General features: G+C 65.8%; 54 protein-coding genes and 1 tRNA gene (2 of these 55 running past the window's edge). 31 read left to right on the top strand and 24 right to left on the bottom strand.

Features of this window, described 5'->3' with window-relative positions:
* The 6 genes from FFS35_RS08375 to FFS35_RS08350 all read left to right on the top strand — a co-directional run.
* Positions 1–465: the 3' portion of a protein-L-isoaspartate O-methyltransferase gene (locus FFS35_RS08375; RefSeq protein ID WP_137786622.1), read on the top strand. It extends 204 nt beyond the left edge of the window; the window shows 465 of its 669 coding nt (coding positions 205–669); its start codon lies beyond the left edge, outside the window; it ends in the stop codon at positions 463–465.
* Between the two features lie 9 nt (positions 466–474).
* Positions 475–1,980 (top strand): TolC family outer membrane protein, encoded by a 1,506-nt coding sequence (locus tag FFS35_RS08370; protein ID WP_171007566.1) that lies wholly within the window; start codon positions 475–477, stop codon positions 1,978–1,980.
* Positions 1,981–2,017: 37 nt separating this feature from the next.
* Positions 2,018–2,500, top strand: a complete 483-nt coding sequence (locus FFS35_RS08365) for a DUF2497 domain-containing protein (RefSeq protein WP_171007565.1) — start codon at positions 2,018–2,020, stop codon at positions 2,498–2,500.
* Positions 2,501–2,564: 64 nt separating this feature from the next.
* Positions 2,565–4,610, top strand: a complete 2,046-nt coding sequence (locus tag FFS35_RS08360; RefSeq protein ID WP_137786621.1) for a S9 family peptidase — start codon at positions 2,565–2,567, stop codon at positions 4,608–4,610.
* Positions 4,611–4,650: 40 nt separating this feature from the next.
* Positions 4,651–7,398: a valine--tRNA ligase gene (locus FFS35_RS08355; RefSeq protein ID WP_137786620.1), complete on the top strand. Its 2,748-nt coding sequence runs from the start codon at positions 4,651–4,653 to the stop codon at positions 7,396–7,398.
* 95 nt (positions 7,399–7,493) lie between these two features.
* Positions 7,494–8,954, top strand: coding sequence for an MATE family efflux transporter (locus FFS35_RS08350; RefSeq protein ID WP_137786619.1), 1,461 nt, complete (start codon positions 7,494–7,496; stop codon positions 8,952–8,954).
* Here FFS35_RS08350 and FFS35_RS08345 read toward each other — a convergent pair.
* A complete protein-coding gene (locus tag FFS35_RS08345) occupies positions 8,938–9,837 on the bottom strand; it encodes a YegS/Rv2252/BmrU family lipid kinase (RefSeq protein ID WP_137786618.1) in 900 nt (299 codons plus the stop codon). The genes FFS35_RS08350 and FFS35_RS08345 overlap by 17 nt on opposite strands.
* A gap of 81 nt (positions 9,838–9,918) precedes the next feature.
* Between FFS35_RS08345 and hemB the strand changes: the two genes are divergently transcribed.
* From hemB to FFS35_RS08330, 3 genes are read left to right on the top strand one after another with little or no spacing between them, the layout of a single operon-like run.
* Positions 9,919–10,911, top strand: coding sequence for a porphobilinogen synthase (hemB, locus tag FFS35_RS08340; protein ID WP_137786617.1), 993 nt, complete (start codon positions 9,919–9,921; stop codon positions 10,909–10,911).
* The gene (locus FFS35_RS08335; RefSeq protein WP_137786616.1) at positions 10,908–11,429 is read left to right on the top strand and encodes a GNAT family N-acetyltransferase; all 522 of its coding nucleotides are present in this window, start codon (positions 10,908–10,910) and stop codon (positions 11,427–11,429) included. The genes hemB and FFS35_RS08335 overlap by 4 nt, the downstream gene beginning before the upstream one ends.
* On the top strand, positions 11,426–11,959 hold the full coding sequence (locus FFS35_RS08330; protein ID WP_137786615.1) for a GNAT family N-acetyltransferase: 534 nt from the start codon (positions 11,426–11,428) through the stop codon (positions 11,957–11,959). Before FFS35_RS08335 ends, FFS35_RS08330 begins: the two co-directional genes overlap by 4 nt.
* Positions 11,960–11,966: 7 nt before the next feature.
* Here the strand turns inward: FFS35_RS08330 and FFS35_RS08325 are convergent, their stop codons facing one another.
* Entirely contained in the window at positions 11,967–12,464 is a 498-nt protein-coding gene (locus FFS35_RS08325; protein WP_137786614.1) for a hypothetical protein, read from the bottom strand.
* 83 nt (positions 12,465–12,547) lie between these two features.
* On the opposite strand from FFS35_RS08325, the gene FFS35_RS08320 reads away from it, so the two are divergent.
* Positions 12,548–12,624, top strand: a tRNA-Arg gene (locus FFS35_RS08320).
* A gap of 171 nt (positions 12,625–12,795) precedes the next feature.
* On the opposite strand, the gene FFS35_RS08315 is transcribed toward FFS35_RS08320, so the two are convergent.
* From FFS35_RS08315 to FFS35_RS08300, 4 genes are all read right to left on the bottom strand, one after another.
* Entirely contained in the window at positions 12,796–13,002 is a 207-nt protein-coding gene (locus FFS35_RS08315) for an AlpA family transcriptional regulator (RefSeq protein WP_096613649.1), read from the bottom strand.
* A gap of 679 nt (positions 13,003–13,681) precedes the next feature.
* Positions 13,682–15,646: a hypothetical protein gene (locus FFS35_RS08310; RefSeq protein WP_096614241.1), complete on the bottom strand. Its 1,965-nt coding sequence runs from the start codon at positions 15,644–15,646 to the stop codon at positions 13,682–13,684.
* Positions 15,643–16,401: a PP2C family serine/threonine-protein phosphatase gene (locus tag FFS35_RS08305; protein WP_096614238.1), complete on the bottom strand. Its 759-nt coding sequence runs from the start codon at positions 16,399–16,401 to the stop codon at positions 15,643–15,645. Before FFS35_RS08305 ends, FFS35_RS08310 begins: the two co-directional genes overlap by 4 nt.
* A gap of 7 nt (positions 16,402–16,408) precedes the next feature.
* A complete protein-coding gene (locus FFS35_RS08300) occupies positions 16,409–17,086 on the bottom strand; it encodes a VWA domain-containing protein (protein ID WP_096614236.1) in 678 nt (225 codons plus the stop codon).
* Positions 17,087–17,398: 312 nt separating this feature from the next.
* On the opposite strand from FFS35_RS08300, the gene FFS35_RS08290 reads away from it, so the two are divergent.
* On the top strand, positions 17,399–18,100 hold the full coding sequence (locus tag FFS35_RS08290) for a hypothetical protein (protein WP_137786613.1): 702 nt from the start codon (positions 17,399–17,401) through the stop codon (positions 18,098–18,100).
* On the opposite strand, the gene FFS35_RS08285 is transcribed toward FFS35_RS08290, so the two are convergent.
* The 11 genes from FFS35_RS08285 to FFS35_RS08235 all read right to left on the bottom strand — a co-directional run bounded on the left by FFS35_RS08285 (position 18,097) and on the right by FFS35_RS08235 (position 29,149).
* Positions 18,097–19,236, bottom strand: a complete 1,140-nt coding sequence (locus FFS35_RS08285) for a His-Xaa-Ser system-associated MauG-like protein (protein WP_212742185.1) — start codon at positions 19,234–19,236, stop codon at positions 18,097–18,099. The two genes, FFS35_RS08290 and FFS35_RS08285, sit on opposite strands and share 4 nt — an antisense overlap.
* A 121-nt stretch (positions 19,237–19,357) precedes the next feature.
* Positions 19,358–19,756 carry a TIGR03982 family His-Xaa-Ser system protein gene (locus tag FFS35_RS08280; RefSeq protein WP_096614230.1) on the bottom strand — a complete coding sequence of 133 codons (399 nt, stop codon included), beginning with the start codon at positions 19,754–19,756 and terminating at the stop codon, positions 19,358–19,360.
* A complete protein-coding gene (gene hxsA, locus FFS35_RS08275) occupies positions 19,731–20,330 on the bottom strand; it encodes a His-Xaa-Ser repeat protein HxsA (RefSeq protein WP_171007564.1) in 600 nt (199 codons plus the stop codon). Before hxsA ends, FFS35_RS08280 begins: the two co-directional genes overlap by 26 nt.
* Positions 20,327–21,400: a His-Xaa-Ser system radical SAM maturase HxsC gene (gene hxsC / locus FFS35_RS08270; protein WP_096614228.1), complete on the bottom strand. Its 1,074-nt coding sequence runs from the start codon at positions 21,398–21,400 to the stop codon at positions 20,327–20,329. The genes hxsA and hxsC overlap by 4 nt, the downstream gene beginning before the upstream one ends.
* Entirely contained in the window at positions 21,397–22,851 is a 1,455-nt protein-coding gene (locus FFS35_RS08265) for a radical SAM protein (RefSeq protein WP_137786612.1), read from the bottom strand. Before FFS35_RS08265 ends, hxsC begins: the two co-directional genes overlap by 4 nt.
* 109 nt (positions 22,852–22,960) lie before the next feature.
* Positions 22,961–23,209 (bottom strand): hypothetical protein, encoded by a 249-nt coding sequence (locus FFS35_RS08260; protein WP_096614226.1) that lies wholly within the window; start codon positions 23,207–23,209, stop codon positions 22,961–22,963.
* Positions 23,209–23,964 carry a DNA/RNA non-specific endonuclease gene (locus FFS35_RS08255; RefSeq protein ID WP_245857939.1) on the bottom strand — a complete coding sequence of 252 codons (756 nt, stop codon included), beginning with the start codon at positions 23,962–23,964 and terminating at the stop codon, positions 23,209–23,211. Before FFS35_RS08255 ends, FFS35_RS08260 begins: the two co-directional genes overlap by 1 nt.
* 206 nt (positions 23,965–24,170) lie before the next feature.
* The gene (locus FFS35_RS08250) at positions 24,171–25,127 is read right to left on the bottom strand and encodes a hypothetical protein (RefSeq protein WP_137786611.1); all 957 of its coding nucleotides are present in this window, start codon (positions 25,125–25,127) and stop codon (positions 24,171–24,173) included.
* The gene (locus tag FFS35_RS08245; protein ID WP_096614157.1) at positions 25,127–25,741 is read right to left on the bottom strand and encodes a hypothetical protein; all 615 of its coding nucleotides are present in this window, start codon (positions 25,739–25,741) and stop codon (positions 25,127–25,129) included. Before FFS35_RS08245 ends, FFS35_RS08250 begins: the two co-directional genes overlap by 1 nt.
* Positions 25,741–28,017 carry a ThiF family adenylyltransferase gene (locus tag FFS35_RS08240; protein WP_137786610.1) on the bottom strand — a complete coding sequence of 759 codons (2,277 nt, stop codon included), beginning with the start codon at positions 28,015–28,017 and terminating at the stop codon, positions 25,741–25,743. Before FFS35_RS08240 ends, FFS35_RS08245 begins: the two co-directional genes overlap by 1 nt.
* Entirely contained in the window at positions 28,010–29,149 is a 1,140-nt protein-coding gene (locus FFS35_RS08235) for a hypothetical protein (protein WP_137786609.1), read from the bottom strand. Before FFS35_RS08235 ends, FFS35_RS08240 begins: the two co-directional genes overlap by 8 nt.
* Positions 29,150–29,586: 437 nt before the next feature.
* Between FFS35_RS08235 and FFS35_RS08230 the strand changes: the two genes are divergently transcribed.
* Positions 29,587–30,621, top strand: coding sequence for a hypothetical protein (locus tag FFS35_RS08230; RefSeq protein ID WP_096614162.1), 1,035 nt, complete (start codon positions 29,587–29,589; stop codon positions 30,619–30,621).
* A 319-nt stretch (positions 30,622–30,940) separates the two neighbouring features.
* The gene (locus tag FFS35_RS08225) at positions 30,941–31,762 is read left to right on the top strand and encodes a hypothetical protein (protein ID WP_096614164.1); all 822 of its coding nucleotides are present in this window, start codon (positions 30,941–30,943) and stop codon (positions 31,760–31,762) included.
* A gap of 456 nt (positions 31,763–32,218) precedes the next feature.
* Here the strand turns inward: FFS35_RS08225 and FFS35_RS08220 are convergent, their stop codons facing one another.
* Together FFS35_RS08220 and FFS35_RS08215 are read right to left on the bottom strand one after the other, a co-directional pair.
* Positions 32,219–32,650, bottom strand: coding sequence for a hypothetical protein (locus FFS35_RS08220; protein WP_137786607.1), 432 nt, complete (start codon positions 32,648–32,650; stop codon positions 32,219–32,221).
* 257 nt (positions 32,651–32,907) lie between these two features.
* On the bottom strand, positions 32,908–33,390 hold the full coding sequence (locus tag FFS35_RS08215; RefSeq protein ID WP_096614170.1) for a helix-turn-helix domain-containing protein: 483 nt from the start codon (positions 33,388–33,390) through the stop codon (positions 32,908–32,910).
* 399 nt (positions 33,391–33,789) lie between these two features.
* On the opposite strand from FFS35_RS08215, the gene FFS35_RS08210 reads away from it, so the two are divergent.
* The 18 genes from FFS35_RS08210 (at position 33,790) to FFS35_RS08130 (ending at position 51,989) form a co-directional block, all read left to right on the top strand.
* Positions 33,790–34,113, top strand: coding sequence for a hypothetical protein (locus tag FFS35_RS08210; RefSeq protein ID WP_096614172.1), 324 nt, complete (start codon positions 33,790–33,792; stop codon positions 34,111–34,113).
* A gap of 26 nt (positions 34,114–34,139) precedes the next feature.
* Positions 34,140–34,427: a type IV conjugative transfer system protein TraL gene (gene traL, locus FFS35_RS08205; RefSeq protein ID WP_096614174.1), complete on the top strand. Its 288-nt coding sequence runs from the start codon at positions 34,140–34,142 to the stop codon at positions 34,425–34,427.
* 13 nt (positions 34,428–34,440) lie between these two features.
* On the top strand, positions 34,441–35,007 hold the full coding sequence (locus FFS35_RS08200; RefSeq protein WP_096614176.1) for a type IV conjugative transfer system protein TraE: 567 nt from the start codon (positions 34,441–34,443) through the stop codon (positions 35,005–35,007).
* Positions 35,004–35,816: a type-F conjugative transfer system secretin TraK gene (locus FFS35_RS08195; protein WP_096614178.1), complete on the top strand. Its 813-nt coding sequence runs from the start codon at positions 35,004–35,006 to the stop codon at positions 35,814–35,816. Before FFS35_RS08200 ends, FFS35_RS08195 begins: the two co-directional genes overlap by 4 nt.
* A complete protein-coding gene (locus tag FFS35_RS08190; RefSeq protein WP_096614180.1) occupies positions 35,813–37,141 on the top strand; it encodes a TrbI/VirB10 family protein in 1,329 nt (442 codons plus the stop codon). Before FFS35_RS08195 ends, FFS35_RS08190 begins: the two co-directional genes overlap by 4 nt.
* A complete protein-coding gene (locus tag FFS35_RS08185) occupies positions 37,138–38,022 on the top strand; it encodes a DsbC family protein (RefSeq protein ID WP_096614182.1) in 885 nt (294 codons plus the stop codon). Before FFS35_RS08190 ends, FFS35_RS08185 begins: the two co-directional genes overlap by 4 nt.
* On the top strand, positions 38,019–38,840 hold the full coding sequence (locus tag FFS35_RS08180; RefSeq protein ID WP_096614184.1) for a TraV family lipoprotein: 822 nt from the start codon (positions 38,019–38,021) through the stop codon (positions 38,838–38,840). The genes FFS35_RS08185 and FFS35_RS08180 overlap by 4 nt, the downstream gene beginning before the upstream one ends.
* Positions 38,837–41,410 carry a type IV secretion system protein TraC gene (traC, locus tag FFS35_RS08175; protein ID WP_096614186.1) on the top strand — a complete coding sequence of 858 codons (2,574 nt, stop codon included), beginning with the start codon at positions 38,837–38,839 and terminating at the stop codon, positions 41,408–41,410. Before FFS35_RS08180 ends, traC begins: the two co-directional genes overlap by 4 nt.
* Complete coding sequence (locus FFS35_RS19960; RefSeq protein ID WP_171007562.1) at positions 41,403–41,762, top strand: hypothetical protein; 360 nt, start codon at positions 41,403–41,405, stop codon at positions 41,760–41,762. The genes traC and FFS35_RS19960 overlap by 8 nt, the downstream gene beginning before the upstream one ends.
* Positions 41,755–42,153, top strand: a complete 399-nt coding sequence (locus FFS35_RS08170; RefSeq protein WP_171007561.1) for a TrbI F-type domain-containing protein — start codon at positions 41,755–41,757, stop codon at positions 42,151–42,153. Before FFS35_RS19960 ends, FFS35_RS08170 begins: the two co-directional genes overlap by 8 nt.
* Entirely contained in the window at positions 42,140–42,676 is a 537-nt protein-coding gene (locus tag FFS35_RS08165) for a S26 family signal peptidase (protein ID WP_096614190.1), read from the top strand. The genes FFS35_RS08170 and FFS35_RS08165 overlap by 14 nt, the downstream gene beginning before the upstream one ends.
* Positions 42,673–43,314: a type-F conjugative transfer system protein TraW gene (gene traW, locus FFS35_RS08160; RefSeq protein ID WP_096614192.1), complete on the top strand. Its 642-nt coding sequence runs from the start codon at positions 42,673–42,675 to the stop codon at positions 43,312–43,314. The genes FFS35_RS08165 and traW overlap by 4 nt, the downstream gene beginning before the upstream one ends.
* 74 nt (positions 43,315–43,388) lie before the next feature.
* Entirely contained in the window at positions 43,389–44,399 is a 1,011-nt protein-coding gene (gene traU / locus FFS35_RS08155; protein ID WP_096614201.1) for a conjugal transfer pilus assembly protein TraU, read from the top strand.
* 38 nt (positions 44,400–44,437) lie between these two features.
* Positions 44,438–45,151, top strand: coding sequence for a type-F conjugative transfer system pilin assembly protein TrbC (trbC, locus tag FFS35_RS08150; RefSeq protein ID WP_245857933.1), 714 nt, complete (start codon positions 44,438–44,440; stop codon positions 45,149–45,151).
* Positions 45,152–45,168: 17 nt separating this feature from the next.
* A complete protein-coding gene (locus FFS35_RS08145; protein ID WP_096614203.1) occupies positions 45,169–46,887 on the top strand; it encodes a conjugal transfer protein TraN in 1,719 nt (572 codons plus the stop codon).
* Positions 46,884–47,705, top strand: a complete 822-nt coding sequence (locus FFS35_RS08140) for a conjugal transfer protein TraF (protein WP_096614195.1) — start codon at positions 46,884–46,886, stop codon at positions 47,703–47,705. Before FFS35_RS08145 ends, FFS35_RS08140 begins: the two co-directional genes overlap by 4 nt.
* A 181-nt stretch (positions 47,706–47,886) precedes the next feature.
* Positions 47,887–49,236 (top strand): conjugal transfer protein TraH, encoded by a 1,350-nt coding sequence (locus tag FFS35_RS08135; RefSeq protein ID WP_137786662.1) that lies wholly within the window; start codon positions 47,887–47,889, stop codon positions 49,234–49,236.
* A 17-nt stretch (positions 49,237–49,253) separates the two neighbouring features.
* Positions 49,254–51,989, top strand: a complete 2,736-nt coding sequence (locus FFS35_RS08130; RefSeq protein WP_137786605.1) for a conjugal transfer protein TraG N-terminal domain-containing protein — start codon at positions 49,254–49,256, stop codon at positions 51,987–51,989.
* A 3-nt stretch (positions 51,990–51,992) separates the two neighbouring features.
* Here the strand turns inward: FFS35_RS08130 and FFS35_RS08125 are convergent, their stop codons facing one another.
* From FFS35_RS08125 to FFS35_RS08100, 5 genes are all read right to left on the bottom strand, one after another.
* Positions 51,993–52,253, bottom strand: coding sequence for a hypothetical protein (locus tag FFS35_RS08125; RefSeq protein WP_137786604.1), 261 nt, complete (start codon positions 52,251–52,253; stop codon positions 51,993–51,995).
* Positions 52,254–52,919: 666 nt separating this feature from the next.
* Entirely contained in the window at positions 52,920–53,546 is a 627-nt protein-coding gene (locus tag FFS35_RS08115; protein ID WP_137786603.1) for an SOS response-associated peptidase family protein, read from the bottom strand.
* Between the two features lie 12 nt (positions 53,547–53,558).
* Entirely contained in the window at positions 53,559–53,912 is a 354-nt protein-coding gene (locus tag FFS35_RS08110; RefSeq protein WP_137786602.1) for a hypothetical protein, read from the bottom strand.
* Entirely contained in the window at positions 53,902–54,177 is a 276-nt protein-coding gene (locus FFS35_RS08105) for a hypothetical protein (RefSeq protein WP_137786601.1), read from the bottom strand. The genes FFS35_RS08110 and FFS35_RS08105 overlap by 11 nt, the downstream gene beginning before the upstream one ends.
* Before the next feature lie 3 nt (positions 54,178–54,180).
* Positions 54,181–55,925: the 3' portion of an error-prone DNA polymerase gene (locus FFS35_RS08100; protein ID WP_137786600.1), read on the bottom strand. 1,525 nt of this gene lie beyond the right edge of the window; 1,745 of the gene's 3,270 nt are visible here — the last part of the coding sequence; the start codon falls outside the window, past its right edge; the stop codon is at positions 54,181–54,183.

Genomic DNA, 55,925 nt, shown 5'->3' with positions numbered 1-55,925 from the left:
AACCTGCCGATCGCGACTGGCCGGCTGCTGACAGAGGCGCGGCTGCTTCCTGGCGATCGGGTGCTGCTGATAGGGGCTGCGACCGGATATACGGCGGCGGTGCTCGCCGGTTTGGTTGCGCACGTCGTCGCGGTTGAGAGTGACGCCGATCTGCTCGCGCGCGCGCGCGCCGCGCTCGCCGATACAGCCGCAGTCGAGCTGGTCGAAGGCCCCCTGGAACAGGGGTACGCGGCCGGTGCGCCCTATGACGCGATGATTGTCGATGGCGCCGTGGAAGAATTGCCTCAGAGCCTGATCGTGCAACTCCGCGAAGGGGGACGGGTCGCGACCGGGCTGATCGATCGCGGCATCACGCGGCTGGCGACGGGGCGACGCACGGGCACCGGGTTCGGGGTCGCGGATTTCGCCGATATCGAAACGGTGGTGCTGCCGGGGTTCGCGCGGCGGCGCGGGTTCAGTTTCTGAGGTATTAAGGTGGGCCGCTACACATCCATCCTCGCGCTTGCCGCGACGCTCGCCGGGCCGGCTTCTGCGGAAACGCTCCGAGAGGCGCTCGCCAAGGCATATCACGACAACCCCACGATTACTGCGGCGCGTGCACAGCAGCGCGCGACCGATGAGAACGTGCCGATCGCCAGGGCGGCCGGACGCCCCGGCGTGGCCGCGACAGGATCCGTGGCGGAGAATGTGATCCGCACCGGTAATTCCTTCACCACGCCGGAGCGGATCGGGCAGGGATCCGTATCGCTCAACGTTCCGATTTTCTCTGGTGGTGCCGTGCGCAACTCGGTTCGCGCGGCTGAAACGCGTGTCGAGGCGGGGCAGGCCGGGCTGCGCGGAACGGAGGCCACCACCTTCACGAATGTCGTCAGCGCCTATAACAACGTGTTGCGCGACGAGGCGATCGTCAGCCTGAACGCGCAGAACGTTAAGGTGCTTGAAACCAATCTGAGGGCGGCGCGGGATCGCTTCCAGGTCGGCGATCTGACCCGCACCGATGTCGCCCAGTCCGAGGCGCGATTGAGCCTCGCACGCGCGCAGTTTCAAAGCGCGCAGGCGACATTGATCTCCAGCCGCGAGAGCTATGTCCAGTTCGTTGGTGACGCGCCGGGAATGCTGGAGCCGCCGCCACCATTGCCCAATCTTCCAGCAACGCCCGATGCGGCGGTCGATGTAGCGCTGCAGGACAATCCGACTCTGATCGCTTCCCGCCGGCAGCGCGATGCGACGCGCTATGATGTGAAAGTGGCGCAGGCGGGCCGCCTGCCGACGGTCGGCGTCGGTGTTGGCGAGAATTACACCAACTATCTGGGGTCGCTGGGTGCGGGCACAGGGCTTGGCGTGGGGCAGAGCGGTGCCTCCACCTCGGTGGGTCTCAATCTGTCGCTGCCGATCTTCCAGGGTGGGCGCCCCGGCGCACAGATCAGGCAGGCGCAGGCGTTACGCTCGCAGGCGATCGAGAATACAACCGCCGCCGAGCGGCAGGTCATCGCGCAGACGCGCTCCGCTTTTGCCGTTTGGCGCTCGGCACTTGAAGTGATCCAGTCGTCCGAGGCTGCGGTGAGCGCGAATCGGCTGTCGCTGGAAGGCGTCCGCGCCGAAAACAGTGTCGGCAACCGCACGATCCTGGATATTCTCAATGCCGAACAGGAATTGCTCAACAGCCAGGTGACGCTGGTGACGGCGCGACGCGACGCCTATGTCGCGGGCTTCGCGCTGCTTGCCGCGATGGGTCGCGCCGAGGCGCGTGACCTGGGGCTGGATGGCGGACCGCTCTACAACCCGGCCGATAACTACAATGCCGTGAAAAACCGTTTTTCCGATTTCGGCAGCGCGCCGTCGCCCACGGAAATCTCGCCGACTACAGCGAAAGTGCCCGCGCAGAACGCCACTGTCACCCGTCCGCTTGATCCCGAGCTTGATACAAGTGTTGACAGGAGCGCGCCATTAACCACAGGTGAGCATACACCGAACCGCTAAACCGGCGCGTTCGCGAAGCAATGGTGGAACGTCGCGTATGGGGGACGCTAGCGCCGAGCCGTCGATGGAGGACATTCTGTCCTCGATCAAACGGATCATCGCCGAAGAGGGAGAGAGTGTGCAGCGGTCCCGCCGCCCGTCGGTCCGGCCTGTTCCCTCGATCGTTCCCCCGCCGCCCGCCAACGAGCCGGAAGAGGTGCTGGAGCTGAGCCATCCCATGCCGACCGTGCCCGAATCACCGCCGCCAGTGGCGACAGCCTCTTTTGCCCCCCCAGAACAACCGATACGCAAAGGCGAGGCCATTGTGTCGCAGCAGACAGCCGATGCCACGCGCGGCGCGCTCGACGCATTATCGCGATTGCTGGTGAAGCCGGAGCCGGAAAGCGATGGCACGCTTGAGGGGCTGGTGCGCGAGATGTTGCGCCCGATGCTGCGCGATTGGCTCGACTCGAACCTGCCGGTGATAGTCGAATCGATCGTGGCCCGCGAAATCGCGAAGATCACGAACACCGGCCGCTGATCGCCGCGCGAATCGCGCACGGAAAGATTGTCGCAGAAGAGACGATCTGCTCTATCTTTGCGGCATGAAAGCGCTTTCCGTCGCGAGTCTGCTCGCCATCGCCACTGCCGTCGCTGTTCCCGCCTCGGCGCGCCCGCTCACCATCGACGACGTGACAATGCTGTCGCGTGTCAGCTCGCCGACCGTTTCCGCCAATGGCAAATGGCTTGTCTGGTCGCAGCGCGAAACCGATCTCGCTGCCAACAAGGGGCGGTTTGATCTCTGGAAACTCGACCTGACGAAGCGCGGCGCGCAGCCCGAGAAGCTGGTCGCGGATCCGGCGGTGAACGAAAGCAACCCGCAGATCGTCGGCGATACCGTTTATTTCTCGTCCGATCGCGGTGGCGATGATGCGATCTGGGCTGTGCCCGTTACGGGGGGCACGCCGCGCCGGATCACCGATTTCAAGGGCGGTTTCGGCGGGTTCAAGGTGGCACCTACCGGCGACCGTGTCGTCGTCTGGGCTGACCGCCGCCCCGGCGCGCCGTCGCTCGAGCCGGCCAGGGAAAAGAAAGACCCGAACGCCGGCGAAGCACGAACCTACGATCAGCTTTTCGTGCGACACTGGGACACATGGGCGGACGGCACGCGCTCGCAACTTTTCGTCCTTCCGCTTTCGTCGGCCGGAGCGCCCGGCAATGGCAAAGCGATCGTCGGTGCGCTGGTCGGCGACACGCCTTCGAAACCTTCCGGCGGCGGCGAGGAGCTGAGCTGGTCACCAGACGGCAGGACGATCTATCTCGCGATGCGCGAGGCGGGGCGAATCGAGCCGCTGTCCACCAATCTCGATATCTTCGCGGTGCCAGCCGATGGCAGCGGCGCGCCGGTGAACCTTACCGTTGCCAACAAGGCGACTGACAATCAGCCGGTCGTTTCGCCGGATGGGCGCAGGCTGGCGTGGTTCGCGATGCGTCGTCCCGGCTATGAGGCGGACCGTCAGGTGCTGACGATTCGCGATCTGGCCTCCGGCAAGACGGTGTCGCTCACCGAACGCTGGGATCGCTCGGTCGGCTCGATCGCCTGGGCGCCCGATTCGAAATCGCTCTACGTCACGGCGGAGGACACGCAGGAAAATCCGCTGTGGCGCGTCGATGCGCAGAACGGTCAACTCACCCGCCTGACGCAGGAGGGCAATGTCTCTTCCGTCAGCGTCACGCCGGGCGGCGTGATCGTGACGATGAACAGCCTCACCGCACCGGATGATTTCTATCGCATCACCGGCACGGGTGCTCCGGAACGCCTGACCTCCGTCAACGCGGCGAAGCTGGCTGGCGTGGATATGCCGGAGGTGACGCGATTCAGCTTCAAGGGCGCGAATAACGATACTGTGTGGGGCTATGCGGTGAAGCCGGTCGGCATCACCGGCAAGGCGCCGATCGCTTATATGGTGCACGGCGGTCCGCAGGGTTCTTCAAACAACAGCTGGTCCTATCGCTGGAATCCGGCGGTGTTCGCGGGTGCGGGTTATGGCCTGGTCGCGGTCGATTTCCACGGCTCGACCGGCTACGGGCAAGCGTTCACGGATGCGATCCGCAGCAATTGGGGCGGCTGGCCGCTGGAGGATCTGAAGAAGGGCCTCGCCGCCGCGACGGATAAATTCCCGTGGATGGACGCCAATAACGCGTGCGCGCTTGGCGCCTCTTATGGCGGCTATATGATGAACTGGATCGAGGGCCAGTGGCCCGATCGCTTCAAGTGCATCGTTCAGCACGACGGCGTGTTCGATGCCCGGGCCATGGCCTACGAAACCGAGGAGCTGTGGTTCGACGAATGGGAGCACGGCGGCAAGGCCTATTACGAGGATCCGGCCGCGTTCGAGAAATGGAATCCGGTGAATTACGTCGACAGGTGGAAGACGCCGATGCTCGTCATCACCGGCGAGAAGGATTTCCGCATTCCTTATACACAGGGCCTCGCCGCCTTCACCGCGCTGCAGCGCCGCGATATACCCTCGCGGTTGATAGTGAACCCCAACGAGAACCACTGGGTGCTGAAACCGCGCAATTCGCGGCAATGGTATCGCGAGGTGCTGGGCTGGATGGGCAAGTGGACAGGGAACGGCGCGCGATAGCGCGGCTTTTCTTTTGGCGTGTCCCGGCTAAAGCCGGGGCATGACCGAACTGCCCAAGACCTTTGATCCCGCCGCAATCGAATCCCGCTGGTATAGCCATTGGGAGGATAATGGCCTGTTCCGTCCAGACCGGCCTGGCGCGGAACCCTGGACGATCGTCAACCCGCCGCCCAATGTGACCGGATCGCTGCACATCGGGCATGCGCTGGACAACACCCTGCAGGATATCCTCGTCCGCCACGCGCGGTTGAAGGGCAAGGATGCCTTGTGGGTGGTCGGCACCGATCACGCAGGCATTGCGACGCAGATGGTGGTCGAGCGCCAGATGGCCGAGCGGCAGGAGAAGCGCACCAATTTCTCGCGTGAGGATTTCGTCGCCAAGGTGTGGGAATGGAAGGCGGAAAGCGGCGGCGCGATCACGCGCCAGCTCCGCCGCCTCGGCTGCTCGATGGACTGGGCGAACGAACGTTTCACGATGGACGAGGGCTTCAGCAAGGCGGTGCTGAAGGTGTTCGTCGATCTGCACCGGCAGGGCCTGATCTATCGCGACAAGCGCCTGGTGAACTGGGACCCGGGCCTCGGCACCGCGATCAGCGATCTGGAGGTCGAGACCCGCGAGGTTCAGGGCAAGTTCTGGCACCTGCGCTATCCGCTGGAGGACGGCAGCGGCTTCATCTCGGTCGCGACGACGCGGCCCGAAACGATGCTGGCCGACATGGCCGTCGCGGTGAACCCGGAGGATGAGCGGTACAAGGCGCTGATCGACAAGCGCGTGAAGCTGCCGATCACCGGCCGGCTGATCCCGATCATCCCCGACGAGCACGCCGATCCCGAACTCGGATCGGGCGCCGTGAAGATCACGCCGGGGCATGATTTCAACGACTTCGAGGTCGGCCGCCGCGCCGGGATCGAGGCGCGCGACATGCTCAACATGCTCGATGCCAAGGCGCAGGTGACGCAGGTGGCGGACGACCTGATCCCGGCGGACCTGATTGGCATCGACCGCTTCCAGGCGCGCAAGCAGGTGGTGCAGCGGCTTGAGGACGAGGGCTTTCTGGAGCGCATCGAGGATCGCGTGATCCAGACGCCCTATGGAGACCGCTCCGGCGAGGTGATCGAGCCGTGGCTGACGGATCAATGGTATGTCGACGCCGCGACGCTGGCGAAACCGGCGATCGAGGCGGTGACCTCCGGCAAGACGCGCATCGTGCCGAAGACGTGGGAGAAGACGTATTTCAACTGGATGGAGAATATCCAGCCGTGGTGCGTCTCGCGGCAATTGTGGTGGGGGCACCGCATCCCGGCGTGGTTTGGGCCCGCTAAAGCGGAAGACGAAAATCCAGCGGTCCGGACTTTTAGTTTCGGCACAAAAATCTTCGTCGCGGAAACCGAGGATCATGCGCTCGCTCAGGCCCAAGAATATTACGGTGCAGGTGTCGAGGTAGATGTCGTAGACGCTGACAAGGCGTTTCGGTCGCCGGGGGGGATAGGGGAATTACCCGAGCGTAAGGTTATCTATCGCGACCCCGACGTCCTCGACACCTGGTTCTCCTCCGCGCTCTGGCCGTTCGCCACGATGGGCTGGCCGGAGGATGCCGACCCCACGCTCCACGGCCGCTACCCCAATGACGTGCTGATTTCCGGCTTCGACATCCTGTTCTTCTGGGACGCCCGCATGATGATGCAGGGCCTGCATTTCATGAAGGATGTGCCGTTCCGCACGCTTTATCTACACGGGCTGGTCCGCGCCGCCGATGGCGCGAAGATGTCCAAATCGAAGGGCAATACGGTCGATCCGCTCGGGCTGATCGATAAATATGGCGCGGATGCGCTGCGCTTCTTCATGGCGGCGATGGAGAGCCAGGGCCGCGACATCAAGATGGACGAGAAGCGCGTCGAGGGATATCGCAACTTCGCGACCAAGCTGTGGAACGCCAGCCGCTTCTGCCAGGCCAATGGCATCGGCGGCTCGACGACGCTGGAGCCGCCCGCGGCGAACGCGGCGGTCAACAAGTGGATCGTCGGCGAGTGCGTGAAGGCGATCCAGTCGGTCGATCTGGCGCTGGCGGAACTGCGCTTCGATGCCGCCGCGAACGCCATCTATCATTTCGTGTGGAGCCAGTTCTGCGACTGGTATCTGGAACTGATCAAGGGCCAGATCGATGACGAGACGCGCGCGGTGGCGGGCTGGGTGCTCGATCAGGTGCTGGTGGTGTTGCATCCGTTCATGCCATTCATCACCGAGGAACTGTGGCACGCGCTCAGCCCGCGGGAACATGAACTGATCGTCGCGAAATGGCCCATACCGGATGCGCGCGCGATCGATCCGGCCGCTGCGGCCGAGGTGGATTGGCTGATCCGGCTGGTGAGCGATGTTCGTTCGAGCCGAACTGAACTCAATGTGCCACCCGGTGCGCGACTGCCATATGCCGTTTCCGAACCGGGCGCGGAAACCAGCGCGCGGCTTGAGCGCAACGCCGCCACGATCGCCCGCCTCGCGCGGATCGCGCCGGGCGAGGTGACGGGCGGCAGCGCGCAAGTCGTGGTGGATGAGGCGACCTATCGGCTCGGTCTGGGCGAAGTGATCGATCTCGACACCGAACGCGCGCGGCTCGCCAAGGCGATCGCGGCGGCGGAGAAGGAACGGGATGCGCTGGCGGGGCGGCTCGGCAACCCGAGTTTCGTTGAGCGGGCCAAGCCGGAAGCGGTGGAAAAGGCGCGCGCCGATCATGCGGAGAAGGCCGCCGAGGCAGAGCGGCTCGGGGCGGCGCTGGCGCGGCTAGGATAAGATATTCGCCGGCGCGCGGCCGGCGTTAGCAGGACGGGCGACAGGCGGCGCCGTTTCCGCCCTTGAGGAGTCTGGCGCAGGTGGCGGATCAGGACATGAAGCAAGCGCCGCCCGCCGCCCCGCACGGCCATGCGCGTAACCTCACGAGCGGGCCGATCGGGCGCGCGCTGCTGCTGTTTGCGCTGCCCACGCTGGCATCGAATATCCTCCAGTCGCTCAACGGCTCGGTCAATGCGATCTGGGTCGGGCGGTTTCTGGGGGAGGGGGCTCTCGCGGCGACCTCGAACGCGAACATCATCATGTTCCTGACGTTCGGCGCGGTGTTCGGCTTCGGCATGGCCGCGACGATCATGGTCGGCCAGAACTGGGGCCGGCGCGATGTGGATGCGGCGCGGCGCGCGTTCGGCTCCGCGATCGGGCTGGTGCTTGGCACGGCGATCGTGGTGGCAGCGCTCGGCTGGGCGTTCGCGCCGGAAATTCTCCACCTGCTCGCCACGCCGGCGGGCGCGTTCGTGCCTGCGCTGGCCTATCTTCGGGTTATCTTCCTCGCCTTGCCGGCATCGATGCTGCTGGTGCTGATGTTCATGGGGCTGCGCGGCACGGGCGATTCGGTGACGCCCTTGTGGTTCATGGCGCTATGCGTGGTGCTTAATGCGGGGCTGAACCCGCTCCTCATCATGGGGGTCGGACCGTTTCCCCGGCTCGGCATCGCCGGATCGGCGCTGGCGACGCTGATCGCCAATGTCGTCGCGCTGGCGGCGCTGGTGCTGCACATCCAGACCCGCAACCTTCCGCTTCGTCTCAAAGGAGCGGAACTACGCTATATCCTGCCGGATCCAGCGCTGGTGCGAACGATCGTTGGCAAAGGTCTTCCGATTGGGGCGCAGATGCTGGTGCTGTCCACGTCTTCGCTGGTGATGATCGGGCTGGTCAACCGGCACGGCATCGATACGATCGCCGCATACGGCATCACCCAGCAACTATGGAATTACGTGCAGATGCCGGCGATGGCGATCGGCGCGGCGGTTTCTGCCATGGCAGCGCAGAATATTGGCGCGGGTCGGTGGGATCGCGTGACTCGGATCACGCGCGCGGGCCTGGTGTTCAATCTGCTGATGACGGGAACGATGGTCATAGCGGCGCTGCTGTTCGACCGTGCGCTGCTTAGCCTGTTTATCGGCGCAGGCAGCCCGGCGGTGCACGTCGCGCAGCATATCAATCTGATCGTCACCTGGGGCCTGATCCTGTTCGGCGCGACGATGATCCTGTTCGGCACGGTTCGCGCAAATGGTGCGGTGTGGGGGCCGCTGGTGATTCTGGCGATTTCGATGTTTCCGGTTCGTCTGGGAATTGCGCTGTTGCTGGATCCGGTCTGGGGCGCGGATGCTTTGTGGTGGAGCTTTCCGCTGGGCTCGATAATGAACCTCCTGCTCGCGGTGCTTTATTATCTATATGGCCCGTGGCGGCGCGGCGGGCTGCTCGTGGTCGAAGAGCAGGTCGCCGAGCGCAGCCATGCCGATATCGAGCCTGGCAGTAATTTCAAGCCGGCGGTCTAGGCTGCTCCAGCGGCGCCATTACGTCGATCGCCCCTGCGGCAATATGTGCCGTCACCGGCGTGCGGGCGAGAATTTCGCCGTCGATCGAAATCGGCAGCGGCGGCTCGGTGGATATTTTCAGGGATTTGCCGGTGAAGCTGATCGTATCGTGATGTCGCGACTCATGCCCGACGAAGCTGGCTGCCCAGTTCTTCACGAGCCCGCGCTTGTAGCGGCCGGTGACGGCCTGAACCACGATCTGGCCTGAATCGACCTTCGCTTCGTCCACCAGCCAGGTGCCGCCGTGATACGGGCCATTCGAGATCCGCACCTCCACGACCCGCATGCGCTTCTCGCCGCTGCCGTCATCGACGATCAGCGTGAACGGCTTGAAATGCGTGAACTGATAGGCGGCCCAGCCGAGATAGCCGACCCGGCCGAAATAGCGCTTCAGCCGATGCGGCACCGTTTCAGCTATCTGCGGGCTGATCCCCATCGCCGCACAATTGGCGAAATAATCGTCATCGATCATGCCGAGGTCGATCCGGCGCGGCCTGCCATTGGCGAGTACGTCTATCGCTCCATCGATGTCGAGCGGGATGCCGAGGGTGCGCGCGAAGGAATTGGCGGTGCCGAGCGGTAGCACCCCCAGGATCACATCCTTGCCCACCAGAAGGTCGACCAGCCCGCTGATGGTGCCATCCCCGCCGCCGAGGATCACCAGGTCCGGCTTTTTCGCGAGCGCGCGTCGCACGGTTCGCTCCAGATGCTCGGGGTTCTCGACTGCGTGCGCGTCCACCGGGAATGGCAATTCGTCCAGCCGACGGCAGGCGCGTTTGAACAGCTTCTGCCCTTTGCGCGATTTGGCGTTGACGATGAGGGCGGCGCTTTTGATCCCGGTCATGGGCGGGGGAACGCACCAGCATCGGTTTCGGCTCCGTAACGCTTGCCCGGCGCGGCGCGAAGGCGCATGTCGCATGGCGCTATGCACGCCCCATTTCCCGCGCTTCGCCTTCGCCGCACACGTACAGCCGACTGGAGCCGTCGGCTGCATCGCGAGACTCTGCTGACAGCTGCCGACCTGATCTGGCCCCTTTTCATCACTGACGGCCACGGCGTGGAGGAGCCGATCCCAAGCCTGCCGGGCGTATCGCGTTGGTCGGTCGACGGCATCGTCGCGCGCGCCAAAGAGGCGCTTGATCTCGGCATTCCGTGCCTTGCGCTTTTTCCGAACACGCCGGCGAGCCTGCGTACGGATGACGGGCGCGAGGCGCTCAACCCCGACAATCTGATGTGCCGCGCGATCCGCGCGATAAAGGATGCGGTGCCCGAAGTGGGGATCCTGACCGATGTGGCGCTCGATCCCTATACCGCGCATGGCCATGACGGGCTGGTCGATACCGCCGGCTATGTCCTCAACGACGCGACGGTGGAGGTGCTTGTCGGCCAATCGCTCAACCAGGCAGCGGCGGGCGCCGATATCATTGCGCCATCGGACATGATGGACGGCCGCATCGGCACGATCCGCGCCGCGCTTGAGGGGGCGGGGCACGTCAATGTCCAGATCATGGCCTATGCCGCGAAATACGCCAGCGCCTTCTATGGCCCGTTCCGTGATGCTGTCGGGAGCCGCGGGCTGCTGAAGGGCGACAAGAAGACCTATCAGATGGACTATGCCAACGGCGACGAGGCGCTACGCGAAGTGCGGATGGACCTTGCGGAGGGGGCCGACAGCGTGATGGTGAAACCGGGCCTGCCCTATCTCGACATCGTCTGGCGGGTTAAGGAGACATTCGGCGTGCCGGTGTTCGCCTATCAGGTATCCGGCGAATATGCGATGATCGAGGCGGCGGCGGCGGCGGGTGCCGCTGATCGCGACGCGCTGGTGCTCGAGACTCTTGTGGCGATGCGTCGTGCCGGATGTTCGGGCATCCTGACCTATCACGCCGCTCATGCGGCAAGGTTGCTCAATGCATGATCCAGACGGAGCGCCTGATTCTGCGTCGCTTCGAGGGGCGCGACCGCGCGCCGCTTCACGCGATGTGGGCCGATCCGCGTGTGATGGGCGATCTCGGCGCACTGAAGAGCGCTGAGGACAGCGATGCGGCGCTGGCACGCCACGCATCATACCATCCGTTGGGTTTCTTCGTCGTCGAACAGCGTGACAGCGGCGCCACTATCGGGTTCTGCGGGCTGAAACCGGGCGCCCCGGACACGCCGATCGCTGGCATGCTCGAGGTGGGCTGGACGCTGGCAGCGCCCTTTTGGGGTTCGGGCTATGCGCGCGAGGCGGCTGCGGCGAGCATCGCCTGGGGCTGGACGAACGGCGACGCGGACGCGATCGTTGCGATAACGGCGCGACGAAACGCCAGGAGCCGCAAGCTGATGGAGCGACTTGGGATGTCGCATTTGCCGGCGATGGACTTCATGCACCCGCTCTTCGCGGCCGACGATCCGCTACGCGACACCGTAACCTATCGGATCGAGCGACCGTGATCGAAACGGCGCGCCTTCTTTTAAGGCGCTGGCGCGATGCGGATGCCGAGCCGTTCTTTGCGATGGGGCGGGATGCGGAGGTGATGCGCTTTCTCGGGCCGCCGATGTCGCGCGCGGATTGCATGGCCGTGATCGAGGGGCAGAACGCGCTCGCTGACGAGATCGGCACCTGCTTCTGGGCGATCGAGCGGCGCGCCGACGGGGCGTTTCTAGGGTTTTGCGGGATCAAGCCTGGCCCCGCCGGTACGCCGGTAGCTGACGAGCCGGAAATCGGCTGGCGACTGGCACGCGCCGCGTGGGGGCAGGGCTATGCGCTGGAGGCAGCGGAGGCATCGCTCGATCATGGCTGGGCCACGACTGAATGGCCGCGCGTCTCGGCGATAACCGTGCCGGCGAATGAGCGGAGCTGGGGCTTGATGATCTGCCTTGGCATGTCGCGCGATGCTGCGGGTGATTTCGATCATCCCGCGCTCGACCTGCACGACCCGCTGCGTCGCCATCTGACGTATCGTATCACTCGCCCTTGCTGACGCGGGCTCAATTCGCCGGAGCGAGCCGACGCTGCATCGTCGCGATTCGTGTGGCAGAAGCTTCAGCGGCCGCCTGCGCCGCCTCGACCGCGCGATCGAGCGCCGGATAAGGCGGGGCGAGCGTGACGGCGCGATCGGAGGCCAGCTGTTCCAGATCCGTAAGCGCATCAACCTGCCGCGCGCGTGCTGCGTCGAGGTCGGCAAGGGCGGTCTGTGCCTCAAGCCACGCATCGCTGCCGGCCGGCGCGCGCGCGGCGGCGCTGGTCAGCCGGTCGGCCCGCGCACTCGCCGTATCGAAAGCGTCGCCTGCCTCCTTCACGGCAGCCTGCGCGGTGCTGATCCGTGAATCGAGCGCGGGGTCCGCGGTCACCGGAGTTGGCGCCGGGGCGAGTGGCTCGCGAAAATCGAGCTGCTCGCCGGATCGCGGCAGCAGCGAGGGATAATCGCGCTCGGCGCATCCGGCCAGCAAGGCTGCCATAAGCGCAAGGGGAAGGAATTGCTTCATCCCTTCGCGCTCTACGAGGCGAGAAAAGTGTACGCAACGCTCTTGCGCAACTCGAAACCCCCTTCTAAAGGAGCGCCTCCCAAGCGCCCGTAGCTCAGCTGGATAGAGCATCAGACTACGAATCTGAGGGTCGGACGTTCGAATCGTTCCGGGCGCGCCATTTTTCAACGGGTTAGCAGGGGCCATCCCTCACCCGAGTGGCTCTAGGTAACATTCTAGGTAACACACCTCCTCCAGCGGGGAGATGAGGTGTCGCGGCTTTGCTGAGTGACTCGGTCACGTTCGCCTCCAGTTCACCGATCTTACGCCCTCTTTCCTCTGCCCTCGAGTTCTATCGGACCTGCTTCGAAGGGCGACTGTCGATCCAATGGTCGATATCGCTTACCATCCACGCGACGGCGCGTGGCCCCAGCTTGCGAGGGCGAGGGAAGCAGCCATCCTCCATCATTCTGTAGATCGAAGACCGAGCAAGCCCGGTGCGGAGCTTGACCTCCGGCAGCCTGATCAGTCGAGTCGGCGTTTGCACTTCGTTGGTCATGTTCTGCTCCAGCAGGATGACCCCTTCCAGCTCGAGCGTAAGTCGCGTGCATCCGTAATTGGAAGCCTTGAGGCTGCGTTGGAACGCACGGTGCGCCTCTCAGAACCTGCCGTCGCGGCAACGGCGAAGGCCCTCGCGGCAGGTCGCATCTCAAAGGAAGGCGGCATTCCTCCGAGCGTGAGGACCGCGACAGCTGTCGCGGTGAATCGAGAAGAGCGATTGTGCGCTGCTTAGTATCGCAGCGAATGCGCCAGCCGCAGATCACACGGCTGCTTGGCGTTTAAGGTCCAGCCGCTCCTAGCGGCGTCTCGTCAGGCAGCCGCTTGTTCGGGTGACGCAGCAAGCAGATATTCGTTGGCGCCACATTGCGCACGATGATCGCCAGTTGCGCCTCGCATTCTGAGCACTGAAGCGGGCGCTCCTTTCCATATCAGCACGCTTAAGCTCTGGACCGCGAGTGCCTGTCCAGATTTTGCCGGGATCGGTACCGAACGTCGATTTAGAGCGCTTGAGTGCCCCGGCAGGGTGAATACCAAAGCACATCCTTGAAAGGGTTTGCCGGCGCGTGCGCCTGAACGCGCCGCCCGACGCACCTGGGGAACCACCGCACCGGGGGCATGTTAGCGCGGCTGCCCCTAGGTTCGAAGAACTAGGCGCCCTTCACGTTGCTCCTCCGCGCCTACAACCGACGAAGCGGGGAAGGACTCGGCGCGATCATCGGAGCTGCTGCGCCTAGGGCTTCCAAGTCGATGCGTGCCTGCTCAAGATCGTGGTAAGCCCGATCGACCATCGAGTCCGACGCGGCCATGCGCCGCTCTACGACCGCTCCGGCCGCACGCAGGTCGGCTGCCCCCGCGGACAGCTCGCCGCGTAGCCTGCTGGCCTCGTTCGCGATCTCCCGACGGACCCTATCCTCGTCTTGGCGATCCTGCTGCGTCGGTGACGGATTGTAGACGAAGCGGCTCTCCACCGATGCGCGCCACGCGAGCAGTTCCTGCGAGTTGACGGGACCGAAGCCTGGGATCGCCAGCACCCGGTCGCGCCTGACCTGCGCGGCGGTGTCGATACCGTAGGACGCCAGCGTCGCGAGCTTGCCGGCACCGATCCCCCGGATCTTTGCGCGCCTAAGCGGAAAACTTTCCATGTGCCGCCGCAACTGATTTTCCCTGCGCTTGGTCGTCAGTTCCGCCAGCCGTCGCTTCTCCTCGCTGGGCAGACCGTCGTAGGTAGTTTTGGCGTTCTCAAGCGTCCGGCGCCGTGCGATGACTTCCTCAATGCCGACGCGCTTGCGCCAGTCTACGATCGCTGCATCGTATGCAGATCGCGCTCGGCCGTGACGTTCGGTGAAGCGCCGCAGATCAGAGCCGCCCTGCCAAGTGAGATGGTAACCCCACCAGGCGAGCGGCAGGCAGAGCAGCCACAAGTCGCCCGACCAGCCGAGCAGCGCCGCCGCCACGAGCAGCACAGCAAGACCTGAGCGACGCCGGGTTCGTACCGCGCCTGCAAAAGCCGCAACCTCGCTGCTGGGTTGCAGTGCGGTCTGCGTCACAGGAGGGGACAGCCCGTCGAGCGCGGGGAGCCTGACCGCCTGTATGCTCTTCCAGACGCCGGCAAGATCAAAGCCGGCGGCGCCCGGATCGGATCGCGTCGCCCCCTTTGGGAGAGGCGCGACGAACAGCACGATCCCTGATTCGCGCTCCATCCTGCACCACGGGCATCCACCCGCCGCACTGGGAAAGTAGTGGATGTCGTTCGTGGAGCACCGCGACAGGCTGCCCTCCAGCCGGCGCAGGGCGTCGGCCCACTGCGGAGCACGCGGTCGGGCGCTCGCGTTTCCGCCGAACGCCGCCTCGAACATGGCGCGGATTTCGTCTGGGAAATCCTGCAGACGGGCGGCCCCGGGCGGCGGCGACATGTCGCTCCGCCCCTTGGCCGAATAGGCGAAGCGGTGCTCCGCGATCGCCCGCTCGATAGGCATGTCTCCGCTTCCACGATAACGGCCGACGAAGGGGTGTCGTCCCATGAAGAGGAGCTGGAAGATGACGACGGCGAGCCCGAACGCGTCGTGCTCCGGCGTCCTCACGATGCCGTCCAGCCGCCGCGACTGTAGTTCGGGAGGAGTGTATTCTGGCACGCCGACGCGGCAGAGGTGACGCTCGCCAAACTGGAAGCTGTCGGCGTCTATGAGCGCCGCCGTCGCCTTGTCTGAGACGAGGATGCCCGAGTGATTGATGTCGCCCACGACCGCGCCGGCCTCGTGCACCTTGGCTACGGCCACGGCCACGTTGGCCGCCGATCGCACGAGAAAGCGATAGTCCACATCAGGGAAGGCCACCTTGCGGGCACCCGGCGCGTAGAGCTCGAAGAGGGGCTTGTGTCCTCGCACCAGCCGCATCGCGAAGCCCGCGAACGCGCCGCCTGGCCCTTGGACCACGGCAAGCGGGAAGGCGACCAGGTCGGAGCGGGCGGACAGCCCCGCCGCGACCATCGCCTCGATCTTCTCGCGCCTGCGGTCGTCGGGGCTGCTGTAGAGCTTGACCGCCTGATCCGGTCGGTCCGCCAGGACGAAGACCTCGCCTTCGCCGCCTCTACCAACCCGTTCGCCGAGCCTCACGGGACGCCCGCGGATGTAGAGTGCTGTCACGTGCCGCGCCTGCTCGCGACGATCAGAGTCTTGTCGTCATCCGTGCGGGTGTTGATCGCGTCCGAAGAGAGATACTGCGCCAGCTTGCGGGACAGCGGACCATCGCGTCCCGCGATTAGGCTCGTTGCCACGGGCTCGCTGATTCCCTGGAAGAAGGGGCCGTGCGGTACGCCGCCGGCGAGATCGAGCGCCAGGCGTTCGATCCCATCCGTCATCACCGCTATCCGGTCGAGATCGCGATCGGTCCGCTCAATGCGCAGCCGGACCCCGACATCATCCGTGACGAAGAAAGTCGTAGATGCGAACTCCCCGTTCTCCGGCCAGCTCAGCGACACCCAGCGTCCATCGTCGGTCAGCCGTCCGACCGCAGCGCCGTCGCCGACATGGACCGTCAGGGTCTGGCCCGCCCTCGCGATGACCATGATCAGGGTGGTCGCGAAGTCCCGCGGACGCAGCCCGCGACGCTCCGCCGCGGCGGCGATCAGGTCTCGGACGGAGTCGATCCAATCTCGGACGAGCTCGTCAGACGGGAGATCGAGCGAAGTCCGGAGATGAGCTTGCGCCGCGAGTGACAAACGCCGGGTGACGAGCGAGGCTCCCTCGCCGCCACGGCTCGCACTGCCTGCGCCATCGCACGCAACGGCGACAAGCGTTCGACCGTTGTCGGCCTGCGAGCAGCGGAACGCATCCTGTCTGCGCGTCCCGGTCCTCTCGTGCGACGTTCCGCGGACGGATGCCGCGACCCAGGTCCACATGCGCTCTTCAGTCGGCCACCGCCCAGCCGCTCGGAGCGGCGGGATTGGCGAGCGGAACCGGTTCCCCCGGATTGGATCGCGAGACCGAACCGAGCGAGCTGGACAACCAGGCGAACAGCTCGCGGAACGCCAAGCCCTTCAGCTTCAGCGGAGCTCGCACGGCGATCTGCCCCAAGGTCGCCATGTCGGCACCCTCGACGCCTGCGGCGTAGAACATGAACTCCTTGCGCTCCTCCCCCTGGCGGACGAGGTCCGCCGCGCCCGACCAGACGTCGGTCGGCGCACCATCGGTCATCAGAAAGATCCATGGACGATAGTAGGCCACGCCGTTGGCGCGGTATTCGTCCTTGCGGGCACGCAGCAGTTCAATGCCGCGCCGTATCGCCTCTCCCATCGGGGTGACGCCGCTGGCCTCGAGATGTGGAGGATAGAAGTTCGAGGCGGAGGTGAACTCGGTGGCGACCTGAACCGGCCCGAAGGTTACGATCCCCACCTCGACCCTCTTGGCGGCGAGCGCGTCCGCGTTCAGCTCGTCCCGGAATGCGGTGAGGCCGGCGTTCAATTCGTCGATTGGCCGACCACCCATTGAACTCGAAGTGTCGAGCAGCAGCAGGCAGGGGCACCTCGGCTCCGGATTCTCCGCGAACTCGGCTCCGCCGAACGGCATTTGCTCCAAGTCGGCCATGTCATTCCCCCACTGTGGACGGGACGCTTGTCCTCGGCCGCATGGAGGAATAGCCTCAGCCGATGAAATACGGAATGCGGAAACCGAGCCTGCGGAAGAGCATCGCCGCAAGAACGTCGACCAAAAGGATGGTCCGAAACGCGCTCGGGCTCAAGGCACCGCGCGGATACGGCTGGCTGACCGACCCGAAGCGGGCGGCGTACAACCGGGTCTACAATCAGACTACATTCTCGTTCTGGTCGATCCTTCGCAAACTGCTCCGCTGATTGTGCGAACGCACCTGCCAAGCCTTGAGCAAACGAGGGACGACTGATGGCCGCGGGCTCGAACGCCGGTCCCGTGACACGTCCCCCCGGCAAGGTCGGCGTCGCCATCGCGCTCGTCGCCGTCTTCCTGCTCGTGCGCGCGTTGCGTCCCGACGCGAAGGAGGCTCCGTCTACCGCCGCTCCGCAGCAAACGGCGGCTGCGCTGCCGGCGGCCGCGTCGCCACCGCCTGCCGAGAAGACGCCGCCTGCCGAACCCAGCCTGCCGACGGTCGTCGGAACCGCTGCCGGCGACGCCCAGCGATCCGTCGAGGCGCTCGGATCCTCCGGCGCCAGGCTATACAGCGAGAACTGCTATGCTGCGCTCGCCTCCAGGTCCTCGGACGGCGTTCGCGACCGATGCTTCGCCTTCGACCGCATCGCGGGGCGCCTGCTTGACCAAGCGGGCGATCAGGCGGAGGCGTTCTGGTTCTCCGAACAGTCCGCGGTCGATCGGTATCGGCAGTCGTTCGGTTCCGGCGACACGGACGTTGATGCTCGTATGGTGCGCGTCAACGCCGCCATCCAAGCCCTGGGTCCGACCACGGCTCCGACCGTGTCGAGCGCCGAGTCGGCCAAGCCGATGGACGGCTTTGAAACGATCACGAATGACGGCGGCGAGGCGCCGCAGGCGGACGAACCACAAGCGAACGGAATGGATCGCGAGGTGACCGCACCGTCCGAAGCGGAAGGCGCGGATCCCGCCTCCTAGAAGCTGAGCGTCCGGAGGAACGCGGCGAGCTGGCGAACCTCCTCGTCCGTGAGTGCCGACGGCAGCGTCTCGCGGGAGGCGGTACCCAGCCTTGCGTAGAGGTCCGACCGCTCGCGCACCGTCATCTCGCGGGTGTCGACGAGGCGCAGTGGATCGAAGTGCGCGACGATCGCGTCCTCCAGCCGCACGACCGAACCCGAGTGCGAGTAGGGCGCGGTTTTGGCCACATTGTAGAGGGGTGGCGTCCTGAAAAGGAAGCGGTCCTTTGGATTCAGCGTGGTGTTGTAGCGACCCTCGTCGACGCCGAAGCCGTTCTTGCCGAAGCCCGCCTGTGGGAACGCCACCGAGTGGAATTTCATGTCACTGAAGTAGGGACCTCCGTGACAGGCCGCGCAGCGGCCGCGCCCGTAGAACAGCACGCCTCCCGCCATCTCACGGCGCGACAGGGGGCCGCCGTCGTGGACAAAGCGCTCGAATCTGGTCGGCCTTATACGGAAGTTGAAGCGGATGAACGAGGCGAGCGCATCCGTGACCTCGCGGAAGGACACGCGGTCGCGCGGCAGGCCGTAGGCAGCGGCCAGCTTCGGACCGATCGCCGGATCGGCGGCGAAGCGGCTGGCGAGCGTCGATTGGATCGAGGCCGCCGCACCCACGTCCTCGGACATGAGTCCCTCGCGGATCTGGGGCGTGTCGGTGACCATCTCGCGCACCTCGACCGATGGAAGATGGGCGGCCACAATCATCGGATCGGTCGAAGGCGCATGAACGCCGAACTGGCTCACGACGTGACCATCGACCAGCTGCACGCGGCCGTCCCAGAAGAACGTGTCGAAGCCGCGGCTTCCGCGACCCCAAAATGGGAGCACGTTGCGGGGCAGGATGCGCCCGCCGCTGTGCAGGCGCGCGGCGCCCGCGCCCTCACCACCGACGCCGATCGCGTTTGGCAGACCGTCCGCTGAGCCGAACTGGTCCAGATGGCAGTCTTGGCAGCTGATGCGCCCGTTCAGACTCATGATCGGCGAGGCGAAGATGAGGCGACCGACATCGTGGCGGGCAGAGACCACCGGAACCGCCAGTTCGCCCGACCTCACGAAGCCGTTGGCGAGCGCCGCCTTCCGAAGCGCTCCGAGCCGCATCGCGTCGGTTGCCGGCGGATCGGTAAAGGCCGCTCCCGCTGATCCGTCGCCCCCGTCGTTCCGACCGCAGGCGACCAGGGCGGCGACTGCGAACAGGGCGGAACTAACGGCGAGCGCCAGGTTAGAAGCGTATCTCATGGGTCCCCACCACCTCATCCAGATCGCCCGCCCGCGCTTCGATCGCCTTCAGCCGCATTTGCGCTAGCTCGTCCTCCCTCAGCCCCCACTGGACCAGCCGCTTCTGGTAGAGGTCGTAGTCCTGGCAGACGATCAGCCCCACTTCACCGGCCTGCAGCGCGAGCCCCGTGTCCCTCGAAGGCTCGTCCGCGGCCCGCATCTTAGCCTGGTAGTGGTCGCGCATCGCACCGTCGCACTGCTCTACTAGAAGGCCATAATCCCTCTGGTTCCAGCGCATCACCGCTTCTCGCCATACCGGCAGCGCCAACCACGCGATGACCGCTCCCGCGATCAAAGCGGCCGCGTGCGTGACAAACCTATTGCGCAGGTATGCGAAGCGCATCCAGCACCTCCGGGGTGATCGTACCGGTCACGGGCAGGCTCTTATCGGTTTGAAATCTAACCAGCGCCGCCCTGGTCTCCTTGCCAACAACGCCGTCGAGAGCGCCGTGATAGTACCCCTGCGCCTGCAACCCGATCTGCACGCGCCGGACGACCGACTGGATCGTCGCAGTGCTGGGCGGAGTATATGCGGAGAAAGGGTTGTCGGTGATGGCCGGCGACGACGGCAGGACCGACGAGTCCGGGGTGCTCCGGGTGTTGCGAGACTCGGAACGCGTGGACGACGACGGGGGCGTGGTGCGAGGTCGGCTAGGCGCTCTCGGCGTGTAGACGGGCGCCCGGTAGGTCCCGCTCGAGCCGGACCGATGACTGCTGTGCGAGGCGTGACTGGAGTGCGAGCGATGCTGCGCCAGGAGAAAGCCGTGATCCTGAGCGAACCGCTGCACCCACTGCCCGTCGTCCGGATCTGGTCCGCCGCCGGGCGGCGCCACACTGAGGTCCTGCGCATGCAGGGGCGGCAGCGGCGCGATGCCCGCCATCAGGAGGCTGGAGATCATGAACCTGCGCTTCTTCATAGGGGCGTCACCGCTTCGAGGAGGAGTGGAGGATGCCATTCGAAAAAGCCCGAGCAGGCGGATTTCGCCCGGCAGGTGGAGCAGGCCTCACCGAACCGCTGCTTCCAGTCGGAAATGGAAGCTACTGCCGCGTGACGGAACGGTTCCGGCACGTGGCACAGCGGGACGTTGAAGAGCCTAGCCCGTACGCCGCGGAGCGTTGCCACGTCGATCGCGTGCCCGATGGGCGCAAAGTCGTCGCGAAGATCCACATGCAGTTCGCTCCACCGGTTTCGAGCGAAGCCGATGTTCTCCAAACCCATGAGTGACCACTGCTCGACATGGGCTAGGTCACGCACCACCATGTCAGCCAAATCGACGATGCCATCGACCGTCGCGCGCGTCAGCACCGTCCGGAGCTCGATCCGCGCTCCAGCCAGCATCAGGTGGGCGAAACCGTCGATCAGCCGCTCGTAGGCGCCGACTTTGCCGACGACGAGGTCGTGTGTAAGGGCATCGGCCGAGTAGAGCGGGATGCCCCAGACCACCTTCGCGTACTCCGGACGCTTTAGGCGGAAAACGTCCTCCCGCCGGAAGTGCTGGGCGTTGGTGAGCACGTGGAAGGATAGGTCCGGCCGGGCCACGAGCACTTCCTCGATCATGCCGAGCAGCCTCTCGCGATGCAGCGTCGGCTCCCCGCCCGTTATGCCGATGGTCATGCCCGCGTCGGCCAGCAGGCACGCGTCTCGCAGAAGGTCGAAGCGGACGTCGTGCGTCTTCTTCGGCGGCTGCGAGCACATCACGCACAGTTGGTCGCACTGCTCGGTGACCAGCAGCGAGTTGTGCCGCGATCCTGATCGAAGAAGCCGGTCGAGCCGCCCCTCGGCGGGACGGACCAGCACGATGTCGCCGGATACCGCCTCGCGCGGATGCTCAATCCTCAACAGCCCGTGCGGTCCACTCCAAAGGCTGTCTTCAGACGTCGAAGCGATGCACAGGCTTTCTTCGAGGCTTCTGCGTTCCGCTCCGGCCAAGCGCGTGACGAACGGCGCCTGGGCGTCGCTTGTGGCGGCGAGCGCGAGCGGAATCATTGCCGCACTCCCAACCGAACGTCGTCACCCGCGAGACCTAGCCAACGTCGCAAAGAGTAGAGCACGGCCTCGTCCTGCGAGTGGATCAGATCGAACGCGAGATCGAACAGGTGCAGGTGCCGGCGGCAGAACTCGGTTTCCGGCCGCGGCAGGTCGACCCTGCCATAGCGCGCGATGTCGTCGACGAGGTCCCGGCCGCAGAAGGGCTTGTAGGCGCAGGCTTCACAGTGTGGATCGCCGTCGTTCGTGGAGGTGGCGTCCAGCGCCGCGCGCTCTGGCGTGTCCCAACCGCGCTCCACGTCTCCAATGGCAAGGTCGATCACGCCCGACCGGGTCAGCATGCGCGCCTCGTCGGTCGGATAGACCTGCCCGTCGTGGTCGATCACGACGTAGTCGCGACCGACCGGGTTGGGGTTGCGCAGATCAACATGACGATCCTGTCCCGGCCGGAAAATCCTCCGCAGCAGCAGGCTGAAATAGCTCTCCTCGAGCACTACGGTGCGATTGGCCCAGTTCCGGGCGATCAGCGTGCGCACGAACTCCTCGTGGTAGCTGCGCCAGTCCGCGTTCAGGTCGCGCGCGTGGGGATGCCGCTTTCGGGCGAACCCCTGATAGTTGATCGGCCTGAGATAGATCGAGTGGAGACCACGCGACGAGAATGCCTCGATCAGCTCGGAGGCGGGGGGAGGCGAAGCGGGATCTACGGTTGGCAGTGCGGAGATCTTCCCCGGTCCGTAGCGATCGAGCAGGAAGTCCAGGTTTCGGAAAAAGAGGTCGGTGCGGTTGACCCCGCCCGTGCGCTGGCGTCCATGCGTGGCAGCCGCACCGTCGAGCGACGTGCTGATCTGGACGTCCTCCCGGTCGAAGACGGACAGCACATCCGATCCGACCTCCTGAAGGTTCGTGCAGACGACGAAGGTGGCGTCGATGCCAGCAGGAACCGCTTCCATCACCCTGCGGATCAGGTCCGGTCGAAGGGTGGGCTCGCCGCCCTGGAACTCGATCTTGACAGCACGCGCGTCCAGGCCGCGAACGATGGCCAGCACGGCGTCGAGCGTCTCCTCTGACCAGTCGTGCCGCCGCGAGCCGACATCCGCCCTCGACACCTGACAGTAGGAACAAGCGAGATTGCAGCGCAGCGTCGGAACGAGGATGAGGTAGTCCAACGGACTCGCCGTGCAGCGTCTGCGGGCAGCGGCGAACGTCGCGGCGTGCGTCTGCAGACCCGGTCGACGCAGGTGACCGGTCCGTGCCAGGAACGCGGTGTCGCCATTCTCGAGTTCGTCTGCGTCAAGGCGAGCCTGCATCGCCTCGTCGGCCAGGAAGAACCTGCCGGCATCGTCAACGTGCAGAACTCCCCCTGCCAAGTTCCTCCGTCTCGTTCCGAGCTGGGAACGGGCGGATTGGCACCACTGGTTATCGCTGCTCACCGCCCCCACGGCAGATGCCATCCCTTACCTCCCCCCCAGCTCGGCCGCCATCGAGCTCCGACGCTGTGAGCGAAGGCTAGAACGGCGACAACGACATGGGAAGGTCAATCAGATGTCTCAACGACAAGCTCTACGCGAAGGGATTGTCGATCGTTCTGGGGTCTCCGCCGTTTCTCTCGATGCGATCGGGTAGAGCTTCCGTCTGAAGCGCTGCGAGCAGAGCGTCCGCGAACTCCTTCAACCTCCTGGCAGCTTCAAGACCCTCCCGGTCCCGGGATATCGTGAGATTCCCGGAGAGAACGACCGCAGTTTTCCCGTTCTCTACTGACATGCTGGCTATGGTCATCGCGGTTTCGTCGTCTGCGAAGGGCTCTATCATTACTGCCTCCCTGATCGATCATCCTCGGGTTCGCCGAAGAGCGGAAATCTTGGCACGCGGCGCTTCTCCTCGGCGGACAAGGCAGGGAAAGGGTCCACGCCCGTGCGCGCCGTCAATGCCGCCACAGAGAGAACCCGCCAACGCGATCGTGCCTCATTCGTCGCGATCCAGGCGCCCGCGCCCTGTCCGGGAACGTAGACGGCCTTCCACACGTGCCTGGGAACGAGCACCCGTCCTCGGAGGCTGCGGAGCTTGCGGGTCTCGTAGCTCGGACCGGTCACCACGAAGACGCTGCCGAGCGTTATCGCGAGTGATCGCACATATTGCTCCAGCGACGCCCAGCCGCTTCGGTTCAGCGCTCCGTCCTGCGGGACCATGTTGGCGAGGCTGAAAGTCTCGAAGTCGTTCTCAGGCGTGGTCATGTCCCCGGACGGAGCCATGTGACCGCGGTCGAACCCGCCGCCGACATAGTCGGCGAGTTCAGCCCGTTCGTCGCGCGGTAAACGCGCCTCCGGATGAAACCGGTTGTCACGATAGTCGAAGGCCATCGCCGCCCGCGCAGCGTCTCGGGTGATCGCTTCGGCGGCATAGAGAGGCGAGCGCGTCACTCCTGAATGAAGGACCGAAAAGGAGCGGAAGCACAGCAGTCGGGTACTTCTACCTTTCTTATGATCAACCACAGCAGGTGGTTGATCATTCGCGTAGAGCACCGCGCAACTGGATGCAGCCTGAGGCGACGCACCGGCACACAGCATGAGTGCAAAGGGTAGGAGCATGAGCCGAAGGCGATGCATGGATGGATCTATACGAGCAGCTTCAAACCTTCGCGATCTCTTTCGCTTCTCAATCTTACGGTCTGATGGGTGGAAAGCGGACTGGCCGCTCTCGGGCAGCGAGCCCAGACAAGCGGACGCTCGCTGGTCCGCTTAGGCACCGCACTCCGGCGGACCCGCTGCGCTGGCTAACGAGGCGCCGATCCGCGGCGATAGGTATCGTTCTCGCCAAAGGACAGGAGGCTGGCGACGAGGTCGGACAGCTCGGGCGCACTGTCCTGTCGTGTTGCCGACACCCAGAACCTGCCGTCGGTGCCCACCTCGATCGTGATGGTGCCGTCCCGTCGAGTGGTCATCACCTTGCGCAGCGGCTGCCCCAGCAGACCTCCAGGCCTGCCGAAGTCGAGAATCCCTCGCGTCCGCCTTGCATACCAGTCGCGCGTCTCCTGGGTGCCGTACTGCTTGCGACCATCGGAGAAGATGACGAGTTCGGGATGGCAGATGTCGAAGATCTCGTCGCAGCAGCCATTCTCGCGTCCGTGGTGCGACGCGACGTAGACGGTCGTCGTCGCCAGCTTCGCGCGAAACGCCGGGTTCTTCAGCAGCTGGCGCCAGCCCGGACGTTCGAGGTCGCCGCCGAACAGGATCGTGAAGGGTCCGAACTGCACGAATGCGGCCAGACTGAGGTTGTTCGTGTCGGTGAAGTCGACCCGATAGCGGTTCCAGAACACATGCCAGGCGACCCCGCCCAGGTCGTGAGACCAATCGCCCAGGAACCCGGTCCCGAAGCGTTCGAGGATCTCCGTCGCCTTCGCCACGCCGGCACGCATTCCGCATTCCACCTTCATCGACCTGAGCGCCCGCGCATCGACAGTGGGGTTGGTCACGAGTCCGCCCACCGCGCAGGCACGCCAAAGATGTGGCAGATCCTCGCAGTGGTCCTCGTCGAGGTTCATAAGCATCAGCGTATCGATGCGCTCGCCGCCGTAGGCGATCGACGGATACCACGGCCTATCGCTGCAGAGCCCGCAATCCAGCATCAGTCGGTGCCCGGCCGGGCCGGTGATCACCGTGCAGCCGCCATGATCGACGTCGTGAATTTCGATCTTCACCAACGGCTTTTTTCGATCTTCACGCTGCTTCATCATGCCGTTCCCACCTTCCGTGCGACGACGTTCCCGACCAGACGGACGGCCGCGTTCCGGGCGGACAGGGCCACGACTATGTAGGCGAGCAGCACCCCGCCGCCGAGCATCAGGATGCGATCGTTGCTGCTGGGCGTCCACACGAACAGTGCGGGCGTCACGAGCGCGAGCAGGGCAAGAAGCACGGCGCAGTCGCGGAGGATGAGGAAGCGCCGGTGGTTGTCCGCGATCGCGGGATCGCTCTCCGTCGCCTTCAGCCACTTGTACCAGAGCGCGTTCTGCTCGGTCGGCGTCATCGGCGTCGACGGAAGCAGTACGGCGAGGTCGGTCGGGTCCACCCGGGGGTCCTTGGGGGCGATCCCCGTGAACGCCCGACAGCCGGGGACCCGGTCGCGGAGCCGCCAGAAGACGAGCACCTCCTTCACCGATCGGGGGAAGAGTTCCTGCAGCACGAGCATGACGATGCCGGCGACTCCCGCGAAGCCGGCATGCTGGAGGAGGGTCTGTACCTGCGCCACTCGGTCGATGCCGAGCAACCCGGCCGCGGCCGCATAGGCCACGACGATCGGGGCTAGGTACTTCGTGTTGATGCCGGTCTTGAGCAGGTCAGCCATCACGGTAGCCTCAGATGCGCTTGAACATCGTCCTGCGCCACGATGATCATCAGTGTCGGGCGCAGATCGGGTGCGTCCTTCTCAGCGTGTGCGGTCATGGCGCGATCATCGCGGCCCGACATGTGCGCCGATCCGTCCGGGTGGCTGTGCCAGGTGCCGCACAGATAGACGCGGCCACGGGCAAGGCGGGTCAGCCGGCGCTCCGCGAGGGTGCCGCCGGCCTTGCCGAGTTCGAGCCTGGTCTCGGTCGCCTCTGATCCAGGCGGAAGGGGGGAGGCGTGGATGACGGTGATCACCCGACGCGTCGGGTCCCAGCTCCCGTAGAGATAGCCACCGGTCTCGGCCGGAACCGCGGCGGTGCGCTCCGCGGCCATGGCCGCGATGGCGGAAGGCGAGACGCGGATCTGCCACTCGTCCACGCTGGCGGGTCGGAGGACGGTGAATGCCTCCATGGGAACCCAGCGCGAGCCCGTCGGCCGGAGCCGCTCGTCAAGCGGGTTGAGCAGGATGCCGGCTTCGCTCCGATCGCCGAGAATGGCGGTGCACGCAACCGACGCGTGCTGTTCGACGGCGTGCTTGGGCAGGTGCACCGTCATCGAGGTGCAGCCGAAGCCGTAGAGCAGCGGGTCAGGGCCCAGCGGATGCCGATCCTCGTAGTTGAGCCAGCCCGCCACGTCGGGATCGTCGGGTGCAAGCCCGATCGTCGCGAGCATCATGTCCGACATGGTGGGCCCGCCCGGCGGCGAGACGAACGTCATTCCGAGGCGCCCCTCATGGTACATCTCGGTCCGGACGATGGTCGCCTCGGTCGAGCCCCTCAGTTCGTCCATTCGAAGTCGGACCTGTTCGTCGGCAGTGGCGTCGATGACGAGCCGACCCTCTATCCTTGCTTTGAGGTCGTCGATGTCGACGGTCGCAATGTCGTCCTTGATCGCCTCGGACTTGCCCTCGTCGTGCCAGAGCGCGTCGGTCAGACGCTTCGCCTGGTCGGCCTTATTCGCGTACACGTCTTTTGTGCGAGCGGAATGGCGGGCGAGGTTGTGGGGGTGGATGCGATCCTTGTCCCACACGAGCACGTCCTCCATTCCGGAGCGGGCGAGGTTGTCGTGTATCGCGCTGCCCAGGGCGCCGTGCCCAAGCAAGGCAACGGGTGGCAGCGGGTCCGCACCCGCGACCCAGCGCATCAACGATGGTCGCGGCGGGTAGTCGCCGACGATCGTTTCGATGCGCGTATCGGCGTCGAGGATGCTCTTGTCGTAATCCTGCGACACGAGGAACGCTCGCAGTTCGAGGCTGCGCGCAGCCTGGTCTTCGGAATATCCGAAGAAGGCGTTCATGATTGGCGCCGGTCGCCAAACCCCGATGATCACGACCATCGCTCTGCCGAAGAGCGGCGGTCGTACGCAGCGGAAGTCTACGCCCCTCTGCAACAGGTCGCCGACCGTGGCATCGAAGGCGTGATCCACGCCGATCGCCTTCATGCCCTCCAGCAGCTCGCCGCCCGTTCTCCAATCCTCGAATAGCGGGCCCCGTTCGACCGCCGATGGTTCGCGCCAGACGAACACCCAAGGGACGGCGACCCGCTTTCGGTCGAACTTCTCGTTGTGGAATCCGATGGCCGCCTGGACGTTCGCCGGCTCGAGGATCTGCGAGAAGACGGACACCTGCTTGCGGTCGTCGTCATCGAAGTTGATCGCGACGCCGACGGCGCTGCCCGCATCGGGATCGGCGAGCGCATGCTCTTGCAAGGTGCGTGGCTCGAGCTGGCCCATTCGCAGCTTCTGGCCCACCCCGAACGGAACCGGCTCCCAGCCATCCATCATCAGGGTGCCTGTCTTCGCGTCTCGCAGGAAGTCGCGCAGCCGGGTCATGATCGCCTCTATGCCGGCGCGCTCGTAGATTGGCTGGATGCCGCCCAGCGCCAGGCAGGGCGCCGCTCGGCATCCCGGCTCGCCTGAGCAGAGATGACCAATCTTGCGGGGAAAGTCCTCGCGGTCGCAGAGCACATTGTAGGGTGCGGTTTGACCGAAGGCGCGGCCCTCAAGGTAGACGAAATGTATCCGCTCCACTTCCCGCACGTCGGCCGCCGGTTCCCCGACCGTCGGCTCCGTCTTGATGTCGAAGGTCAATATCTCGCCTTCGTCCAGGCGGCGCAGTTCGATGGACGATGCGACGACACCGGCGGACTGCGAAATGCGCGCGATCTCCAGCAGCTGGCTCAGGTCTGGCTCAGCGACGATCTCGCCATCGACGGGTTCGTCGCTGCCGTCAGCCATAGGAGCCGCCACCTCCGACCGCCGCGCCGGCACCGCCAAGACCGACCGTCGCCGGCACCTTCGCGGGCGCGAGCGTTGGACCGCCGCTGGTCAGGTTGAAGACGACATGGGCCGGAAGGTCCGAAGCTCCGTTGCCACCGGTGCAGCGGAAGCGGCCTTCGACAGAACCCGTGATCTCGCCGCCGTTGGCGAGGATGCGGAGATAGCGGCGCTTCGCGTGCCATGACGGCGGCGTGTCGCCGCCCCGCACAACGCGCCGGCTGCTCGACACGACGTATCCGTTGCCACGCTGCTCGCCGAGCGCCTTCAACGCCTCGGCGGACTCGGTGAACTCCTCGTCCTTGCAGCCGCCGTTGAGCACCCGGCCGATCGACCGTCGCGAGCAGTGATGAGGCGCCAGCAGGACGTGCCACGCGAGATGTCCTGGGTTCTTGCGGTGAACATCCTTTTCCAGTCTTTCGAGCACCTCGACCGAGGTGTCGCCGCAGGTCAGGATCAGGTTCTCGCCTCCGAACCGCCGGATGGTCCATTGAATGACCAGGCTGGTCGGGTTCGAGGAAGCCGGGGGGCAGCCCTCCGCGGTCTTCGGAATGTCCCACTCCGCAGGCGTCGGCGCCAGCAGTCGCCATTCGAAGTCAGTGGTGATGGCACCCGTTGAGAACCGGCTAGTGTCCATGACCTTCAGCCGGTTTCCCGCGCGTTCGCCCGCGGCCGTGCCCTGGAGGGCATTGCGGCGCTTGATCTCATCGGTGATCGGCTTCGACTGGTCGGTGACGTAGTGGGGATTGAGGCCGTATGGCGTGCACCAGATCTCGTCCACGATGATCTTGGGGTCGGAATCCTCGGGGTCGCTGTCCCAGCTCTCCGGCGAGCCGCAGTGGAATATCTCGCCGAAGCCGCCGACGTGATCCTTGTCGGGGTGCGTCGACACGAACACGTCCAGATGGTCGTTCCCGCAGGCGGCGCGGATATCCGGAGCGAAATCGGGCGCCTCGTCGTCATCCTCGTCCTGCGCTCGGGCAGCACGGTAGTGGATGTCGACCATCACGACCTTGTCATGCGCCTCGATCAGGATGCTGTCGCCGCAGCCGGATGCGAGACTTGTGAACCTGTAGTCGCCGCGCATGGCCAATCCTCCTGCCGCTATTTAGAACGATAGGGGAACATCATACACTGTGTCAATATGTGGTATGTATGACGGCAAACTTCCCTACATGTTGCCCCTCTAAGGCGTGCGGCGCGGCGAAACAGCCTGCTGGACCGATTGCGGTATCGAGCGGGGTAGTGCGAAAAGCCCGATCCGGCGATTGGCTCGCGAGTGCACGCCCGCGCCCCTGTTGGCCGACCTCAGAGCGCTAGACAGTTCGCCATCGCGCTGTGCAGATAAGCAAGTGGATGTCGACGAACGGCTGGTATTCGGACGTAACCGGAGCATCTCGAACGACTACTTCTTGGTCTCGCGCCGTTTGCAAGCGGCGACTCGCAATCCTGCGACAAACCGGCTTGCGGCTTGAGGAGGCGATCGGCACGCGCCTAGCGAGCAGTGGCCCCAGCCGACGTAGTCACTAAATGAAGAGCATGCCGAAGGTCACCCTTAATCAGCTGCGCGAGCGGGCGGAGCGTGTGGAACAGCGACGTCGCGAGTACCGGGAGCGGGCCGTCGCCGGTACCCTGGTGCGGCACGAAACGTGGAGGCTCGACTATCTCTCCCGACCCTACCTCCTGGGTGCGCCCGACGAGCGGGTGGCCGAGCGCTTCCGCAACGTCTTCGTGAATGCGATGGAGCTGAGCCCCAAGGGGCAGCTGACGCCGGTGCCGATGACGCGCACCGACGAATATATGCAGGTCTTCACCCACCTGCTGGAAGACTACTCGGACAGGGCGGCTGGCGGGCCGCCGAATGAAGTCGTTGCCGCGGCGCGCGCGCCGCTATTCAGGTATTTCGAGAACGGCGAGTCCTCGGGCGTGAAGATGTTCGAGGGCTACGTCGCGCCCTCTACGCCGATCATCGTCAAATATGGCAAGCGGCAGTTTCTCGAGCCGATGCTGGCGACGGGTGACCTGCGGCTCGCCAATGCGGGGCTCTATAACGACGTCGCCCATTCCGATGCAGTACGCGACGACGAGACGAGCCGGACCTTCTTTATCCCCACATGGCGCGAGCGTCTGGACGGACGGACTGGCATGGATTTCCAGGGGCACCGCATCGAGTTCGAGAATGACGACATCGTCCTGCCGCTGGTATTCCAGGATTACTTCCTATTTAGCCTTTGCGAACACATTCACTACCGGATGCCTACCGACTTCGATGCGGACGCCGCCATCGTGATCCGGGATCCGACGCGCTTCAAGCAGCGCCTCATCTCCACTTTCCTTGGACGACTGCCCGATTGGGAGCCGCTGGAGGGCCCGGTCATCTATTATGACCCGTATCGAGATTATTCCAAGTTCACCGTACCGGAAATGGCTAAGCACTTTGGCTACGGCTACCAGCGCGAGGTCCGCGTAGCGTTCCGGCCGAGCGTCCGGCCGAGAACGCCGCTCGAGCCGCTATTCCTTTCGATTGGTCCCATGACGGACTACGCCGACCTGGTGACGATTTAGACGGCCCGGACGAGTACGCCCCCCTATGACGTTAGGCTATTGGGCGCGAGGCCGAGACTTGCCACGCCGCCGCGGCAGCTGGGGCAAGAAGGCGAAAGCCGAGCGCATTGCAGAGGGCGACTAGCAAAAACGGATTTCCCTCTGGCCCGCTGGAGGAGCACGAACACCACAGAATAAGGGAGGCGACGACCGGGCAAGAAGTCGGGATCGGACGATTTCCGTTGCCGAGTGGAATGCTTCGGCGCAGCTGTCGTTGGTGACCGACCCGTCCCGTCCCGATTACGACCTGAGCTGTTGGTACCTCAACCGGCGGCGGCTTATGTCCCTGACTGGGGCTGAGCCGATGCTTGGAGGAGTCGGCGATCGTGATGCGGCCGCAGCGCACCTGCGGGAACTGGCGGCAACCGTTGGCCTCGAGCGCGCGCTCGGGGCCTGGCTCGAGCGTGCGAAGCCGCCGACGCTCGGCCAGCTCGTCGCCGCGGACGAGCTGGCGGTCGGCAGCTTCTTCACTCACTTCGGCGATTTCTACTCGCGAGGGGTGCCCGCGATGCACAAGGCGAAGATGGAACGCCGCCAGCCGCCGCCCCAAGCGCTGATCCACACCAAGCTCGACGCGCTCCGGCCAGGTCTTAAGCTCGAGGTGCGCTTCTCGCACGAGTATTTCACCGCAAACTCCGCTTGGACCGAACTCGGCCGCCGTGCCCAACTACTGGTGATCGGGGCCGTCACGGCGATCGACGCCAATGTTGTGGCGGCACTACCCTGGGCGATCGCCACGCCCTTCGTGAGCTGGGCTGACGGGGGCCGCAGTCTCGTCGGGGCTTCCTGGCACAATCGGCTGGAGCTGCATCCAAGCCAGATTGACGCGTTCCAGGAGATCCGTCTCGTACCCCGGGCTACTACCCAGGCGGCACTGATGCCGCTGCGCGGCGTCCCCGAGGCCCATGTCAAAATGGCCTTCGCTGAACTGATCGGCGAGGGCGAGGTGCCCAAAGACTGGGGCGGCGAGCAGTCGGACCTGTTCACCTCCGCACTCAAGGTCGACGGCGAGCCTTACGCGGCGGCGTGCCTTCAAAGGGCCGGCGAAGTTCAAGCCGATGACCTTGGCGGAGCTGGGCAAGAACGGCGACCAAGTGGTTAGGCTATACGCGGAACCCGCGGACATCCTTGTGCTCCAGCACTGCCATCTAATCGAGATCCCTGTACGCGCGATGATGCGGTCGTTCGCCCAGCAGTTCGGCAACTTGCGGACCTGCTGCATCATCGACGGCAATGACACGTTGCGCATTCTGAAAACCTATCGCAAGTGTGGATTGTCTCCGGATTAGCGCGGCGGCCTCGATCGGCAGTTAGGGTGCGGCGCGAGCAGCTGACCCCAATTGTTCAGGTTGTGAACGAGTGTCTGGTTTCGGGCAATCGCTAAGGCGACCTGAACGTCGGCTTCTGGGTCGTTGCGGCTCAACTTGATTGTGGCACGTCTGAAAGGCTCGGGTAATGAACATGAAACCCCGAAAGATCGTAGTGGCCCTTTAAGACGGGCGAAACGATCCCATTGTGCTCGCCGATCAGTGATGTCTCAACGATTAATCACGACGAACTATTTCGTAGGGCAGCGCACGTCCTTTACCTCTCGAGCGGCGATTGGCTCACCATCATCGCCGATTGGGTAGCGATACATCGTGTTCGCATCGCGGTCATCGATCTCCATGCGGATGTTGCTTTCGCCCAGTAGGTTAGCCTCAGTGCGTCCAGTGAAGCGACCGTTGAAGAGGACGCCGCTGCCGCTCCGCTTTGTCATGGAACCTGAGAAGGAAACGCCGATCAGAAGGTAGTCGTTGCCCTCGTAGTAGTTGACGCTCTCGGCATCGACAAAAACTTTGTTGACGCCGTCCTCGTCGCGGCAGTCGGCCGCCGCGGGTGCCCATGTTCCCCGGAAGGCTTCGGGAATGGGATCGTGGAACGACTTGCCCGCCGCACTGCCGCCGACAAACGCGACAAGCAGTGGCGCGATGATGGCAAGGTTCCTCATGATGTACGCCTCGCGCAACGCGTGTCGCAATTCAAGTGCGCCATCGGTTTGCGTTGAGGCGATAATGCCTGAGCGCGGGGGCGGTGCGGCTGCGGGACGTCGGCGTGGCGCCCCGCGCCTGGCGGAACGCGCGGCCACTCCGACGCGCGAGAGAGCTGCGGCTGTCATGGGCTTTCGTGATCTCGTTGAGCGTTCGTGCCGCCCTCAAAATCCCGTTCCGTGTGGCGGCCTCTCTGGCGGCGGCAATCTGTTTAGATTCAAGTACGTATTCCGCCGGTAGGCCGGAACTCACCGAGCTTCTCCTCTCGCTCGATGAGTTCGTCGATGTGGCTGGCGATCCGCTGCGCGACGAACTTCGCCACCGCCGTTCCCCAACGCGGGTCGACGCGGTCGCTGCTGGCTCCGAGTTCCGCCACGAGGGCGTCCGGCAGCGCCGCGACAAGCGTCTCGAGGAACGCGGCAAGCCCTGAGCGTGACCACTCGTTGGCAAGATCGCGCCGGTCGAACATCGCAAGCGTGAGGGCACCGCGCGCAGGCAGTCCTGCCGCAGCCAGGATCGCGCCGGCCTCATCCAGACTGAGGTGCCGAGTGCCCTTCAAAGTGCGGCTGAACTGATCTTTAGACATGCCGACCCTGCCGGCGAGGTCACGTTGGCTGAGACCCGTCTGCTCGACCAGGTCGCCGACGATGATGTGCAGCGGTGTCGACGACAGGGCTGCGGAACTGCTCGTGCTTGCCACGACTCCATCTCCAAGGATCGATTCGCAGCCACGTACCAAGCGCATAGCCTGTAGGAAAACAAAATAGGAACATCCTAGCACGTGCCGGCCGACGAGGGTCTGCAGTCTTGTGCGTCTCAGCGCTTGCAGCGACGCCTAAGTAGCGGAGATACCCAGCCAAGAGCGATTCGCGAGTGTTGTCGCACGGCCAGCGACGCCCTGCCGATCCCCCGCGAGCTTCATCGCGGGCTGCTAGGAAACTTCACATGATCGCTGCGACCGTGATCGCGGAATCCGCGACCGCGCAGCTGTTTTGTTCCTATGATGTTCCTTTTCGTTGAGCGTCGACCGGAGGCGGCGTGAAGGTGGCTGTGCGGTCGGGATGCGGCCGCGGCGAACACCTTCTCGGAGACGCTCTCGATGCACAGCCTCAAGCTCCCGCTGACCCGTGCCGGCCTCGGCCGGGCCAGCGATTATCTCATTCCCGCGATCGGCCTCATGGCCGTGGCGAGCGCCGCCTATGCCGGCGCCGACACGACCTTCGGTCCGGCGCTCACCAAGTTCACCGACTTTCTGGAGGGCTCCGGCGGCAAGATCATCGCCGTGCTCAGCCTGGCCGGCGGCATCATCGGCATGGCGTCCGGCCGGTTCACGCTCGGGCAGGTGGCGATCCCCGTCGCCGTCGGCATCGGCGTCGGCACCGGCGTGCCGATCGTCACCTCCACCGTGACCGCGATCATCTGATCGCGGCGGCGAGGGCGGCTCACACCATGTCGGACAAGTATATTGTTCCCCGGCGGCTCGACGATCCGGAGCTCATCGGCCTTTGGACCCTGGACGAATTCCTGGGGCTCGCGGCGCCGTTCGCCTGGGGCATCTTCTCCCAGCACATCCTGCTGGGTCTCGTGGGTGCCGGAGGAGCGTGGTTCGCGCTTCGCAAGGCCAAGGCTGGCCGGGCCAGTTCCTGGATCATCCACGCGGCCTACTGGTACCTGGGGGCAAGCTTCGTCCGACTGCGTGCGACGCCGCCCTCCCACTGCCGCCGGCTCGCCGGCTGAGGGGAGGGGCTCCATGCTATCCGATATCGCGCACCAGCGCACCCAATCGCTGCTGCGGCAGCGCAAGGTCCTCGTCGTCGCCGCGGCGGCGTCGTTCCTGGCCAACCTCGCGCTGTTGACGGCGCTCGGATCCAGGGACCGCGAGATCATCCTGCAGCCGCTCTCGACGCGGCCGCTGGCGATCAGCTCGTCGGGCGTCTCGTCCGACTATCTCGAGCTCGTCACCCGCGACGTCGCGCTGATGCTGCTCAACCGCTCGCCGACCGGTCTCGACTATTGGATGGAGCAGATCCTGAAGGTGGCCGATCCCGCCGCCTACGGTGCGCTCAAGGCTGAGCTGGTCAAGATCGTCACCGAGCAGCGCGGCTCCGATCTGAGCCAGGCATTCGTCATCACCGGCCTGACGGTCGATCCCAAAGGTCTCAGTTCGACCGTTGACGGCGACCTCAAGACCTTCGTCGGCGGTCAGGTCATCGCCAGCGAGAAGAAGCGGTTCCGGTTCGGCTGGACCTATGCGGGCCTGCGCCTCTCGCTCTCGAGCTTCGCGCTCATCCCCACGAACAAGGAGGCGCTCCAATGATCGCCGCGACACCCGCCTGCCTGCTCGGGGCGGGCACGGTCACCTTCGCCGCCGGCACGACCCGGCCGCGCGACCTCACCCTGAAGCCGCTCGGACTCGCGCTGATCGGCGCTGCCATCGCTCTCGCCGCGACGCCGGCCTGGGCCGACCAATATCGTCAGGCTGCCGACAATGCGCAGGTGGACTGCGTGGTCTCGAACCATGAGCTGACCCGGATCAGCCTGGTCGGCGACGCCTTCGCGAGCGTCAGCAAGATCACGACCGGCTACCCGTACAACGACTTCACCGTCACCAACGAGCCGGTCCGTGGTGACATCTACCTGTCGGTGCCCGAAGGCTTCGCACCGGGTCGGCTGAGCTTCTTCGCCACCACCCGCAAGGGCTATGTCTACAAATTCGCCTGCTCGATCGGCGGACCCGAGGCCGAGCAGATTTTCGTCTCGAACCCGGCGATCGCCGGCGAGCGGGCACAGGCCTGGGAAGCGAAGACCGGCCCGCGCGATGCGGCGGTGCGCCTCGTCCAGGCAATGGCGGCGAACAGCGCGCCCGACGGCTATGTCATGCGGCAGGTCGCCGCAGCACCGACGCGCGTCGGTGACCTCAGCGTACGCCTCGTGGCCGAGTACCGGGGCGGCGCACTCACCGGCCGCGTGCTGCGGATCGACAACCGCGGTGCCAAGACGGTCCCGGTCGACCCGGCGCAGCTGACGCCGGCCGGGAGCCTCGCGGTCAGCGTCGCCGATCGCGAACTCGGCCCGCAGCAGGCAACGACGCTCTACGTCGTGCTCGACGGGAGTGCCGGCGCATGAGCGAGGCTGTCACCCCTCAGGGCGGCTCCGGCCAGGAAAGCGCCACGCCCTTGGGCGCGCTCAACGCCAAGACGCGGGCACGCCAGCGCATGCTGCTGCTCGGCGGCGGCGGCTCGGCTGCGATGCTCGCGCTCTGGTTCGTGTTCGGCAGCACCGGCGATCACACGCCGGCCGCCGACGCGCCGCAGAAGATCGAGACCGACGGCATCGTCAATCGCGACCTTAGCCAGAAGGAGTTCGTCGCGATCTACGGCAACCGGCTGGATGCGCAGGCGCGCCAGCTGAAGGCGCTCGAGGAAAGCAGGGCGGTCGCGCCCGAGGTCCAGACCAGGCTCGACGCGCTCTCGGCGGAGAACCAGGCGCTCAAGACCGACGGCACCAAGACGATCGACGCGCTGACGCAGGAGAATACGACGCTGCGCGGCGAGCTCACGCGCGCACAGACCCAGGCAGCCGCGCCGCCGCCCGCACCGCTCGCGTCACGCGATCCGTCGATCCCGTCGGGATCGCCGCTCGACCCGAACAACGGTGGACCGCAGGGCGCCGCGCTCTCGCCTCGCGCCGAACGACAGGTGAAGACCGTCTCGTTCACGAGCGGGCCAACGGAAGGCGCCGGCACGGCCAAGACCGGCCTGCGCGCTGGTCGGCCGACTGCGCCTGCGATCGAGATTGAGGACAGTCCCGACTACCTGCCGCCCAACAGCTATGCGCCGGCGCGCGTGATCGTCGGCGTGGACGCCTCGGCGGGCGTCGCCAGCCAGACCGATCCGCTGCCGGTCGTGCTTCGGATCACGGGCCCTGCGCGCTCGGTCGTCAAGGACGGCAAGCTGCTCACGACGCGCATCCAGGGCTGCGTCGTTAACGGTGCGGCGCGCGGCGATCTCTCGGCCGAGAAGGTTTATGTGAAGCTCCAGAAAATGACCTGCGACCAGCCCGGCGGGCGGGTCGCGGTCAGCGAGGTCAAGGGCTTCATCAGCTTCGCCGGCAAGACCGGTGTGCGCGGCCGCGTTGTCAGCCGCGAGGGCAGTCTCGTCAGCCAGGCGCTGATCGCCGGCATTGTCGGCGGCTTCGGCCGCGGCTTCTCGGCCAACGCCAACAGCGTCTTCTCCGGGATCACCAATGGCGTCGACGGCAAGCGCCAGCAGCTGTCCGGCGGCGACATCGTCCAGGGCGGTCTCGGTCAGGGCGTCGCCGACGCCTCGGACACTGTGTCCAAGTATCTGATCGAGCGCGCCGAACAATATCAGCCAGTCGTGGAGATGCCGACCGGCATCGATGTCGAGATCGTCTTCCTCGACGGCGTCTATGTGAGGAACTCCCAATGATCTCTGCTGACACTCGTCTTGGCCATGAGCTGGCCAGGATGCGCCGCATGGAAGGTATTCCGTTCTGGAGCCTGCTGGCCTCGGCGTCGCTCGTCGTCGGCATGGGCGCCGGCGTCGTCGCCAAGAGCGTCCATGCCGCGGCGCCGGCCATCGCCAGCGTCGACACCGGCTTGGTGCGCGAGGCGCTCAAGCTGCGGCTGCCGAAGACCCGCATCGGCGCGATCGACTGCAGTCGCTTCGGCGGCCTGTGCGAGGTCGTGGCCGGGACGACGCTCTTCTACGTCGACCGGAGCGCGCGCTTCCTCATGATCGGGCGGCTCTACGACATGGAGACGCGGAGCGACGTCACCGCGACGCGGCTCCTCGAGCTCAACCCGGACATGCTCGCAGCGGGTGCGGCGGGTCGGCGCGACGATGACGACGCGCAGCCCGCCGCCGCGACGCCCGCGGCCGCGAAGGTCGACCTCGCCCAGCTTCCGGCAGGCGGGGCGGTGCACTGGGGGCCGGCGAACGGGCCCAAGCTCGTCGTGCTCAGCGATTTCCACTGCGGCTATTGCCGTAAGCTCTCGGCCGAGCTCGCCCGCATGGGCGCGCGCGTCGAGGAGCGGCCGATCTCGATCTTCGGTGCGGAGAGCCGCAAGCTCTCGGAGGCGGTGCTCTGCGCGGCCGATCCGGCAGCCGCTGCGCATGCGGCTTATGCCGACCAGGCGATCGCCGCAGGGCGCAAGTGCGACGTGTCGGGGCTCGACGCCAATGAGGCGTTCGCCCGCAAGCACGGCTTCGGCGGCACGCCGGTGATCATCCGCGCCGACGGTGCGGTGCTGCAAGGCTTCCACACGGCCGAGCAGCTCAAGGCCTTTGTGGCGGGAGGTCGGGCATGATCCGGTCTCTCTATCTGGCGCTGCTCCTCGCCGGTGCAGCCACGCTTGGCGGCTGCACGACACTTGGCGGCACGGTGAAAGGCGACTTCACCTGCCGGGCGCCGGCCGGGACCTGCGCGCCCATGACCAAGATCGACGCGGCCGCGATCGGCCAAGTCGACGAGGAGGGTGCCGCGGCGGCAGCGGCGGTCGACCGGCAGCCCGCCCGAACGGGCGGGGGCGGGAGCGTCGCCGTCCGCACCGGCGAGCGCATGCTGTCCATCCTGCTGCCCGCGCATGTCGACGAGGCGGGCGTGCTGCACGACGCCGCCACCGTCCATGCCGTAGTCGAACAGCCTGCCTGGACCTTCGCGTCCACCGCCGACCCTGTCTCCTCTTCCGAGATCTCGCGCAGTCCCGCCCCTTCCTCCCTGCGCGAGGCGGTCGCCGGTGCTTCGGCACCGGTGATCGAGGGGCTTGAGACCACTCCCGCTCAAGCCCCTCACCCTTTCAGTTCGGCCGCGTTGCCCCGCGCGGTCGATCCCGGCGCGCCGACTGCGGCATCGCTCGCAGCCGCGCGCGCCGGGCACCGGATCGGCGCCGCGGTGCCTGCCGCCAAGGACGTGCCTGCCGCACCGACCGTCGGGACTCCGCCGGCGTTGCCGGCGGGCAAGGTGGTGCTGCCGCAGGGCGACGCGGCGGCAGCACAGGCACGCCTCCGCGCGCTCGCCACGCCCAACCTGTCTCGGCTCGGAGCCCGGCCGATCCAGCCGACGCCGCCGACCGACCTGGACGGCAGCTTGTTCAGCGCGCCTGCCGGCGAGGAGCAACCGCGATGAACCTCTCGCTCAAGACGTTCACCGGCTCGCTGCTCACCGGCCTCTTCGGCGATGCCGAGGAGAGCGAGGGTGCGCGGCCGGTGCTGGGCCTCGACATGCTGTCGAGCTTCCTGCCGTACCGCGTCTACGAGCCGTCCACCCGGCTCTACCTCAACGCGCGTTCCTCCGGCTTCATCCTCAACGTCGCGCCGCTGGTCGGTGCCGACGAGCGGGTCGGCGACCTGCTCGGGCAGTTCCTCTCCGAGGGGCTGCCGGCGGGCGCCTGTGTGCAGATCGTCCACTGGGCGTCACCACGGATCAGCCGCAACATCGCGCCCTGGTTCGCGCCCCGCTACGCCCGCGGCGGCGTCTACGAGCAGATCGCGCGCGCCCGCACCCAGTGCCTCTACGATCTGGTCTGGACGAGCGGCTCGGGCGCCGCCCCGTTCCATGCCCGCCACCATCAGCTGCTGGTGTCGGTCGGCGTGCCCGCGAACGGCGGCACCTCCAAGGAGGAGCTGATCGCGGTCAGGGACAGTCTGGTGGGCGTGCTCCGCTCGCTCGACGTGCCCGCGCTCGATGTCGATCCGGTCGAGCTCATCGCCTTTGTCGATGACCTGACCTCGCCGACGACGGCGAGCGGCGACGATGCGGTCGACTACAACCCGCTCGATCCGATCGCCGACCAGGCGATCCGCCGCGACATCGAACTGACCGTCGAGGAGAGCCGGATGCTGCTGCGGACCGAGCGGTTCCGGCCGACCGGCGGCCATGACGGCGAGGCGCCCGAGATCGGCGAGATCTACCCGGACCGGTTCGACGTTCGGCACTTCGGCGTGCGCAACATGCCGGTGCGCTGGACGCCCTGGGAGACGGCGCGGCTGATCGGCGACCTGTTCACCGACAAGCTTCGTTTCCCATGTCCGGCGGCGACGATCCTCTGCCTCGTCTACCCCGACCAGGAAGCCGCCTCGACAAGGGCTGGCATGAAGTTCCTGCGCACGACCAGCCTCTCCGAGGGCAAGTCGGCGCGCTACGTCCCCAAGCTGCGCGAGCAGGCGGCCGAGTGGCGCGAGGTGCAGGCGCAGCTGCAGGAGGGCAGGCGGCTGGTCCGCGCCTTCTACGGTGTCACCACCTTCTCGCCAGTCGGCGATGGCGATCGCAACGAGCGCATGGTCAAGTCGCTCTACAAGGCGGCAGGCTGGGATCTCGCCGACGAGCGCTTCCTCCAGGTGCAGGGCCTGCTCGCGGCGATGCCACTGACGCTCGCCGACGGGCTGGCGGCGGACCTCGAGCGATGCCGGCGCATGCGCACGATGCTGTCGACCACGGCGGCCAACATCGCACCGATGCAGGGCGAGTATCTCGGCGGCGCGGTCCCGCACCTCCTGTTTCTCGGCCGCCGCGGCCAGCCCTTCTTCTGGTCGCCGTTCGAGAACGGCGCCGGCAACCACAATGTCGCGATCCTCGGCAAGTCGGGCTCGGGCAAGTCGGTGCTGCTGCAGGAGATGTGCGCGAGCCTGTGCGGTGCGGGCGCCAAGGTCGTCGTGATCGACGATGGCCGCTCCTTCATGAACAGCTGCCGGCTGCAGGGCGGAAGGTTCATCGAGTTCACGCTGGCGAGCGGCTTCTGCCTCAATCCGTTCTCGATGGTCGATGCGACCCGCGTCGCCGACGACGAAGACTACCGCCTCGACTGCATGGCGATGCTGAAGGCGATCGTGGGCCAGATGGCCCGCTTCGTCGATCGGCTCACCGACACCGAGCGCGGCCTGATCGACCAGGCGGTGAACCGGGTCTGGGAAGAGCAGGGCCGGGCTGGCTCGGTCGAAGCCGTTGCGCATGCGCTCGAAGCCACTGGCAACGCGGACGCTGCCAATCTCGCCATCGCCATGGGTCCGTTTCGCGCCGGCGGGACCTATGGCGGGTTCTTCAACGGCGAGGCCACGCTTCGGCTCGAGGCGGACTTCACCGTCTTCGAGATGTCCGACCTCGCCACGCGGGAGGAGCTCCGCTCGGTCGTCCTGACCGCGATCATGTTCATGACGGGGCAGGCGATGACGCGCAGCCCGCGGTCGGTGAAGAAGCTGCTGCTGATCGACGAGGCCTGGTCCATGCTCAAGGGCGGGTCGATGTCCGACTTTGTCGAGACCTATGCCCGCACCGCGCGCAAATATGGCGGCGCGCTCTGCACCGCCACTCAGTCGCTCAACGACTTTTACAAGTCCGACGGGGCGACCGCCGCGCTCGAGAACTCGGACTGGATGCTGGTGCTTCAGCAGAAGCCGGAGACGATCGCAGACCTGCGCAAGTCCGCGCGGCTCGACATGGACGACCGGACCGAAGGTTTGATCCGCTCGCTGAAGCGCTCGGGGTCGGAATATTCCGAGGTCTTCATCCGCGGCCCCGAGTGTCAGGCCATCGGAAGGCTCGTGCTCGACCGCTTCTCGGCCACCGTCTTCTCCTCCTCGCCCGACACCTATGCCGCGATCGAGCGGCGGGTCGCGGCGGGCGAACCGATTGCCGACGCGATCGACGCCGTCGCGCGCGGCGACGCCGATCCCTCTCGCCCGGAGCCTCGTCATGGCTGATCCCAAGCACCCTCTGCAGGCCCGGCTCGCCCGCGCACATCGCCTCGCAGCCGACGCCTGCCACATCGGGCTCAGCGTTACCCTATGGGTCGCCGGCACCGTGCTGGCCGCGCTCGGCGTGCTGCTCGCCTTCCTGATCGTCGCCGCGGACGGGCGCCCGCTGCGGTTCTTCGCGCATGTGCAGAACCTGTCGACCCATTATCTGTTCGCCGATCCGGCAGCGCGGGCGCACTTCGACCGGCAGCTGCTTGCCCTGTTCCTGGGCCTCGTCGGCGTGCTCGTCATCGCGCGTCTGCCGGCCTTTGCCGGCAAGCTGCGCCGCGAGCTGGCGCGTGGTGGCCGGCATGGCTGAGCGTGCGTCGCTTCGCCAGCGCACCATCGCCGGCTGGCCCGTCGCACGCGTGCTCGGCGCCATCCTCATCGCCGCCGCGCTGCTCTGGGCTGCCTGGGCCACGCGGACGCTGATCGATCTTCAGCAGCGCCGGATCGTGTCGGTCAGCCTGTCACGGCTGGTCGAGGACTTCGTCGCCGCCGAGGCGCGCAACGGCGGCACGGCCGAACAGTCCGCCCGTCGCACTGCGACCTATCTTGCCGCGATCAACAAGGCGGTGGCCGAGCTGGGGAAAGGTGGCACCACCGTCCTCGTCTCCGAGGCCACGCTCGGCCGCTCGGTTGACGATTGGACCGCCGAGGTCCGCACCCGCGTCACCCGCGCGATGGAGGCCGAGCGTGGCGACCGCTGATCGCACCGATCCGCGCTTCTGGTCGCCTGCACGACGGCGGCGCTGGGGCGTGCTGCTAGGGATAGCGGTCGCGGGCACCGGCTATGCCGGCCTGGCGAGCTGGAGCGAGACGCACGTCTTCCTCGTCAACCAGAGCACCAGCCTGCCGAACTGGGCCTTCCTGGTCGAACGACATCGTGTGCCCCGGCGCGGCGACTATGTGTTCTTCGAACCACCGGAGAGCGCTTTGCTCGAGCGTCATTTTGGACGCGAGCACCAGCCGTTCGGCAAGATCGTCTATGGCGTGGGCGGTGACGAAGTGACCCGCCGTGGCCGCTTGTTCCTCGTCAACGGCCGTCCGGTCGCGCTCGCCAAGCCGAGGACGCTGCGCGGCGAGCCGCTCGACATCGGCCCGACGGGCACGGTGCCGCGCGGCTGCTACTTCGTGGCGACGCCGAACAGGGACAGCTTCGACAGCCGCTATGCCCTGATCGGCTGGATCTGCGGGCGTCAGCTGATCGGCGTCGGAAGGGCGATCCTGTGAGCGCGCGCCATCTCCCGCTCGCCGTGGCAGTCCTCGCCGCTTCCGTGCCGGCGAGCGCACGCGACTATGGCCAGCAGGGCGCCATTTTCCCCGTCATCGAGGCAGACCTGCTATCCGTCATCCAGAAGCGGCTGGTGACCATGCAGGCCAGCGGTGAGATCGATCGCGCCAACCAGGCGCTGGCCGAGCGGACCGCTGCCAAGGTCCGACGCCCGGCGGCCGTAGCGGGTATCGAGACGGCGACCGAGGAGCGGCGCTGGCGCTTCGATCCGACGATCACCGTACGGCAGGACCTGCGCGATGCCCGCGGCCGGGTCATCGTCGCGGCGGGAACGCGCGTGAATCCGCTCGACACGGTGCCGCTGCGCCAGCGCCTCGTGTTCATCAACGGCGACGATGCGAGCCAGGTCGCCTGGGCGAGAACCACGACCACCGCGCTCAGCGCCAAGCTGATCCTAGTCGCCGGCTCACCCTTCGCGCTGATGAAGGCGGAGCAGCGCCGCTTCTACTTCGACCAGCAGGGCACACTCACCCGGCATTTCGGCATCCGCGCCGTGCCGGCCGTGGTCGAGCAGCAGGGCCGCCTCCTCGCTGTCCGCGAGCTGGTGGTCCGGGGAACAAAAGGAGATCGAAAGTGACTGCGACGAGCAATCGCGAGTGGCTCGCCGCGTCGGCTCGGCGCCGGAGCCTCGTCCGGCGTCGGCTGCGCCTGATGCTGGCGGGCCTGGCCGCGCTCCTGGCGATCCTCGGGCTCACGCTCGCGTCGCCGGCTCGCGCCGAGGGAACGCCGGGGCGGTGCACCGGTCGCTTCGTCAATCCCATCACCGATGTGTGCTGGAGCTGCCTGTTCCCGATGTCGGTCGGCGGCCTCAATATCTGGCCCTCGCTCGCCGGTCGTCCCGACACCGATAATCCCACTCTGCCGGTCTGCGCCTGCGGTCTGCGGGTCGGAATCGCCATGGGCTTCTGGGAGCCGGTGCGGCTGGCCGACGTCAGCATGAAGCCGTGGTGCTTCGTCAATCTCGGCGGGCTCAAGCTCGATCCGGGGTTCGACATCGGCTTCAAGACCATGGCCGGGCCGAGCGCTGTCGGCGGCAAGGCCCAGAACACCAGCGGCTGGCATGTCCACTGGTACGCCTATCCGCTCATCTACTGGATGAACATCGTGGCGGACTTCCTCTGCCTCGAGACCGGCGGAATCGACATCCTCTACATTACCGAGGTTGATCCGCTCTGGCAGGACTCCGAGCTCACCGCGATCATCAACCCCGAGGCGGTGCTGTTCGCCAATCCGCTGGCGCTCGCGGCGTGCGCGGCCGACTGCATCGCCGCGAGCGCCAGGCTGCCGACCGACCCGCTCTTCTGGTGCGCCGGCTGCCAGGGCACGATGTACCCGCTCAACGGCAATGTCGCCGCCTCGATCGGTCATGTGCAGGCCTCGCGGCTCGCGCTTGCCCGCTTCGCCTACAAGCTGCACCGCGAGCTCGTCGCCTGGGGCACGATGGGCAGCAAGGGGCTGTGCGGCAGCTACCTGATGCCGGTGATGCGGAAGCAGCAATATCGCTTCCAGGCCACCAATCCCAATCCACAGACCGGCGGTCGCTACGCCTGCGCGCCGATCGGCGCATCGACGACCTTCATGTCCGCCGGCCAGGTCTACCCAGCGATCGGAGAAGATATGGGCTATCTCGTCTGGCGCAAACGCAACTGCTGCGTGCTGTGATGCGGCGGCGTCTTCCCCTTGTCATCGGCACGGCGGCGGTGGCCGGCCTGCTGCTCGGCCTCGGCACCTCGACGGGCGCCCAGACCGTCGATGGCCTCGACCTCGCCAAGGTCCGTGCCCGCGCCAAGCTGTCGCCGCAGGAAGCCGAGGCGCTGACCAAGGTGGTCGCGCGCCGTGGTGAGGCGCTGCGCCAGGAGGCGGCGGCAAGCGCCGCGTCGGCTCGCGCCGCATCCGCACGTTACGCGTCGAAATCGTCACCTGCTGATCCTGCAGCGACCTTCGACTTCGACGGAATGGTCGCCGCGTCCGCCAAACAGATGGCCCCGGAAGACGCGCCGCGCCTCGTCGCCTTCGCCAGCCTGTCGATGCCGGCGGCCTCGCTCAAGGCGATGATCGCCGGTGTCGGTCGAGCGGGCGGCGTGATCGTGTTCCGCGGCATGCCGGGCAACTCCGCACGGACCTTCACGACGGCGCTCGCCAAGGTGCTGCCCACCGGCGAGGTCAAGGCGCCGGTCGGCATCGATCCGCGCCTCTTCCGCGCCTTCGGCATCGAAGCGGTGCCCGCTTACGTCGTGACTGCTACCGACTTCGACCTTTGCGACGGCTTCGACTGCCGTACCGCGCTTCCGCCGCACGACCGCATGGCCGGCAATGTCAGCCTCGCCTACGCGCTCGACAGGTTCGCGGGGGGCGGTGGACCCGCTGCGCGCGTTTCGGCGGTCTATCGCGCCCGGCTCGGGGACGTGCAGTGACCCGCGCGCGCACCAGCGTGGCGCTGGCACTCGCCTTCTTCGCGGTCGGCCTCGGCAGCGGCGCGGCCGGCCAGAGCCAGACCGAAGCGGCGCGTGCCGAGGGCAAGGCGTTCGGCTCGGATGTGATCGGCAAGGCGCAGACCGCCGCCAAGACCGCGCCGACGGCCGAGCGCGTTCCCGGCTTCGGCGGCACGCCCAGCCAGTCGACCCTCTTCGACGATCCCGACGCCATTGCCGGTCAGGCCGCGTCCGCCGCCTCGACCAACCAGGCTTATGCAACCGTCAGGTCTTCGCTCGATCAGCGGCCGCGCATCGCCGTCGAGGACATCGAGGCGACGATCGCGCGAGGTCGCACGATCTCGGATGATCCAAAGACCTATGTCAGCGGCATGAGCGTCGGCGGCGGGCAGGGCAGCTGCCGTGAGCTGCCGCCTTCGAGCGGCGTTGACGGCACCTACGAGGCGACCTGCAACGACGGCGTTGCGCTCGAGCAGCGCACCGCCAGCTGCACCATCCCGCTGAGTGTCTCGGTGACGCGCACCACCGGCTATCGCTATTGGTGCAGCGACTTCAATGCGGGCTTCAACCGGGTCGACGATTGCAGCCTCTTCGAGCAGGCGTCCTGCCAGCGGACAGGCTCGCACGAGGGGCGCTGCCTCCAAGGGGGCGGCCGTCCGCCCTACCGATATTGCACCGAGCCCGGCGAACCGGTCGCGGAGCTGCTCTGCGATAGCGAGGTTGCGGGCGGCACGCTGAAGGGGACGGAGGTCCGCAGCAGCGTCAGCGAACGGCGCGATGAGAGCGGCTGCGCAGGCTTGGCGGGCGATGCGAGCTGCACCAGCACCGCCGAGACCTGCACCTCCAGCGATCCGGTAACTCGAGTGATCGACGGCGTGTCGGTGACCAAACCCTGCTGGGCTTGGACGCGCAGCTATGAGTGCCACAAGGCCGTGCCGGCGCAGAACTGCGACGCGCTTGAGGCCAACAAGGATTGCCGGTTCGCGCGCGAGGAGTGCCTGACCGACGAGGTGCCGTGCCCTACGCGCGAGCGGATCTACACCTGCAGCGTGCCCGGCGGCCCTGCGCCCGAGAAGCAATATGTCTGCGATGGCGACATCTACTGCATTAACGGCGAGTGCGAGACGATCGATCGCCAGCCCAACGGTGAGTTCAAGGACGCCGCCGTCGCGCTGAACGCCGCTTCACAGGCCGGCAAGGAGTTCGACCCGGCGAACCTGACGCTGTTCAAGGGCGAGCGGGAGACCTGCCATTCCAAGGTCTTCGGCATCCTCAACTGCTGTGCCGGCAAGGCCTTCCCGCTCATCCCCTATTCGCAGCTGTTGGTCACGCTCGGCTGCGACCGAGAAGAGGTGCTGCTGCACCAGCGCGATGCTCAGGGTCTCTGTCACTATGTCGGCAGCTACTGCTCCGACAGCGTGTTCGGCATCTGCGTCACCAAGAAGAAGGCTTATTGCTGCTTCGAGTCCAAGCTGAGCCGTATCCTGCAGGAGCAGGGGCGCCCCCAGATCAACAAGCCGTGGGCGAGCGCCAAGAAGGAGAGCTGCAAAGGCTTCACCATCGACGAGTTCGCCCGGCTTGATCTCAGCCGCATGGACTTCTCGGAGGTCTATGCCGAGTTCCAGGACGCGGCGAAGCTGCCCGAGGAGCTCGGCACCGTCGAGACGATGCAGCGCAAGATCGCGGACTATTATGCCGTGAACGGAGGCGGTCGATGAGCGCGCCATACTTCTGTGGTCGGCTGCTCGCAATCGCCTCGACCGTGCTGATGCTCGTGCCGGCGGAGGCCCAGACTGGGGCAGATCAGACTCGTTCGGTGCAGGCTGGCGATCGCTTCTACTGTCAGGATCGCAAGCTCGGCACCTGGTTCTACTGCGATCGGCCACGGGCGGAGGAGCCCAGCGCCACCCCGCCGCCGCCGCCCGCCAAGTCGTCCGCGGAGCAGCTCGAGGAGGTCACCGCGGAGCTGCGCGAACTGAAGGCGCGCGCAATCCTTAAGCCTACTCCCGAGAACGTCACCGCCTACATCCGCTTCCAGCGGGCGCAGCTCGATCGCGCCTCGCTGTTCGGCGACGTGTGGCAGCGCGCGCTCTGGCAGACGCCTGACCTCGACTACACGCTACAGCGACCGGTCGGCACGGTGGCCAAGCAGCAATGGTCGGATGCCCGTAAATCCGAGCGCGACCAGGCACTCGATCGGCTTGGCGCACGCTATGGGCTCTTCTACTTCTTCGCGCAGAGCTGCGGTGCCTGCCGGGTGATGTCGCCGATCGTGAAGGCGGTCGCCGACACGCACCACCTGACGGTCCGTGCGATCTCGACGGATGGTGGCCCGTCGGAGACCTTCCCGCGCTACTCCGTCGAGACGAACCAGCGCCAGGCGATGGGGCTGACCGCCAAGGTCACCCCCGCGATCGTCCTGTTCGACAGCGCCACCCACACCGCCATTCCTATCGGCTACGGCATCATCGCTGCCGACGAGCTGATGGAGCGCATCTTCCTCCTGACCCAGCGAAAGGCCGGCAGTGACTACTGACCAGACGCGCCGTTCCGAGCGCCTGCGCGCGCTCGCCTGCTCCCTCCTGGCGCGCGCCCGCGTGGCGATCGGCCGCGCTGCTCGCGGCCTCGCGACCGCCGGCTGCGCGGCCGGGCTTGCGGGCGCTGTCGTCCCACTTGTGCTGCCGACTACGCCGGCGGCAGCCGATGTGGGTGGGGCGATGGACAAGTTCGTGGCCGAGGCCGGCGGCGCAGCCAATGTGACGGGTCCCAGCGCGTTCCAGGGCCAGTCCGCAGGATATTACAGCCTCGGCAACGTGTGGACGCGCTTCCCGCAGAAGACGACCAATCTCGCCAACCTGCAGCTGCCGTCGGCGAGGGCAGGCTGCGGTGGCATCGACCTGTTCGCGGGCAGCTTCAGCTTCATCAACTCCAGCGAGATCGTCGCCATGCTGAAGGCGGTCGCGAACAATGCGGTCGGCTTCGCCTTCAAGCTCGCGATCGACACCGTTTGCCCGGAGTGCTCGAAGGTCATGGACGAGTTCGCCCAGAAGGCGCAGCTCATGAACAACCTCAACATCACGAGCTGCGAGGCGGCGCAGGCGCTGGTCGGGTCGGTGTGGCCGAAGGGCGATCTCGCGGACAAGGCGATCTGCGAGGCCATCGGCAACTCCGACGGCATCTTCTCCGACTATGCCGCCGCCAAGCATGGCTGTGGCAGCAAGGGCGAGCGGAGCTCGACGATCAACGGCGCCGACCCGTCCAAGTGGGATGCGGTGAACAGTGCGGTGCCACGCAACTACACCTGGCACGTGCTCCGCGGGTCGAAGTTCTTCAACGCCAGCGGCAGCTTCGATCGCGACCTCGCCGAGTATGTGATGACGATGGTCGGCACGATCATATACGTGCCTCCGACCGACAGTGACGCCGGCCGCTTCCAGCCGCTGACCGGCGACACGACCTCCACGTTGGTCACCGCCCTTCTTGACGGGACGTCGGCGGGCGGGGTGCAGGTCTATCATTGCGATACCGAGGAGCAGTGCCTCAACCCCGCTCTGAGCCCGCTGTCGGTGCCCACCGCGAAGGCGCTGCGGCCACGGGTAACGGCGTTGATCGACGGCATGGTCGAGGCCATCCGCACCGACACGGCGATCAGTCCTGAGCAGAAGGAGCTGCTCCAGATCTCGTCGATCCCACTCTACAAGATCCTGACGGTCCAGGCCGCCTATGCGCGTGGCCTCTCGACCGACGACCGCTCGACCCTGGCGGAGATCGCCTCGATCGATCTGCTCTACGCGATCCTAGATCAGCTGGTGAGCGAGGTCGGCAAGTCCAAGGCGACCTTCATCGCCGCAGACGAGGCGAAGCTCGCGACCTGGACGGCGCAGATCAACACGGCGCGGACCACATTGGCCGATCGCCAGCAGACGACGCAGGCCCGCGTGTCCGCCATCATGGCGATCATCCAGAAGACGCAGTTTCTGGAGAACGTGCTCGCCAACTCGATGTCGCCGGGAATGGCGGCCTCGCTCGACTGGTCGCGCGGCGTCGCCGCGCGCGGCCTCAACTAAGCCAGGGTAATCAGAGCATGGGCACGGTCGAGCTCTTCACGATCGGGGGTGGCGAGTACATCGTCAACGTCCTCAACGCCGTTGCCGCCTGGACCGGGGCCGGGGGCTACAAGAGCCTCCTGCAGGTCGTGCTGGTGATGGGACTGGCCTACTCGGTCCTGATCGTCGCGTTCAGCCTCGACTGGAAGGCCTGGCTCCACTGGTTCCTGCAGGCGACGCTCATGTACATGGTGCTGATGGTGCCGCGGCTTGACGTGCACGTCACCGATCGCATCAACCCGAGCCTGGCACCGGCGCAGGTCGCCAACGTGCCGCTCGGGCTGGCCATGATGGCGAGCTTCACCAGTCAGGTCGGCGACTATCTCGTCCGCTCGTCCGAGCTGGTGTTCGGCCTGCCCGGCGACCTCGACTATAGCGGTAACGGCATGATCTACGGCTCGCGCCTGTTCGAAGCGACCCGCAGCCTCAGAATCAACGATCCCGAGTTCGCCGCCAATCTCGACGAGCATTTCAAGCAATGCGTCTTCTATGACGTACTGCTCGGGCGCTACTCGATGGAGACGCTGGCGCAAGCACCCGATCTCTGGACCGCAATCGCGCCCGGCAGCCAGGCGCGTGCACAGCGGTTCCTGACGCGCGACAGATCCGGCGCGGTCACGTCGACCATCCACACCTGCCGCGAGGCGTATGCGACGCTTAGCGGTCAGTGGAACGGCATGGTCGATGATCTCGGTCGCGTGTTCGGGCGGCAGCTCTACCCCAAGCAGACGGCGGACCTCGCCCGGGCCAAGCTCTTTGCCGACCTGCCGGTCGCCTATCGCTATCTTACCGGCGTGTCCGCTTCCGCGAGCGAGATCCTGCGCCAGACGCTCACGATCAACGCCATGCAGCAGGCCATGCACGGCGCCGCCGGCACGAGCGGAACAGGAAGCGTGGACGTCTACGCGCAGACGCGCGCTGACATCCAGACCGAGCGCACCTACGGCTCGATTGCGCACGCGGCGATGAAGTGGGTGCCCATCCTCAACATCGTGCTGACGGTGATCTTCTACGCTCTCTTCCCGGTGCTCTTCCCCTTGTTCCTCATGCCGCGAAGCGGACCCTATGCGCTTAAGGGCTACCTGACCGGCTTCTTCTATTTGGCGGCCTGGGGACCGCTCTACGTCATCCTCCATATGGTGATGATGTTCAAAGGAGCAGGCGAGGTAACTGGAGCAGGCGGGGGCTCCGGTCTCACCATGGCCAGCTTCACGGGCATGTCAGAGGCGAACAGCGACGTCGGCCTGCTCGCCGGGTATCTGGTCGCCTCGATACCCTTCCTCGCCGGAGGTATCGCACGCGGTGCGATGGCGATCTCGAGCCAGGCGACCAGCTATCTGAACCCCTCGCAGAACGCGGCCGAGGAGGCGGCGCGAGAAGCCTCCACCGGCAACATCGCGCTAGGGAACTCCAGCTTCGACAATCAGACGGTGCAGACCCGCCAGCACGATCAGTGGAACCAGGCGCCGAGCTTTACCTATGGGGCAGCCCAGACCCGTGCTTTCAACGACACCGGCACGGTAGCGACCAGCTTTGCCGGCAATCAGCTACTGGACGTCCCTGTCTCGCGGTTGCCGTTCGCGCCGCAGGTCACGCAATCCGTTGCTGCGGAGGCCGCGAAGGTCGCGTCTGAGACGAGGAGCCGTGGAGAAACGCTGTCCAACCAAGCGGTTCAGAGCACTTCGAACGCGGTGACCCGCTTTCAAGAGTTCCGGCACGCTGTGAGCAATGATCGATCTATATCGAATAGCTATGGCAGTGACGATCGCGCGGCGATTAGCGAAAGTTTCAACGAAGTGGATCGTGCATCGGAGATGCTGCAGAACCGCTTCGGCCTTCGGGCCGAGGTGGCGGACACGATCGCTGCCGAAAAGTTCATAACCGGGTCGGTTGGCATAGAAGGCAGTGTCGGCGGCTCGGTCGGTATCGCGCGGATAGGGGGCTCGGCGGGAGCGTCCGCCGGAGCTTCAAAGCGGTGGAGTTCCACGGATGTCGCAGCGGTCAGCAAAGACGCTAGCCGGATTGCCGACGCACTTACCTCGTGGTCATCTGATCGAGGCTGGTCGCACACGCGCGACGCGTTCGAGCGGTCAGCCGTCACATCAACGCGATCAGACGTAGCGAGCAATGCTTCCGGAATTAGCTCGGCTGCGACCACCGCTCACACTCAGAGTCGAGAAGCCCGTCGTTACTTCGAAACGGCAGATCGGATCGAGCAGCGCTGGTCCAGCAGCTCCTCGAACGGTGCTACCGGCGCACTTAATACAAGCGACGCTTTTCTCAGGTTTGCTCGTGAAGAGATCGCCTCAACGTCTCTCGTGTACCAAAGGTTTGACCCAGCCAATGCTGCAGACTGGTCAAGCTCAGATACCAACGTGGCGGCAGAAAGAGATCTTCTGATCAGCCGATATATCAAGAATGCTGGCGATCGCATCCGCTCAGAGGCTGAAGAGCGAGCCCTGGTCGTCGACGACAGTGGTCTGGATCGTCCGCATGCGTATCCAAGATCGGTAGCAAAGGCGCAACAGAGTGCTCCAGAAGCGCCTGCGTTGCCGGGCCTTGATATTCGGTATGATGTAGCCGAAGCGTTGGTAACAGGGCAGTCTACCGTCGACCGCAAGCAAGCCTCTGTTGCGAGTTCCACAAACCTTGACGCTGTCGAGGTGGATCGAGACGGCGCGAAGGAGACGCGAGAGTGGGGTAAGCGAAAGTGAACTTTACGTCAGAAGATAAATCACGATGAGTAGCATTGAGATTGCAAATGCAATGAGCCACACCTTACTAATCGGGTGTTTACCGGAAGGCTTGAAGCCAGCGCGCGTTTCCCTGTTGAGCATTCCAGGATCGAGTCCGGAATAGGTTGTTCCGTCGCGCGTAGCCGGGCGGCGTTGCCATTCAGCCTCACCCTTAGCCGATTGGCTCAGCGAGTCATTGATCGGGTCGGACATGCCAGGAAAGTATGCTCGCGCGATTGTCATATTTCCACCCCTTTGAGGTAGGCAGGTGCAAACCTACCGCGCCTGCTTCCCTCCAAGGTCCGCTTGACGGCTTCCCAAATCTACGGCGCCCCAGTCGCGGGCGATTTCACATTTTGGTACCACGATCGCTAGGCTAGGCGATCCCTGATACGAACAGCTCGTGCTCGGCGACAATCTTCAACTTGGATCCAAGCTGCCGAAGCTCCTCGGCCTTTCGGTAAGCGGGACTGGCATGGACAAAACGACCGTAGGGCTGGTCTTTGCTGATCACGAGCATCGTCGTCGTTGTGCCGACAGACGCGACTACTCGCGCGCCTTGCCCAGCGAGCCGGTGTGCGAGGAGGCTATCGCGCGGTGCACCCAGTAAGGCGACCTTATGGCCTTTGAGAGAGCCCTCAGGCGCGGGTGTGGGAGCTGGGCCACTGCGAGGGTTTGCAGGTCGCAGCCATCCCGCGAGATCGATACCAGTGTGCTCGATCGCGCGCACGATGACCATGCCGGCTGCTCGTGCATCGCTGAGGGCATCGTGGTGTTTATGCCGAACACCGAGGAAGTTGCTGGGACGTTCAGGCGATGGCTCGAAAGCTCGGGCCAAGCGCGCTTCGCGACGCGAACGCTGTCGAGCCAGGTCGTCTCGATCGTTCCGCGACGGCCTGCGCCGCTACGCTACGCTACGCTCATGAGCTGCGAGGGGTAGGCCGACACAAGCGGCAGGGCTTCTTCTGCAGGTGCACGAAGCCATCGATCATGATCCTCTGCCATAAGGATCACTGGCATGGCCTTTGGGTGCTTGGGTGCAACCAGCGCGTTCGGCTCGGTCGTGCAGAAGGCGTAGACCCGGTCATGGTCCTGATCGACCTTCCAGACACCAGCGAAGCAGGGTTCGGGTTGGTCTGAGACGGTGAACCACCAGTTCGTATCACCCGGCCCGCTCCGATCGGCGACCGCCTTCGGCTCTGCGAAGCGCGAGAACGGCACGAGGCAGCGATGCTCGGGCTTGAGCAGCCAGGGTCGCCACATGTTGCTCGATAGATTGCGGCAATTCGTCCACCAGTCGTGCAGGAAGGGCATCTCGCCTTCGCGCGCCGGTCGTTTCCGCGGCTTGCGGGTGGGAAAGCCCCACTTCATGGTGCTGAGCACGCGCTTCCCATCTTCGATCCGCACGACGTAACCTGGCTTGCCGGGCGCGGCGTAGGTCTTGGTGACCTCGAGCTCGTTGCGTGCATCGTTGCCGGCCTGGAAATATTCCAGATACTCCCAGCGTTCGACCTTGAGGTTGTACAGGTTGCACATGCGCCCATCCGATCACGAGCGATAGCGCGAGACAACCCTCTTCCATTCGTGTCGATCGGGATAGGGCGGCTGCGGCCCTTCCGGTTGTTCGCGGGTGACGACGAACTGTGGCCGAACGACCCGACCACGTTCCCGACAGAGCTGGCAGCAGAGCCGGCGAAGCGCCTGGGGCAGACCATCATCCCAGCCGCGCTTCACGAACAGCCACCATAGGGGAACTGCGTCGAGCCGGCGGACGTGACCGCAGGCCGGGCAGGTCACGCGAAAGGTCCGGCGATGCAGCGCACACTGCTCGAGTGTCCGCAGTCGTCGCCCGACATGGTCCACGGCATCATCCGATAGCGGTGCGTCGGCCTCAGTCCTCATGGCGACCTGCCAGGCGTAGCTGCCGGACGATGCCGTTGAACGCGGCGGTCGTGCCCTGCGCCCGGCCGATCTCGTTGTCCTGTTTGGCCGCATCCCAGAAGAGCTCGAGTGGCCAGCGCTCCGGACAGTGGTGGAGCAGGCAGCGGAGCGCGAGCCGGACTTCGACGACATCGACCCGCATCTCGCCCGATCGCACCATGGCGGACCGCAGGATGTGGAGCGACAGCGAGATGATCACGCGCTGGTGGCGCGGCAGCGACGCCACGGCTTACCGAAAGTCGCGCGTCTTGACCCGCACGACCTCCTCGGGATCCATGCCGGCGGCATGCGGTGGCCGGTAGCTGTCGCGCGGACCAGGGCGCCACCCTGCATCGCCGCGATCGGGCGCACCGGCGTGGCGGGCCCCGTCACCGCGTCCCGTCGAATGCGGGAAGTCCATCTGGCCGACCTTCGCGAGCAGATCGCCATAGTCGATGATGCGGTCGCAGATGACGTGGATGACCTCGCCCTCTTTCTGGACGCGACCCTTCATGCCGATCATCGCCGCCGACATGACGGTGCGGCGCTGCGCCTCGAAGCGGTCGGGCCAGAGAATGCCGTTCGCAATCCCGGACTCATCTTCGATGGTGATGAACAGCACGCCCTTGGCGGATCCCGGCTTCTGGCGGACGAGAATGATGCCGGCGACCTCGACATGGCGGCCATCCTTGATGCGGGCGAGATCGGCGCAGCGAACGAGTCCGCGACGGGCGAGATCGTCGCGTAGAAAGGCGAGGGGATGGGCGCGCAGCGAAAGCTGGAGCGCGCGGTAGTCCTCAACCACCTCGCGACCATCCGACATCGGCTTGAGCGGGACCAGCGGCTCAAGGCCCTCCGGGCTGAATGCCGCCTCTCGGGCATCGGCAGCCGCGAAGAGGGGGAGGGGAGCCTCTCCGAGCCCGCGCACTTTCCACAGGCCCTGGCGCCGATCTTCACCCAGCACCTGGAACGCGTCCGCCTCGGCCAATCGTTCGATCGCAGCGCGGGGCACGCCCGCCCGTCGCCAGACCTCCTCGACCGACTGGAACGGCGCCTCGCCGCGGGCAGCGACGATCGCAGCACCGTGCACATTGGCCAGGCCGCGAACCTGGCGGAGCCCCAGGCGGACAGCCAGATAACGACCGCGTCCCGGTTCCAGCGTACAGTCCCACCGGCTGGCGTTGATGCAGGCCGGGCGGACCTCCACGCCATGCTCGCGCGCGTCGCGGACCACCTGAGCAGGCGCGTAGAAGCCCATCGGCTGCGCATTGAGCAGGGCTGCGCAGAAGACGTCCGGATGATGATGCTTCATCCAGCAGGAGGCGTAGGCGATCTTCGCGAACGAGGCGGCGTGGCTCTCGGGAAAGCCGTAGGAGCCGAAGCCCTCGATCTGCTTGAAGGTGCGCTCGGCGAAATCGCGCGGGTAGCCGCGGGCGACCATGCCCTCCACGAGCTTGTCGTAGAAATGGCTGACCCCGCCGGTGAACTTGAAGGTTGCCATGGCGCGGCGAAGCTGATCGGCCTCCGACGGGGTGAACCCGGCTCCCACGATCGCGACCTTCATGGCCTGCTCCTGGAAGAGCGGGACCCCGAGCGTCTTCTCGAGAACGGCGCGGAGTTCAGGACGTGGGTAATCCGGCTTCTCGATGCCCTCGCGCCGGCGCAGATAGGGATGAACCATGTCGCCCTGGATGGGACCGGGCCTGACGATCGCGACCTCGATCACGAGATCGTAGAAGCGTTGCGGCTTCATGCGCGGCAGCATCGACATCTGTGCGCGGCTCTCGATCTGGAAGACGCCGAGCGTGTCGGCCTTCTGGATCATGGCATAGACGTCAGGGTCGTCGTCCTGCAGGTCGGCCATGCCGACGCGAACGCCCTTCGCCTCGTCCAGCAGGTTGAAGGCGCGGTTCATGCAGCCGAGCATGCCCAGGCCCAGCACATCGACCTTCATGAACTTGAGGGCGTCGATATCATCCTTGTCCCACTCGATGA

Source organism: Sphingomonas sp. 3P27F8, assembly GCF_005502745.1.
In the GTDB taxonomy this organism is placed as follows: Bacteria; Pseudomonadota; Alphaproteobacteria; order Sphingomonadales; family Sphingomonadaceae; genus Sphingomonas.
This window is presented reverse-complemented; position numbering and strand designations above follow the sequence as displayed.

What these genes read in the sequence shown, in the direction of transcription:
- FFS35_RS08140 (WP_096614195.1), top strand. Translation starts at nt 46,884, where the DNA reads ATGAGCGCGCCATACTTCTGTGGTCGGCTGCTCGCAATCGCCTCGACC.
- traC (WP_096614186.1), top strand. Translation starts at nt 38,837, where the DNA reads ATGAACCTCTCGCTCAAGACGTTCACCGGCTCGCTGCTCACCGGCCTC.
- FFS35_RS08335 (WP_137786616.1), top strand. Translation starts at nt 10,908, where the DNA reads ATGATCCAGACGGAGCGCCTGATTCTGCGTCGCTTCGAGGGGCGCGAC.
- FFS35_RS08250 (WP_137786611.1), bottom strand. Translation starts at nt 25,127, where the DNA reads ATGAAGCAGCGTGAAGATCGAAAAAAGCCGTTGGTGAAGATCGAAATT.
- FFS35_RS08210 (WP_096614172.1), top strand. Translation starts at nt 33,790, where the DNA reads ATGCACAGCCTCAAGCTCCCGCTGACCCGTGCCGGCCTCGGCCGGGCC.
- FFS35_RS08365 (WP_171007565.1), top strand. Translation starts at nt 2,018, where the DNA reads ATGGGGGACGCTAGCGCCGAGCCGTCGATGGAGGACATTCTGTCCTCG.
- FFS35_RS08300 (WP_096614236.1), bottom strand. Translation starts at nt 17,086, where the DNA reads ATGGCCGACTTGGAGCAAATGCCGTTCGGCGGAGCCGAGTTCGCGGAG.
- FFS35_RS08260 (WP_096614226.1), bottom strand. Translation starts at nt 23,209, where the DNA reads ATGATAGAGCCCTTCGCAGACGACGAAACCGCGATGACCATAGCCAGC.
- FFS35_RS08290 (WP_137786613.1), top strand. Translation starts at nt 17,399, where the DNA reads ATGGCCGCGGGCTCGAACGCCGGTCCCGTGACACGTCCCCCCGGCAAG.
- FFS35_RS08230 (WP_096614162.1), top strand. Translation starts at nt 29,587, where the DNA reads ATGAAGAGCATGCCGAAGGTCACCCTTAATCAGCTGCGCGAGCGGGCG.
- FFS35_RS08170 (WP_171007561.1), top strand. Translation starts at nt 41,755, where the DNA reads ATGGCTGAGCGTGCGTCGCTTCGCCAGCGCACCATCGCCGGCTGGCCC.
- FFS35_RS08125 (WP_137786604.1), bottom strand. Translation starts at nt 52,253, where the DNA reads ATGACAATCGCGCGAGCATACTTTCCTGGCATGTCCGACCCGATCAAT.
- hemB (WP_137786617.1), top strand. Translation starts at nt 9,919, where the DNA reads ATGCACGCCCCATTTCCCGCGCTTCGCCTTCGCCGCACACGTACAGCC.
- FFS35_RS08220 (WP_137786607.1), bottom strand. Translation starts at nt 32,650, where the DNA reads ATGAGGAACCTTGCCATCATCGCGCCACTGCTTGTCGCGTTTGTCGGC.
- FFS35_RS08315 (WP_096613649.1), bottom strand. Translation starts at nt 13,002, where the DNA reads ATGACCAACGAAGTGCAAACGCCGACTCGACTGATCAGGCTGCCGGAG.
- FFS35_RS08285 (WP_212742185.1), bottom strand. Translation starts at nt 19,236, where the DNA reads ATGCGGCTCGGAGCGCTTCGGAAGGCGGCGCTCGCCAACGGCTTCGTG.
- FFS35_RS08135 (WP_137786662.1), top strand. Translation starts at nt 47,887, where the DNA reads ATGGACAAGTTCGTGGCCGAGGCCGGCGGCGCAGCCAATGTGACGGGT.
- FFS35_RS08350 (WP_137786619.1), top strand. Translation starts at nt 7,494, where the DNA reads ATGAAGCAAGCGCCGCCCGCCGCCCCGCACGGCCATGCGCGTAACCTC.
- traU (WP_096614201.1), top strand. Translation starts at nt 43,389, where the DNA reads ATGCTGGCGGGCCTGGCCGCGCTCCTGGCGATCCTCGGGCTCACGCTC.
- FFS35_RS08225 (WP_096614164.1), top strand. Translation starts at nt 30,941, where the DNA reads ATGTCCCTGACTGGGGCTGAGCCGATGCTTGGAGGAGTCGGCGATCGT.
- FFS35_RS08345 (WP_137786618.1), bottom strand. Translation starts at nt 9,837, where the DNA reads ATGACCGGGATCAAAAGCGCCGCCCTCATCGTCAACGCCAAATCGCGC.
- FFS35_RS08190 (WP_096614180.1), top strand. Translation starts at nt 35,813, where the DNA reads ATGAGCGAGGCTGTCACCCCTCAGGGCGGCTCCGGCCAGGAAAGCGCC.
- FFS35_RS08355 (WP_137786620.1), top strand. Translation starts at nt 4,651, where the DNA reads ATGACCGAACTGCCCAAGACCTTTGATCCCGCCGCAATCGAATCCCGC.
- FFS35_RS08195 (WP_096614178.1), top strand. Translation starts at nt 35,004, where the DNA reads ATGATCGCCGCGACACCCGCCTGCCTGCTCGGGGCGGGCACGGTCACC.
- hxsA (WP_171007564.1), bottom strand. Translation starts at nt 20,330, where the DNA reads ATGAAGAAGCGCAGGTTCATGATCTCCAGCCTCCTGATGGCGGGCATC.
- FFS35_RS08180 (WP_096614184.1), top strand. Translation starts at nt 38,019, where the DNA reads ATGATCCGGTCTCTCTATCTGGCGCTGCTCCTCGCCGGTGCAGCCACG.
- FFS35_RS08200 (WP_096614176.1), top strand. Translation starts at nt 34,441, where the DNA reads ATGCTATCCGATATCGCGCACCAGCGCACCCAATCGCTGCTGCGGCAG.
- FFS35_RS08305 (WP_096614238.1), bottom strand. Translation starts at nt 16,401, where the DNA reads ATGTGGACCTGGGTCGCGGCATCCGTCCGCGGAACGTCGCACGAGAGG.
- FFS35_RS08265 (WP_137786612.1), bottom strand. Translation starts at nt 22,851, where the DNA reads ATGGCATCTGCCGTGGGGGCGGTGAGCAGCGATAACCAGTGGTGCCAA.
- FFS35_RS08325 (WP_137786614.1), bottom strand. Translation starts at nt 12,464, where the DNA reads ATGAAGCAATTCCTTCCCCTTGCGCTTATGGCAGCCTTGCTGGCCGGA.
- FFS35_RS08185 (WP_096614182.1), top strand. Translation starts at nt 37,138, where the DNA reads ATGATCTCTGCTGACACTCGTCTTGGCCATGAGCTGGCCAGGATGCGC.
- FFS35_RS08240 (WP_137786610.1), bottom strand. Translation starts at nt 28,017, where the DNA reads ATGGCTGACGGCAGCGACGAACCCGTCGATGGCGAGATCGTCGCTGAG.
- FFS35_RS08280 (WP_096614230.1), bottom strand. Translation starts at nt 19,756, where the DNA reads ATGCGCTTCGCATACCTGCGCAATAGGTTTGTCACGCACGCGGCCGCT.
- FFS35_RS08245 (WP_096614157.1), bottom strand. Translation starts at nt 25,741, where the DNA reads ATGGCTGACCTGCTCAAGACCGGCATCAACACGAAGTACCTAGCCCCG.
- FFS35_RS08130 (WP_137786605.1), top strand. Translation starts at nt 49,254, where the DNA reads ATGGGCACGGTCGAGCTCTTCACGATCGGGGGTGGCGAGTACATCGTC.
- traL (WP_096614174.1), top strand. Translation starts at nt 34,140, where the DNA reads ATGTCGGACAAGTATATTGTTCCCCGGCGGCTCGACGATCCGGAGCTC.
- FFS35_RS08110 (WP_137786602.1), bottom strand. Translation starts at nt 53,912, where the DNA reads ATGAGGACTGAGGCCGACGCACCGCTATCGGATGATGCCGTGGACCAT.
- FFS35_RS08360 (WP_137786621.1), top strand. Translation starts at nt 2,565, where the DNA reads ATGAAAGCGCTTTCCGTCGCGAGTCTGCTCGCCATCGCCACTGCCGTC.
- FFS35_RS08255 (WP_245857939.1), bottom strand. Translation starts at nt 23,964, where the DNA reads ATGCTGTGTGCCGGTGCGTCGCCTCAGGCTGCATCCAGTTGCGCGGTG.
- FFS35_RS08115 (WP_137786603.1), bottom strand. Translation starts at nt 53,546, where the DNA reads ATGTGCAACCTGTACAACCTCAAGGTCGAACGCTGGGAGTATCTGGAA.
- hxsC (WP_096614228.1), bottom strand. Translation starts at nt 21,400, where the DNA reads ATGATTCCGCTCGCGCTCGCCGCCACAAGCGACGCCCAGGCGCCGTTC.
- FFS35_RS19960 (WP_171007562.1), top strand. Translation starts at nt 41,403, where the DNA reads ATGGCTGATCCCAAGCACCCTCTGCAGGCCCGGCTCGCCCGCGCACAT.